This is a genomic window from Algoriphagus sp. Y33 (assembly GCF_014838715.1).
Taxonomy (GTDB): Bacteria; Bacteroidota; Bacteroidia; order Cytophagales; family Cyclobacteriaceae; genus Algoriphagus.
The window spans coordinates 5,771,784-5,829,454 of record NZ_CP061947.1 but is presented as its reverse complement, the minus strand read 5'-3'; the positions used below and the strand labels follow the sequence as shown (position 1 = coordinate 5,829,454).

At 42.4% G+C, this 57,671-nt stretch carries 44 protein-coding genes (2 of these 44 cut by a window edge); 20 read left to right on the top strand and 24 right to left on the bottom strand.

Translation table 11 applies throughout. From position 1 onward, the window contains the following. The 5 genes in view from ID165_RS24010 to ID165_RS23990 are tightly spaced (at most 23 nt apart) and all read right to left on the bottom strand, a layout consistent with a single transcriptional unit that may run on beyond the window. Positions 1 to 3,529: the 5' portion of a hypothetical protein gene (locus ID165_RS24010; RefSeq protein WP_192347923.1), read on the bottom strand. Its footprint begins 2,729 nt before the window's first position; only the first 3,529 of its 6,258 coding nucleotides appear in the window; it begins with the start codon at positions 3,527 to 3,529; its stop codon lies beyond the left edge, outside the window. 4 nt (positions 3,530 to 3,533) lie between these two features. Next, the gene (locus ID165_RS24005; RefSeq protein WP_192347922.1) at positions 3,534 to 4,079 is read right to left on the bottom strand and encodes a hypothetical protein; all 546 of its coding nucleotides are present in this window, start codon (positions 4,077 to 4,079) and stop codon (positions 3,534 to 3,536) included. Further along, entirely contained in the window at positions 4,066 to 4,521 is a 456-nt protein-coding gene (locus ID165_RS24000) for an OmpH family outer membrane protein (protein WP_192347921.1), read from the bottom strand. The genes ID165_RS24005 and ID165_RS24000 overlap by 14 nt, the downstream gene beginning before the upstream one ends. Further along, positions 4,511 to 5,653, bottom strand: a complete 1,143-nt coding sequence (locus tag ID165_RS23995) for a hypothetical protein (protein ID WP_192347920.1) — start codon at positions 5,651 to 5,653, stop codon at positions 4,511 to 4,513. The genes ID165_RS24000 and ID165_RS23995 overlap by 11 nt, the downstream gene beginning before the upstream one ends. Before the next feature lie 23 nt (positions 5,654 to 5,676). Then, complete coding sequence (locus ID165_RS23990; RefSeq protein WP_192347919.1) at positions 5,677 to 8,655, bottom strand: hypothetical protein; 2,979 nt, start codon at positions 8,653 to 8,655, stop codon at positions 5,677 to 5,679. 579 nt (positions 8,656 to 9,234) lie between these two features. Between ID165_RS23990 and ID165_RS23985 the strand changes: the two genes are divergently transcribed. Continuing rightward, positions 9,235 to 9,651 (top strand): helix-turn-helix domain-containing protein, encoded by a 417-nt coding sequence (locus ID165_RS23985; RefSeq protein WP_192347918.1) that lies wholly within the window; start codon positions 9,235 to 9,237, stop codon positions 9,649 to 9,651. An 80-nt stretch (positions 9,652 to 9,731) separates the two neighbouring features. Here ID165_RS23985 and mobC read toward each other — a convergent pair whose 3' ends face one another. From mobC to ID165_RS23965, 4 genes are all read right to left on the bottom strand, one after another. Beyond that, a complete protein-coding gene (gene mobC / locus ID165_RS23980) occupies positions 9,732 to 11,720 on the bottom strand; it encodes a conjugal transfer protein MobC (RefSeq protein ID WP_192347917.1) in 1,989 nt (662 codons plus the stop codon). 25 nt (positions 11,721 to 11,745) lie between these two features. Beyond that, a complete protein-coding gene (locus ID165_RS23975; RefSeq protein ID WP_192347916.1) occupies positions 11,746 to 13,020 on the bottom strand; it encodes a relaxase/mobilization nuclease domain-containing protein in 1,275 nt (424 codons plus the stop codon). Beyond that, the gene (locus ID165_RS23970; RefSeq protein ID WP_192347915.1) at positions 13,005 to 13,394 is read right to left on the bottom strand and encodes a plasmid mobilization relaxosome protein MobC; all 390 of its coding nucleotides are present in this window, start codon (positions 13,392 to 13,394) and stop codon (positions 13,005 to 13,007) included. The genes ID165_RS23975 and ID165_RS23970 overlap by 16 nt, the downstream gene beginning before the upstream one ends. 347 nt (positions 13,395 to 13,741) lie before the next feature. Continuing rightward, positions 13,742 to 15,421, bottom strand: coding sequence for a DUF6035 family protein (locus ID165_RS23965; protein ID WP_192347914.1), 1,680 nt, complete (start codon positions 15,419 to 15,421; stop codon positions 13,742 to 13,744). 136 nt (positions 15,422 to 15,557) lie between these two features. Between ID165_RS23965 and ID165_RS23960 the strand changes: the two genes are divergently transcribed. Further along, on the top strand, positions 15,558 to 15,854 hold the full coding sequence (locus ID165_RS23960) for a hypothetical protein (protein ID WP_144603937.1): 297 nt from the start codon (positions 15,558 to 15,560) through the stop codon (positions 15,852 to 15,854). Positions 15,855 to 15,863: 9 nt separating this feature from the next. Here the strand turns inward: ID165_RS23960 and ID165_RS23955 are convergent, their stop codons facing one another. The 13 genes from ID165_RS23955 to ID165_RS23895 all read right to left on the bottom strand — a co-directional run bounded on the left by ID165_RS23955 (position 15,864) and on the right by ID165_RS23895 (position 26,862). Beyond that, positions 15,864 to 16,790, bottom strand: coding sequence for an abortive infection family protein (locus tag ID165_RS23955; protein ID WP_144603938.1), 927 nt, complete (start codon positions 16,788 to 16,790; stop codon positions 15,864 to 15,866). 151 nt (positions 16,791 to 16,941) lie between these two features. Beyond that, on the bottom strand, positions 16,942 to 17,223 hold the full coding sequence (locus ID165_RS23950; RefSeq protein WP_186300000.1) for a hypothetical protein: 282 nt from the start codon (positions 17,221 to 17,223) through the stop codon (positions 16,942 to 16,944). A 49-nt stretch (positions 17,224 to 17,272) separates the two neighbouring features. After that, the gene (locus ID165_RS23945; RefSeq protein ID WP_144603939.1) at positions 17,273 to 19,846 is read right to left on the bottom strand and encodes a DEAD/DEAH box helicase; all 2,574 of its coding nucleotides are present in this window, start codon (positions 19,844 to 19,846) and stop codon (positions 17,273 to 17,275) included. Further along, complete coding sequence (locus ID165_RS23940) at positions 19,843 to 20,754, bottom strand: DUF1837 domain-containing protein (protein ID WP_144603940.1); 912 nt, start codon at positions 20,752 to 20,754, stop codon at positions 19,843 to 19,845. The genes ID165_RS23945 and ID165_RS23940 overlap by 4 nt, the downstream gene beginning before the upstream one ends. A 350-nt stretch (positions 20,755 to 21,104) precedes the next feature. Further along, the gene (locus ID165_RS23935; protein WP_192347911.1) at positions 21,105 to 21,392 is read right to left on the bottom strand and encodes a hypothetical protein; all 288 of its coding nucleotides are present in this window, start codon (positions 21,390 to 21,392) and stop codon (positions 21,105 to 21,107) included. Positions 21,393 to 21,411: 19 nt separating this feature from the next. Beyond that, positions 21,412 to 22,215, bottom strand: a complete 804-nt coding sequence (locus ID165_RS23930) for a PRTRC system ThiF family protein (protein WP_192347910.1) — start codon at positions 22,213 to 22,215, stop codon at positions 21,412 to 21,414. Next, on the bottom strand, positions 22,212 to 22,925 hold the full coding sequence (locus ID165_RS23925) for a PRTRC system protein B (protein ID WP_192347909.1): 714 nt from the start codon (positions 22,923 to 22,925) through the stop codon (positions 22,212 to 22,214). The genes ID165_RS23930 and ID165_RS23925 overlap by 4 nt, the downstream gene beginning before the upstream one ends. Continuing rightward, entirely contained in the window at positions 22,922 to 24,007 is a 1,086-nt protein-coding gene (locus ID165_RS23920) for a hypothetical protein (RefSeq protein ID WP_192347908.1), read from the bottom strand. The genes ID165_RS23925 and ID165_RS23920 overlap by 4 nt, the downstream gene beginning before the upstream one ends. Before the next feature lie 76 nt (positions 24,008 to 24,083). Next, the gene (locus ID165_RS23915; protein WP_192347907.1) at positions 24,084 to 24,302 is read right to left on the bottom strand and encodes a PRTRC system protein C; all 219 of its coding nucleotides are present in this window, start codon (positions 24,300 to 24,302) and stop codon (positions 24,084 to 24,086) included. A 29-nt stretch (positions 24,303 to 24,331) separates the two neighbouring features. Then, positions 24,332 to 24,877, bottom strand: a complete 546-nt coding sequence (locus ID165_RS23910; RefSeq protein WP_192347906.1) for a PRTRC system protein E — start codon at positions 24,875 to 24,877, stop codon at positions 24,332 to 24,334. A gap of 20 nt (positions 24,878 to 24,897) precedes the next feature. Then, a complete protein-coding gene (locus ID165_RS23905) occupies positions 24,898 to 25,287 on the bottom strand; it encodes a hypothetical protein (RefSeq protein WP_192347905.1) in 390 nt (129 codons plus the stop codon). 65 nt (positions 25,288 to 25,352) lie between these two features. Then, positions 25,353 to 26,420, bottom strand: coding sequence for a DUF932 domain-containing protein (locus tag ID165_RS23900; protein ID WP_192347904.1), 1,068 nt, complete (start codon positions 26,418 to 26,420; stop codon positions 25,353 to 25,355). A 46-nt stretch (positions 26,421 to 26,466) separates the two neighbouring features. Beyond that, positions 26,467 to 26,862 carry a single-stranded DNA-binding protein gene (locus ID165_RS23895; protein ID WP_192347903.1) on the bottom strand — a complete coding sequence of 132 codons (396 nt, stop codon included), beginning with the start codon at positions 26,860 to 26,862 and terminating at the stop codon, positions 26,467 to 26,469. A gap of 542 nt (positions 26,863 to 27,404) precedes the next feature. On the opposite strand from ID165_RS23895, the gene ID165_RS23890 reads away from it, so the two are divergent. The 14 genes from ID165_RS23890 to ID165_RS23825 all read left to right on the top strand — a co-directional run bounded on the left by ID165_RS23890 (position 27,405) and on the right by ID165_RS23825 (position 49,758). After that, the gene (locus ID165_RS23890; protein ID WP_192347902.1) at positions 27,405 to 28,127 is read left to right on the top strand and encodes a DUF6577 family protein; all 723 of its coding nucleotides are present in this window, start codon (positions 27,405 to 27,407) and stop codon (positions 28,125 to 28,127) included. Further along, the gene (locus tag ID165_RS23885; protein ID WP_192347901.1) at positions 28,127 to 30,160 is read left to right on the top strand and encodes a class I SAM-dependent DNA methyltransferase; all 2,034 of its coding nucleotides are present in this window, start codon (positions 28,127 to 28,129) and stop codon (positions 30,158 to 30,160) included. The genes ID165_RS23890 and ID165_RS23885 overlap by 1 nt, the downstream gene beginning before the upstream one ends. Continuing rightward, complete coding sequence (locus tag ID165_RS23880; protein WP_192347900.1) at positions 30,141 to 31,523, top strand: restriction endonuclease subunit S; 1,383 nt, start codon at positions 30,141 to 30,143, stop codon at positions 31,521 to 31,523. The genes ID165_RS23885 and ID165_RS23880 overlap by 20 nt, the downstream gene beginning before the upstream one ends. After that, positions 31,508 to 35,653, top strand: coding sequence for a protein kinase (locus ID165_RS23875; RefSeq protein WP_192347899.1), 4,146 nt, complete (start codon positions 31,508 to 31,510; stop codon positions 35,651 to 35,653). The genes ID165_RS23880 and ID165_RS23875 overlap by 16 nt, the downstream gene beginning before the upstream one ends. A 2-nt stretch (positions 35,654 to 35,655) precedes the next feature. Continuing rightward, positions 35,656 to 37,218, top strand: coding sequence for a hypothetical protein (locus ID165_RS23870; RefSeq protein WP_192347898.1), 1,563 nt, complete (start codon positions 35,656 to 35,658; stop codon positions 37,216 to 37,218). A 7-nt stretch (positions 37,219 to 37,225) separates the two neighbouring features. Beyond that, positions 37,226 to 42,646, top strand: coding sequence for an ATP-binding protein (locus tag ID165_RS23865; protein WP_225586887.1), 5,421 nt, complete (start codon positions 37,226 to 37,228; stop codon positions 42,644 to 42,646). Beyond that, on the top strand, positions 42,643 to 43,353 hold the full coding sequence (locus ID165_RS23860) for a PP2C family serine/threonine-protein phosphatase (protein WP_192347896.1): 711 nt from the start codon (positions 42,643 to 42,645) through the stop codon (positions 43,351 to 43,353). The genes ID165_RS23865 and ID165_RS23860 overlap by 4 nt, the downstream gene beginning before the upstream one ends. An 11-nt stretch (positions 43,354 to 43,364) precedes the next feature. After that, the gene (locus tag ID165_RS23855; protein ID WP_192347895.1) at positions 43,365 to 43,646 is read left to right on the top strand and encodes a hypothetical protein; all 282 of its coding nucleotides are present in this window, start codon (positions 43,365 to 43,367) and stop codon (positions 43,644 to 43,646) included. A gap of 385 nt (positions 43,647 to 44,031) precedes the next feature. Further along, on the top strand, positions 44,032 to 44,796 hold the full coding sequence (locus ID165_RS23850) for a DUF6577 family protein (RefSeq protein ID WP_144603952.1): 765 nt from the start codon (positions 44,032 to 44,034) through the stop codon (positions 44,794 to 44,796). Further along, positions 44,793 to 45,905, top strand: a complete 1,113-nt coding sequence (locus ID165_RS23845) for a nucleotidyl transferase AbiEii/AbiGii toxin family protein (RefSeq protein WP_144603953.1) — start codon at positions 44,793 to 44,795, stop codon at positions 45,903 to 45,905. Before ID165_RS23850 ends, ID165_RS23845 begins: the two co-directional genes overlap by 4 nt. Positions 45,906 to 45,992: 87 nt before the next feature. Beyond that, a complete protein-coding gene (locus ID165_RS23840; protein WP_144603954.1) occupies positions 45,993 to 47,048 on the top strand; it encodes a DUF4917 family protein in 1,056 nt (351 codons plus the stop codon). A gap of 40 nt (positions 47,049 to 47,088) precedes the next feature. Continuing rightward, complete coding sequence (locus tag ID165_RS23835) at positions 47,089 to 48,222, top strand: ATP-binding protein (protein ID WP_144603955.1); 1,134 nt, start codon at positions 47,089 to 47,091, stop codon at positions 48,220 to 48,222. A gap of 145 nt (positions 48,223 to 48,367) precedes the next feature. After that, positions 48,368 to 49,045, top strand: coding sequence for a hypothetical protein (locus tag ID165_RS23830; protein ID WP_144603956.1), 678 nt, complete (start codon positions 48,368 to 48,370; stop codon positions 49,043 to 49,045). A 110-nt stretch (positions 49,046 to 49,155) separates the two neighbouring features. Further along, the gene (locus tag ID165_RS23825) at positions 49,156 to 49,758 is read left to right on the top strand and encodes a hypothetical protein (RefSeq protein ID WP_144603957.1); all 603 of its coding nucleotides are present in this window, start codon (positions 49,156 to 49,158) and stop codon (positions 49,756 to 49,758) included. 8 nt (positions 49,759 to 49,766) lie between these two features. Here ID165_RS23825 and ID165_RS23820 read toward each other — a convergent pair whose 3' ends face one another. Next, positions 49,767 to 50,582: a LytTR family DNA-binding domain-containing protein gene (locus ID165_RS23820; protein ID WP_144603958.1), complete on the bottom strand. Its 816-nt coding sequence runs from the start codon at positions 50,580 to 50,582 to the stop codon at positions 49,767 to 49,769. A gap of 106 nt (positions 50,583 to 50,688) precedes the next feature. Between ID165_RS23820 and ID165_RS23815 the strand changes: the two genes are divergently transcribed. After that, positions 50,689 to 51,078 (top strand): hypothetical protein, encoded by a 390-nt coding sequence (locus ID165_RS23815; RefSeq protein ID WP_144603959.1) that lies wholly within the window; start codon positions 50,689 to 50,691, stop codon positions 51,076 to 51,078. 40 nt (positions 51,079 to 51,118) lie between these two features. Then, positions 51,119 to 51,724 carry an RNA polymerase sigma-70 factor gene (locus ID165_RS23810; protein WP_144603960.1) on the top strand — a complete coding sequence of 202 codons (606 nt, stop codon included), beginning with the start codon at positions 51,119 to 51,121 and terminating at the stop codon, positions 51,722 to 51,724. Here ID165_RS23810 and ID165_RS23805 read toward each other — a convergent pair. After that, positions 51,711 to 52,940 carry a Shedu immune nuclease family protein gene (locus ID165_RS23805; protein ID WP_144603961.1) on the bottom strand — a complete coding sequence of 410 codons (1,230 nt, stop codon included), beginning with the start codon at positions 52,938 to 52,940 and terminating at the stop codon, positions 51,711 to 51,713. The genes ID165_RS23810 and ID165_RS23805 overlap by 14 nt on opposite strands. A 132-nt stretch (positions 52,941 to 53,072) precedes the next feature. Between ID165_RS23805 and ID165_RS23800 the strand changes: the two genes are divergently transcribed. Beyond that, entirely contained in the window at positions 53,073 to 54,011 is a 939-nt protein-coding gene (locus ID165_RS23800) for a FecR family protein (RefSeq protein WP_144603962.1), read from the top strand. A gap of 259 nt (positions 54,012 to 54,270) precedes the next feature. After that, on the top strand, positions 54,271 to 57,671 hold the 5' portion of the coding sequence (locus tag ID165_RS23795; RefSeq protein WP_144603963.1) for a SusC/RagA family TonB-linked outer membrane protein. The gene runs 298 nt beyond the window's last position; 3,401 of the gene's 3,699 nt are visible here — the first part of the coding sequence; it begins with the start codon at positions 54,271 to 54,273; the stop codon falls past the right edge of the window.

Genomic DNA, 57,671 nt, shown 5'->3' with positions numbered 1-57,671 from the left:
AAGGGTTTTCTTCCCCGCCCAGTGTCGGCTCATAAGAGGCTACCCCCGAAGAAAAGCCGGACTTGTCCTCGTAAGCATACCTGTAACCCGTGGCCCAGGGAGACTCCCCGGGTGTCATCTGGCCCCATTCATCGCTGAAGGTGATTTCGGAAACCCGGGACCCGCCCCCGATCTTAGGTTTCGACATCGCCAGCTTGACATAACTTTTCGAGGCTATGTATTTATGTGCGGCCTGGTAGTCCTTCATCAGTTCCGCGATAGAGTTCCTTCCGAAAACAGCATCCGCTACTTGGTGGGCTGCCTTTTTCAGTCTGGCTGCATGGTTCTGGTTATGCCCATCTGGCCTTTCAGCCTCCTGGAAATACAACTGGTCGGATGCGTAGGCCCTGGCCATGTTGATAGCCGTATTCACCATCGGGCTGGGTTTGACATTCGTACCTGTCAGGTTAACGGGTTTTACTTTGATATAAAGATATTGGCCTGCGGAGTTAGGACAGACGCCGATCGTCTCCACTTGCGCGTAGCCCTTTACCTGGTCGAAAGTGGAAAAGGCATTGCCTGCTATATTGATATTGAAAGAGAAATACAGCAGGTCGGACCCGTTCAGCAAATAGTTTTTGAAGTCGCCGCTCAGATTGCCCGGCTTTTTGACATAAATATACAGGAATGGGTTTCTTCCCCCGTCATATAGGCCGAAGGCGTCTGTGAACAGCACGTTGGGCGTCATGCCAACGCCGACGACCGGAGTCAGCGCCATAGCGCGTTTGTCCTGGACATAAGCATAGTCATCCGCTTCGTATCCGATGTTGATCTTTCCCCCGGATGGCAATCCGATGGAGGTTAGGTGGAATGCACTGGCTATCGCATCGTTATCAGCAGATCCGAACTGGTCTATATAGGGGAACTCGCACAACGGGTGTGGGCGGTTGTTGGGGTAATAATTGCCCCAACCGTCCTTGGCGCCGATACTATATGCAGGATTGGAAGAAGAATAACCCAGGTTATAGGTTTCCGCAAACTCGATAGGTTCATGGCCATGCCTGACCCTGACTTTAGTCAGCCGGAGTTTGCCTCCAGCGTCAGAATTGGGCACGCCCGATGAAATATTATAATCGTAATCAAAATAGATGGTGGTCAAAGGCACGGCGTTTCCTTTGTTGAAATACCGGTCGTGCTTGTCATAGTATTTAATAGAGTCCAGGCGCTGCATCCTGCCGAATGCACCCTTATCATCATCATATGCGTCTATCTTATGCGGGTGGTCATTCCGCATGATATTACTCCGGCTGTCCCTGGCATCCGCACGGTCACTCAGGTAAAATTCAGCGACACGGTTCTTTGATTCGATGGAATGCGTATACCACAGATCTTTGGAGCCGATCACATAGGAGCCCATGTCATCGAATTTGGTCACTTTGACACCCTGGTTGAGGAGGGCGACGTTATCGTTCTGGTCGGCATAAGGTACGCGCCAGCGGTAATCGTCTTCGGTTTTTGTGTAATTGAATTTTACAAACCGGCCCATGTCATCGTCAGTGATACCGTCATTGTTGACGTCCACGTAGTCAGGCGACAAAACCGCGTTCAACAGGTAAGAGGTAGCGTATTCTGGAGTGAGGGTATTTTTATACAAGTAGTCTCGCTGTTGCACATTTTGACCATCGAAAGGGGGTTCTGCAGACCCGGTGGACATTAACCCTTCCCGTTCATTGTAGCTAAAAGCCGGACCATTAAAGCCATTGGCACGAAAAGCCACTTCGTTTTTGATATGGTTGTTGACCGGGATGGCATATACATAGGTTTCACCGTTCTGGTTGGTATTCATTATCGCTCCAATTTTGCTGGAATCTTTTCTGCCATACTTATTAATATTTGCTTCGTAGAGAGGCGTGCCTTTTTGGTAACTCGGCAGACTGTCGGGAATAACCGTTCCCCCGGGAAACATGGTGGTTATATCCTTATTGGTCAATACCAAAATGGGTTCGGCCATTATCAACCGCTTTTGATCGCTGATGCCCTTGACGGTATGGGATTTATCCTGGCGGTAGAACCCGTATTTGCCCACTTGGGCGATATATGCCTCGTCTACAGGGGAAGGCGCTCCGCATACCTTGAAGAACAGGTTAGGGTCCTTTCCCTTTGTTGAGCGGTAAGCCACAGCGTCGTCCGCCGCACCGCCGCTGGAGACATGGCCCTCGGTGGAAGTTTGTATATTATCATATTTGATGGATACGCCCAGCCAGCAGGTCAGCGCCAGGTGCGCTTTTACCGTCAATTGATGTGTCTTGTTGGCCAGGTCGGTATTCTTAAATTCAACCCAGGGGTCGTGTACGGTACCGAAGTCGTTACGGTCAGCCCTGAATGTGCTGGCCGCTCCATGGGCCGTAGAGCTGAATACGTCATAGGTCTTCATTGCCGGCGGCAGAAAAGACATGGATTTGTTGATGCCGCCATCCTTGTCACGGGTGAAGTCAAGAAGGTCACCGCCGGTAGCATTTTCGTAATACATGTATCCATATCCCCTGTGGACATTGGAACTGTTATATTTCGTTGTCGAAGTCGCTGAAGTCGCTGTGATCCCGATGCCCATATCCAGTCCCAGGTTTTCAATGATGCCTAATTCCACACCCAGGTCGAGCCGGTACGACGTCCCGTTGCTGACATACGAGTAGGGTATAGTAACCTGCGGTATTTCGTTGCTGACACTGTTAATGAAGTTTTTCTGTATCTCCCGGGTAACATTAGAAATATTGAATGTGCCCACGATATTCGGCTGCGCCCACCCGCTGATGGTACTGAAGGTGCGGTTGACCGAGCGGCCGAACCCGATTGAGCAATAGTCATTCAGGGTCAGGCCCGCATTGAAACCGGCATAGGGTGTTACGGAACCCCCGCTCGCGGAATTGGCGGCCAGGGTTACGCCTGCGCTTGCCCCTGCGCTAAAAGGCCCGGCCTGTACCCCGGCATAGACCCCGCCGCCTACGGAAACACCAACGGCTCTTCCCGTATAATTGTCTTCATCCTTGGTAAAGCCCAGATGGGACTGTACGCCCGCACTCAGGCCGATACCCTCGCTAACCCCGACGTTGAAACTGATATTGGGCTCAAAGCTGACGCCGGTGGTTTGCACCTGGCGCTCCCTGATGTTCTGAAAACTTTTGATCTCCTCACCGTTCATATCGTCCGGCAGGCCCCGGACCATCCTGTTGAGCGTACCCACGTTCAGGTTCCAGCCATAACCCACCCAGGAGCCTTCTTCCTCGATATTGGAGGTAGCGCGGTACACCAGGTTCAATGGATAGCCTTCGATGTCCAGCAACGGTATGTTATAGCTGAAATCACCGCTGAAAGGGTCCACCAGCGAGGTAGTGGCCAGAGGGGTAAAGCCCTGGAACTCCGGTTGCGAAGGCCCCGAGGTCAACGCCAGCGCTTTCAGCGGCAGCACAAGCTCGCTAAGCATTACGGTCAGCAATAACGCGGAGATTTTCTTTCTATGCCTTGATGTCAATTTTACAGCATTCACTTTCATGTGACTAATTATTGTGTGTAAAACATATTTTTCCCAGCCCGGCCAGCCTTTCGATGTACCAGTATTCAACCTCACTGTTGTCCCGCTTCATCTCATCGAATATTTTGTTTTCTATCCGGAATTTATATACCAGCCTTTCGGTCCCGGCAAGGCCGTTTGATGGCTCGAACACGTACCCTATAGGGTATATGAACTCATCTTTGTATTTTATGTAGAGGTCATCCCTGCAATCAAAAGCCAGGAACCTGTAGTTGGCTTCATACTCCTCCTCGTCGGCGGAAACACTATACAGCAAGGGCTTTTGGGTCCGCCCGTTGGACAGGTGCAGGGTGGCCTTCAGGTATTGGCCGTCAAGGGCGGCGGTATCCTCTTGTTTTAGCCTGTTCTGGTTCTCCACGTTCAGTTTGAATTGCCAGTCGTCCACGGTGAGCTCCCGTGTAAATCGGTCGAACTCACCTTTGCTACCACCGGTGTGCTTGTCGCATCCCGCGAGGCATAGCCAGGTAAACAGAGTCAGCACTATGCCGCAAATACCCTTATTTTTTATCATGGTAGCGTTTGTTGACATATTCAATGAGTTCTTCTGTGATATCTTCGCTTTCGTCGGCGTACAGGACATTGCCCGTACCGTTCGCACCGTAGATATAGGCATAGCCTTTTTCCTTGCCGTATTCGACGATATAGGGGTTCAGCCTTTTCCAGATCATCTTTTCTATTTCCTTGTTCCGCTCTTCGGTTTTGCGGTACAGGGCGTTATAGAGGTCCTGCTGCGCGGTCTCATAGGTTGCCGGGCTGCGCAGTTTCTCGGTATAGATAATGCTGTCGATCATGGATTTTTCCCTTTCCATTTCGCGCCGGGCCTCACCTGTGTATTCCTTTTGCAGTTCGAAACCCTCAACGAGTTTGAACAGGTCCACGAACCCCGTTTTCTTGCCGGTGCAGGAGCCCAGGGCCAATAAGAGCGCGACAGCTATCAGTGTTTTACTTAACATAGTCCGGGTTGACATACCTGTATTTGATTGTTTTTTTGTTATTGCCTGAGCGTGAATTCTTTTGCTCAATGATCAGTTCAAATATTTCATTATGGCGTAGCTTATAGGCGGACACATCGAAAACCTCGAAATTGGCTCCGCGTTGCACGGGCCATGCAATTCCCGGCCCCGGTGTTTCTTTTCCTTTGCGCACCAGGGTTATCTTAAGTTCATTCTGCAAATAGTCGCTTTCAGTATATCGTAGTTTCGCCTGTCCGACGGCATAGTAGGTATTCTTTCCCTCGTCCGCGTTGACGTCCACATAGGAACTTTCGTGGGGCAGGCTTTTTAAAAGGCTGTCTTCGATGATAGTAAACTTCCAGGGTTGTGCGCCACCCAGCAGGATGCCCTTGTAATAGGCGTCAACGGTCCAGGCATAAGGCTGCCATACCTGCAAGGGCTTTGCGTATACCGGATATATGATGCTCGTGGCCACCAGGTTGTTTTCTGAGTAGACAGGGTTGTTCCTGGAAATGGCATTCTCCATATTTTGCCCGTCCTTGATTTCCGCGATCCTGATCTTATAAGTGAGTTCGTTCACAAAAGGGTAAGTAGCCACCCAGGTGAGCATAGGATTGTATTCGTATAGTTTTGCATCGTTCTCCGGCTCTAACAGCGTGATGGAAAAAAGGTCTTCGGATTGTTTGTATATGCAGTCGTCCGCTTTGCTGCCCGGGGCATGGTCGCCTCCCGGCATGTCCGGAAAAATGCTGATGCAGTATTGGTAAGTTCCTTGCGGCAGCAGCCTGTGGTCCATAAAAAGCTCGCGCAGGGCGGACGAGGAAAATTCCCACTGGGGGTGGACCGTAGCGGCATCAAACCGGTTCAGGCCGGGCCTTAAGGTATGCGTAAACCGGTACTTTATGGAATGTCCCGTGTTCCTGAAAACAAGGCTGCCTTCGATCCGGCACCGGGTATTCACTGCTTCCATGGACTGTACCTGGAAACCGAGGTAATTATCAGGCGTGATGTCCAGGCCCTCCAGTGTCGCCGTATTCACGATAATCGTCTGTGCATTCAGGCCCTCGCAAACGGATAACAGTGCGATGGTCAGCAGACGCAGAAGGCGGTTGAGTGGAAACTGTATATTCATAATTGCCTTTGTTATAAATTGGTTTATATCCTATCATTCATTTTGAAGCGGAACTGCCAGTTGATGTCCAGCAGCCCGGCGTATATATTTTTCCATGATTGCACTTCCGTCACTCGGTAGCTGTTGTACCGGAAGCCTGTCCGTACCGACAAGGGGGCGTTCTTAAACCGGTAACCTACGCCCAGGTTCGCACCGTACCGGGACAGCCCGCTTTTCTGCGTGCCGATATCCTGGCCCAGGCTGAGGTTCCATTGTGGGTTGATATTGTAGGTGGCGGCAACTGTCATGAAGTTGGTCTTGCCATGCACGGGAGACAGGCTGGCGGCATTCACCCTCGTTTGTCCCGCGCCGAGCAGGAGGTTTAATTTCCCCCTTGTATAGATAGCGTTAAGTTGGGCGACGTTGCTGTTGGACTCCATCGTATCCACCAGCGCCGTATTACGGTTGTAAATCGCTGTCAGGCGCAGTGCGTAATCTTTCTTTTTAAGCTGGTAGGTTAGTTTGCCCAGCCATACCTCCCCCAATATGGGGCGCTGTGGCAGGTTGAGCGTATCGGCGAAAGAACGGAAGGTCGTGAACGGCCTATAGGACAGGCTCGCAGATGGATATCTTTTGGAGGTGGTTTTAATATCAAAACCCCATTTGGAGTGGGCGCTCCTGCTGGCGAAGTTTTGTTGCACCAGGTAATTGTATTGTATGCCCAGGGTCAGGAAGTTCTTTAAAAACCGTCCCGTCGCCCCGGCGCTGTACCGGTCCGTACCACTCAGGTTCAGGGGTAAAGTGTTGTTCTCAAACTGTTTGCCTACGTGTTCGTAACCGCCCTTCAGGTCTATGGCAGTCTGCGGGATGCTGCCCTCCACGTCCATCCGCCAGGACATCTTTTCTGCTATGTTCATGTCTCCCTTGCTGAATTCATCGAAGTTCCTGTAGGATGTAGCTGCCTCCGCCGCCAGTTTGATATTCCGGTTGATCTCGCCCTGGTGGGTCAGAGACAGGATGTGTACGGGATTGTTCTTGAAGGAGGGCATATAGACGTCCACATCTTTGAAGAAAGCGTCTTCATTCAGCATCCGCCTGCCCGGCGTATAACCATAGTAGATGATGCCCGTCCTGTGCCCCCTGGCAGGTTTGAAGCTCATGCGCCCTGAATAGCCACTATATTTATCCAAAAATCCGTCCCTGCTTACGTATTCTATCCTGCCGTAGGTGAAGCCTGTCTCAATTACACCCAGATCGTAGGCCATGTCCACGCCCTTAATGGTCTGCCCGTTAATGGTATAGGCGGAAACCTGTTTGGAGAAGATTCCTGCGTCCAGGCTCTTTAGCCCCGAAATGAATTTTTTGTTGTCACCGGGAGGAAGCAGGCTGCCGGCAGCTTTAGACAACTGCTGATAGCTCTTATCGTCCATGGAAGTGTAGTCCAAGTCTTTGAGCTGTTCATAGGCCATCAGCGAATCATAGTAATTGTTCTCGCGGTATTGCGCCAGCAGATTTTTGTAGTGCTGTACCTTTTCCTCCAGATCTCTGATTCGTTGGTATTTTTCTGCCGCCTTCCGGTACCGCTCCATAGCGGCCTGCTGCGTTTCCAGGGCCTTTTCAACCGCCATGCTGCTGTCAGCCGGGTTGCCGGGTTGTGATAGTGTATTGCGGATTTTCTTTTCACCGGCCAAAAGGATCGCTTCATATAAACCGGATGTGTCGGCTTTAAATCGTTCGAGGTCAGGAAGGCTCGTTTCTATTGCCAGTTCACCCCAGAGTTTATCCTTTTCCCCGCTTGCCCTGCCCATATAGGTGCCGTAAATGTTCTGGTAGGACTTTCCGGCAGAGGAGGCCCTGTTGTATTTATTCTTATAGCCCGATACCAGGCTCATCAGTTGCGATTTAGCCTGTTCCGAATCATAGTGTAGCCTGAAATAGCTGGCTTTGGCGATACGGCTTTTGTCCTGCGAGGTATAATAACCTTCAAAAAGCACAGGGACGTTCATGATGGGGATTTCCATCTGCCCGGTAACCTCGTAAAAATTGTTCTCCTGCTGCGAGTATTCCTCCTGGCCGCTGGCCATATTGCCAGTCAGGGAGATATTGCCGGTGACTTCACGATCCTTTTTCTCGCGATTGAGTTCCTTCAGTTGCGAGAAGACCGGTTTATTATTGCCCAGGCCGGTGTTGACCTCTGTCGTAATATTATTGTTTAGCCTCGCCTTTCGCTCGTTTATTTTATCAGCGATGGGCTCGTCCAGATCAATTTCATAATAGCCTATATAACGCTCCCGGCAATACACGTCCACCAACTTTTTGCCTTCCCCATCGCGATAGCTGACATTGAAGCCTTTTGCACTTAATGCAGCGTCTATCTTCCGGGAGGACTTTTTCAGTACCAGTGGTGTGTTATTACGGGAAGGGGATTGCTTGCGGGCGGACGAGAAACCCAATAATGACTTGCTTCCTTGCCCACTGTAGATTTCGTCGAAAAGGCGGCGCGCCCCGGAACCGCTGCTGAGCATACTATCGACTGTACGACCATATTCTTTCCGGTTGACGCTGTCCTTATATTGCACAGTAAGGTGTATGCGGTATTCGCCTGCCGGAAGGTTGTTATTACCTAAAACGATCTTTTTGTACAACGGGTGAACGGTGACACTGTCTCCGCCACTGTCCATATTAATATTAACATAGGATTTCTTTCGTCTTAACTTCCGTCCCTTTAGGCTGACAGAGGATACTGGTATAGTATCTGGGCCTGTGACATCAAAACATGCTATCGTTACCGTTTTGATTTTATTACCGCCGTTTTTGATGAACAGGTCCTGATAAATTTTTTTGTGATGAGCATAAGGCAAACCAGGATAGCATATCAGAGATAAAGAATCATTCTTTAAATCTTTTTCTATAGAATCAGCATCAATGTCAATACCACCGGATAAAACGCCCGTTGCCCTTTGCTGAGCAACTGACGCGTAAAATGTGAACAGGAGAATGATATATAGATACAGGGTTTTCAAAAGTTCCCTTGGTAGTTTTGTTTGTGTTATCTGTGTGTTTTGTATCGTTTTAGCATTCTTTGAACTTATTCATCATACCATCGTATATGAGAATTATATCCGCTTTAAAAGTATTTGCTAAACATTTCTTTAAAAAATGGGTGTTTTTCCCGTTGATTTTTTTACTTAAATAACAGGTGCCCATTTTCAGTTACATACGCATTTTTGATAATTGTTATAAAATATAGATTGTGCATATTTCGTATTTAAAATGTGTATAACTTTTATGTATTGACAAGGCAAATCGACCCTATCCTCACAAGAAAAGTTTGTCTGTTTCGTTTGCTGGTTTGAATACTCCAGGAGAGGAAGGTAGGAACAGGAGCGGTTCAATTATGACTTTGAAAATAACGGTAGTACGAAATAAATGAAAAACGAATTACCTTTAAGTTGCGTTTTGTAAACTAAACGTGGCATGATGCCGGAAACTATTTACATTATGTATACTAAACTGCATAAAAGGCAGTCTTTTTCAGGGTGCATAATGCCAGGATTATGTGGCAAAATGCCATTAGAAAACATTAAGAAACAATAATAAGAATGTCTGAGATACTTGAAAACTCGCATATTGGGCATAAGATCCGCCGTATCCGTGAACTGAAAGGTGTGAAACAGGAGTCGCTTGCAGCAGAACTTGGTATCTCAAGGCAAACTGTTTCAAAGATTGAACAGAGTGATACAATAGATGAAGAAATGCTGGACAGGATAGCACGAGCTCTGGATGTTCCTGTTGAAAGGATAAAAGGATTCAATGAGGATGCGATAATCAATATTATATCCAGTACGCTTTATGATAATGCAGGGTCAATAAATAACAATAGTACCCTCAACTTCAACCCGATTGAAAAATTGGTAGCTCTGTTCGAAGAAAATAAAAACCTTTACGAGCGTATGCTTGAAACCGAGCGCAGCAAGATAAAATTGCTGGAAGATCAGTTGAAGTCTCTTAAAAAATAATAACCGATTCGTTAGAGTCCAATACACAAACACCCTATCAAAATCAATTTATAAAGCCCGACGAATCAGCCGGGCTTTTATTATTTTTGTTTCTTCAATATCAGGTATTTCAGTTCAGGGTCATCAGCCATACGTTCATACTCAGAACGTAATATTTCCTGTATATCCTGGCGTACCTGCATGTAATTTCTATTAACCATGGACTGGTCAATCTTCCTGATCACGGGTATGGATTGGTACCTGTCCTGTTCTGATTTCAGGGCCTCATGGTCATTGATAATTTCACAATGAAACGCTTTCAGATCTATCTTACAATCAGGATTATCCGCTACCATTCCGACAAACTCACCGGATGACAATGCCGATATTTTAGAAGGGGGTACTGCGGATTCCAACTGCCTGGATTTACTTATGGAAGTGTCCCCGCTGTTGATAGACAGGCTTTGCCTGTCCTGCATGATTTTACCTATCCTGTCGGATAGAAGCCTTGCCGTATCCCCGGTTACCTGCCCTGAAACGATGTTACCAACTATACCCATAATGACATCCGCCTGCTCCCTTCCATAATCTTTTCTGAGCTGGCTCAGGTCTTGGATACCCAATGTCGTCGCTACTTTATTGCTCCTGGCTGTAGCAATCAGGCTGTCTATACCATTCAGGTATATGGTGGGGAATTCATCAAAAATCAAACTGCTTTTCAGCTTTCCTTTCTGGTTGACCAGCTTTACCAGACGGTTGACATAGAGTGAAAGTACCGCTCCGTATATCTGTATTTTTTGTGGGTTATTGCCCATACATACCAGTTTGGGTTCATCTGGATTATTAATATCCAGTGTGAAATCATTACCGGAAAGCACATAATACAACTGCGGGGAAGACAGCCTGGCCATGGATATTTTGGCTGAAGCTATCTGCCCTTCCAACTGCTCCATGACATCATTGAGGTAAGCATTGACAAATGGATTGATCAAAACATCAATCTCTTTTTCCAGCCTTAAAATCGTAAACAGGCTGTCATAATCAGCCTGCATCAGCTCAATGACATGGGGTAGGGTGCAGTACTCCCCATCTTTATACTTACGCAAAAACCAGATAATCGCCGTCAGGAAATTGATGGGCGATTCCACAAAAAAATCCCCCTGCCGCTTTATCCATTCCCGGTTCAAACCCATCAGGATAGTGCGTGCTGATTCCGCCGCATCGGTAATATCCGTCATGGACGAAGGCGCTAAAGGGTTACACCGGTGGCTCCTGGTCAGGTCGTCAAAATTGATAACATAGAACTCCGGTACAACTTGGTAACGGTGCTTATTCTGTATCCAGGTATTGTATACGATGACCGACAAATCATCGAATTTGAAATCATACACAAACATGGAAAAGCCCTTGCGGATGTGCTGTGTGATAATATGCCGGATGACGAAATAGCTTTTTCCCGCCCCTGGTGTGCCCAGTACCATCAGTGCCCGGAAGGGATTAATAATATTGATCCAGCTCTTTCTAAGCTTCCCTTTCAGGTTATACCGGGCAGGAAGGTTGATAGAATATTCATTCTCCAGGTGCCGTTCCTCCTGGGGGAATGTTTCATTGTCTTTATTGAAGATATCGCCTGCCCCAAGGTTGTTTTTGATGATGCGCGAAAGTAAAGTACCGCCTGAAAGCACTAACAAAAAACCAATGGAAGTAACCGACATATAGGCCAATGCCACCAGCTTCCTCTCCGCTTCTAAGGACAGGCAGAAGTAGCTAAAGAAGTATAATAACAAGCCTGTAATGGCATAGGCAAAGGCTGTCTTATAACCCAGTTTATCATCCTTCCTGCCCCTGGCACCCAACAGGGAAATGGCCAGCATACCCAGTGCGATCAACTTGGAGGTATGGAAATTTTGGTACAACCCCGTACCTGAAATATTGCCCAATATTCCGTCTGAAAAACCGGAAACCAATCCCCATTCCGCAAATGCGGCATAGCAATAATAATAGAAATGTAAGGCCAATACCACTATCCCCATCAGCCTGGTCATATCCAGGATCTTCCTTAAAGCCTGTTCGTTTTCTCCTGTCTGCATACCCACCTCCTCACTGTTTTAAAGCTTATTTAGAAATCCTTTTACCCTTCTTTTTTTTCTTCTTCCGCCACTCATAAGGGACGTGGCTGTACGTTTCTTCCGGGGTAACTAACCCTTCCACCAGGTTTTCAGTGGAGGCCTGGGAACCGCCTTTTGCATTATTGTCTTCCTGTTTATCCTGCTCCGGTTCCTTTGTAACCTTTGGCTTAAAGGATAGTGGACTTACCTGTTTTTCTATGCTTTTAACAGGCTCACCGCATCTTTCCGTGATGCCTTTGGCACTATATTTTTTACCCAAAACACTCCCGTTGAACACGCTCCTTGTCCGGTGGTCTATGTAGGTAATCCCGTATAACCTCCCTTCATTATTTCTGCGGGTTATGGTGCTGATCCCTTGTTTTTCAATGGTCGCTACGAGTTCATCCAGTGTGATTCCGGGGTTCTTCAGAAGGGCAATGTCAATGGCGGACCTGATGCCCGGCAGGTATTTTTGCCTGCCCAGTTCATTCTTTACGAACTTAGCTTCAACTGTTGACAAGGTGGGTTTAAAATGAAAACTGCTGGCTTTGATAGGTACGCCTGTCTTATTGCCCGACTCGTCCAGCACACGGTAAACAAGGCCTTTATTTCTAAAAATCCGGGAACCCTCACCGCCCCTGTCCGCAGTTATATTGTAAAGTTTCAGGACAGCATTTAACTCCGGCAGGGAGGTGAATTTATAGTTGTTCAGTACATGCTGCAATACATTTCCTATGGCCCGTTTTGTCTCCGTTTTACCATAGTTCACCTTAGAAACCGAAACAGCTTTTGGGGTGAATAACTGTTTTTTATGGGCTTCCGCAGGGACCAGGCCATACTTTTTTTCAATCGATTTACGGACTGGTTCAGACTTCAGTTTGCCGATATTATGCAAAGGGATCCGCTTACCATCCAGCTCTATATTGGTGGTGACAATGTGCAGGTGCGGGTGTCCTGCATCGTTATGTTTATACACTAAGTAAGGCTGGTTTCCGAAGCCGATACCATGCATATATTCCTTGGTAATCTCCTGTAACCTTGCGTTATCTATAGTTTCTCCGGGAGCGAAATTCAAAGAAATATGGACGGCATTGACAGTGGTGCGGGTATTCAGTTCCGCCATTTTCAGCAGCAATTTTAACCGCATTTCCCCGGTAATATTGTCCTTTCCTACAGGGTAATTCTGAATCATCAGGCACTCTGCCAGCCCTTCCTTTACCTTGTTTTCATTGTAATGGAAAGGTCTCCTGAGCGAACCGCTTGTCTTTATGACCGCAACCATTTTTCGGTTATTTTATGGATGATCGCATCAACAGATTGCAGTGTAACCAGGACTTTTTTATGCTCTTTTTCCAGTTGTGGCAAGTAGGAAATTACTTCCAGGTTCCCCAGTGCATTCAGTTTTTTCACCGCCTGGTTGTAGTTCACCGCCACGCCATGAAGGTCTTTTTTCAGTGCGGTCAGCCCTGCCAGTATTTCCTGCATGGTGGTATCCCTATAACCGGCAATCACCGGTTTTTTGAGCAACAGGCACCTGGCGTAGTCGCTGAGTTTATCGTGGATGGTATCAGCAAATCCCTTTTTGATCTGCTCATATTCTTTACTGTTCAGGCGCAGGTGCAGCCATTTATTTCTATTGTTGTTCTTCTCCTTCATCACAGTTCATTTTCACAATTCAACAATCTCAACATTTTACAGCATCAAAGCCCACGACTCCGGAGTGCAGGGCTAAAGTCCCGGTTGTGATACAACCGTACATCTTGCCGATTTCAGAGGACACAGGAAATCCCCACTGTTTTAAGAATTCCAGGGAGGCATTTTAAAGTCACGGGAGCTTTCCCAATGTCCATGCAGGCATTTACAGGGGTGGCAATTGTTGGAAGTAAAGGGGGAAGTTTGAGCCTGTGTCACAAAAATAGGCAGGCAGGGTGTGATAAACCTATCCTGTATAAATTCTAAACAGGCTGCTGATAGGGGAACAAGATGACAGTTCTGTTCAGATTTTACCCAAAACAAAAATGAGGGAAGAGGTCGAAAACCACGTCAAAAGCATCTTCCGCCTGCACGGGGGAGCTGGCTTCCCACGACTCCAGTTTTTTCAGGAAAGTCTTCTTTTTATCCTTTTGGTGCAAAGTTTCCCATAATTCTGACTGCTTTAAAGCAGATTCGATCCTTGCCCAATATTTTGGATAATACTCGATGGCGTTATTGGCGAAAGCTACCCAGTTATCATCACCGAAATGAAATCCGGTAACCCGCCCGAGATGAATGGATTCAAAGATAAGAAGCAGTTTAAAATGTTTGCTAACATCATCTACCAGTAACCTGTTAGTGAGCCTGTTGCAAAACTCGTACGACATCAGTCCGTCAGAACCCTGAATACCCATTTTCGCCTTGTATATTTCCCTGTCAGCTTCAGTAAGGTTATATCCACGTTTAAACAAAAGCTTTACCACAGTATCTCTATACGTATTTAAAGTAGAAATCACTTTTGTAAACAAAGATTCTCCGGAGGAAGCTGAACCTTGTACATCCAATTCAATCTCAGCGCACCTTAAAATGAAGATCAAAAAAAATGGCCCGATGGAAGCAGCTTCATCAACCCAACTAAAAAGCGGTGGAACCTTGTATCTCTCAGGGTTATTAAAACCAAGGTAAACATTCAAAGCTTTGAGCTCATGTAGGTCCAGGCCTTCTATCTCATTTGTGACTTCGCTAAAATCAATAGCCCGGGCCTTTTTTAGTCTTTTAATTTCCTGGACTATGCCGGTAATCTTAACCTTGGTATTATTCTCACGCTGCTCCAATAACTTTTTCTCTCTTTCAAGCCGAGCTTCGTCTCTTTTGATTTTTTGTTGCTCTTCCAGTTCAGCTAACTGGCGGGAAAAATCGAAATAATAGGACTGCCAGGAAACCTCCTCAAACTTTAACTGGTGCAGGGATATAGATTTGTCCAGCCATTTGGATAACAGTTCATTGTCATCAGTCAGGAAAGAGAACTTATAATCGCATATCAACCTGAACTCCTGGACCGATTCATCCAGTTTGAAAAAATTCTGGTGGCTGGATAGGTATTTCAGGTCTTTTTCTTTCGTCCCCTGTTTCTTGACATCATAGGTATCCAATATCCAGATGAGATAGATACCATGTTTTCGATAAAAATTGTGCCTGCTTAGAATATACGCTAAAGAAAGTTCGGATAACTGGATTTCAAATACCAGTTCTTTTCCCTTAAACCGGCAATACACGTCAGGTTTACGACGACCGTCCTCCTTTACGATAAATTTGTTGTCAACTGCAACGGAACCCGATTCAACTCCGGGTACAGGCATTAACCGGTTTCCAATTTTCCATTTCAGTTCTTTGTGACGGTCACTTTCTTTTGCCGCCACAGCTCTTTCATATTCTTCCAGCTGATAATCTTCCAACTCATTGTCGGAGAGAAAACAGGGTTCATGATTAGCCTTATGCCTGAGGTAAACCCTGTCTAAACTGCTACGGGAAATATTCAGGTCCTGTCCACATTCAAGACATTCAAGACATTCAAAACTTATTTCTTTCTCATGAAATAATTTCCGGTACCTGAAACCCTCCTTTGCTTCTTTGAAACATTCATCAGCAATTATTACTTCACCAGTCTCTTTAATTTTAGCTATGTTGATTGACCTGTTCAGCTTGACCATGACCTGGATTTAGGATTTAAAAACAGTCTGCTTTCTATCCCTGTGAACATCCTGTTTATTTTCTAAATAGGCTGTTTTTCACACCCTTCGTTACATTTGAAGATAAGATTCCTTGCTTAATAAAAAACATGTAATGATGAACAATTCGAATTTAAACACCATCTATGAAACCCTGCTCAGTGTACCGGGTATGAACGACAACGTGAAAATTGACTTGAGAATCCCCAGGAAGACTGTCTTGCTATTTACGGAAGTTTTACGTGAAGGCCTGAACCACCTGGGCAACAGCGACACTTATTGTCTGGCATCGGTACTAAAGGAAGAAGGAAATGAGGAAATCAAAACCATCATCACTGACAGCCTTGAAAAAGCAGGGCTAACTGCTCTGAGCGCAAAACTACTTGACTATTCCCGAAACGTACAGTCAAAATGATCCGGGGTATCAGCTTGTTGCTATTTCAATTTCACCATTGGTTGCAAGGTAAATGAGCGCAATTTCGGCTACAACTCCCACGTATAATTGAGCATAGGCGGACTCCAGTTTTTGAAAGTCCGCGGCTTTCCCATGTCCGGTACCATAAGCGTTTCTGAGTTCTGCCACGCCCTGGACTATAGTGGAGATACCGCCAAGTATTTGTTTTATTGATTTTTCGGCTCCTGCGGGGTCACTGGCTGCTTTGGGTTTAAAATCCAGTGCTGCTGTAGTTGCTTTTAAAAGCTGGGGTAATGTCCAGCATTTATCTATAGGAACAGACTTGTTTTGAAGTATAGACTTACAAATAGTTTCGAGTAACTCCTTACCGGTTCCCAATGCAAGATCAGTATCCGAATGAACAGCTTGATTCATTTGTTTGATTTTCCCGTTCACATATTCTGTGTCCAGGTACTTTTTTATAGCAATGGCTTTAGCGGCGAGATCAGATTGACCCTGTGTAACCAGTCTTGCTTCAAAGATGGGCACTCCCGACTTTTCATCAGCTTTATAAAACTCATAGCCATCCTTAGCCAGGTATTGATTATAAATGGCAACCATTTCTTCGGTTCTCCCATCCTGTGGCCTTACTGCCGGGTTGAGCGTTTCCCTTAGAAACCTGAGATAGGTCAAGTCATCGCAATGCATTAAATTAAATCGGTTATCCGTGAAGACCCAGTCCGGCTCCCAATCCGAATTTCTGTCTACATGTTGCTGAATATCTTTATAAGCATTATTGTATTCAGACCTATAATCAGTAGACGGCATTTTTGACAAATTATAAAGCCTGTTCAAAAAATCCGATTCCTTTAAACGGCCATGGTACCAAAGCTTGGTTGATGTTAATTCATCCGCAATATTTCGTCTGGTAATTGTGGTGATTTTATTCTTACTCATTCAATTGGTAGATTTTTATTTACTAAAGTGCAATTTATTTCGTTTTACTCAGTCATTGGTATTGATTAGTACTGTAAGCTTCAAAAAAATTGGAGAGTTAAGGGCGAATTACTAAAAAACGCAGCCTGTTGCTCAAAATGCCATTCGGGTTTCAGAAAGGATGGGAGCAGCATTTTGAGCAAGTGGCTGAACCGATGGTTTCCCACCTGCCTGTTCCTGCGGCACGCGGAAGGGGCAGGCGTTTCAAAATTTCTGGAATAATTATTTCATCTGGAGAAAACCAAACAATAAACTCCAGCCTCTTGCTGGAAATGCCTGGCAGCATCATGAATATTGATTTCATTTTCCCGCATGTGGCTGAACCGTTGAATGCGAGCAGCCTGTTCCGAAGGATGAGGAAGGGGCTGCTTTCCATTGCGAATTTCAGTTTCAACTTTGAGGTTGATTTGAATTATTATTTAAGCCAATTGTTAATCTGTGATTTAGAACAGAATAGAACTTATTTCATCAAATTCTATCTCTTCTTTACTAAGCCTGCCTTTTAGTTTTATAATGTTGATTTCAATCAGTTTATCACCATCAATCTTTAAGCAGTCTTTAAATTTTTTGAATATATAGTCTGCTGAGTGCCTTGATAAACCATAATTTTGCAATGCAATTACAATTGAGTTTTGAGTCCCATACTCTAAAAATGTTGCCCAGTTGACACCTGCATTTTCCTCTCCTAATATTTCGACAAGCATTGCATAGTAGTTATTGAAGTACTTTTCAAATAGGAATCTTAAAACACTTTCAATGTCATCAATGATGTTTCCTATCAGGACATTAATATGATGTTTACTATTGTCGAATACTTCATAAGACGGTTTGCCGTTTTTATAACCTACCATTAATTTGCTTCCTTTGCGATTGCAATAAGCGATAGATTCATTGATGATTTGGCTTAACGGAATGCCATTTATCCATTGGTTCATGAGAACAGCATAATAGTCAAGTTGGTGTTGAGATTTAAACTTCTTTTCCTCTGTTGCCCAATGGAACATTGTGTAGAATTTATGAAGCCACTCTTGGCATATTTCGTATGTCACCCGACTTGGCAATTTTATTGCTGCTGGATTCTTGGCCTGCTTTTTTAAAGCAATGAAAATCTCATTCTGTATTTTGAGTTTGATTGAATTGTTGGTATTTAGGACCGTTGAAGGAACTTCAATTTCTCCGTTTTTCTTTTTTGCTAATTCAATTATTGACTCCTTATTGTCGGCAATCAGCTTTTTTATAATTTCACTGTTGTAACTGGCTCGTTCAATTTCAAGTGTGTCAATGCTTATGATATTGGCTATGTATTCCAATATCTCTTTCATGGTTTCCGTTTCGCCTTTTATGTCAGGGTTTTCATTCAGGATTTGCTCAATCTTCTTTAACTTATTGTCAATGTAGTTTTCAACGGAAGGATTGAGTTTTATTTCTGCATCACCTTCTAACAAGGCTTCATGTTTCTTCCAGTCTTTGTCTGTTTCTTTTAGGCAAATAATATTTCCCGAAAGTTCATGTTTAAGTCGCCCAGCACGCCCTGCAAGATTCCAAAAGTCTATTGGTTGAAAGGTATTTCTTCCGTTTTTATTGTTCAGAATGAATACATTCTTGGCTGGTAAATTCACGCCTTCCAACAGTGTTGATGTGCAAAAAACATAATTGATCTCTCTTTCCTTAAAAAGCCCTTCAACTTTGTTTCTGATAATTTGAGGTAAATTGCCAAAGTGATAGCCAATTCCTCTATCCAGAAATTCTCCCAAGTAGTAATCCTTGTGAATATAAGCTCTGATTTGTCGAATTACCTTTTTTACATTTTTGGAAACAGCAACCTGTTTATTCTGATTTTGCTCAAAAAGTTTGGCTGCTTTATCAACGGCATCAAATCTTGAACTGCAATACACAATGTTGCTTTCTTTCCAGCCAATTTCAACAAGTAAATCATAAATCGTTTCTGCCTTTGTTACTATTTTAGGTTCAAATAAATAGTTGCCATTATCTAAATAATGTGTGACCTTCTTTTCAACCAAGTCTACAAAGAACAGATTTTGAGAAACGGGTGTTTCAATCGTTCTGAAAAACATCTTTTCATCTTTCTTGAAAAGTTTAAGGAAAACTTCAGGATTTGAAACATTAGGAGATGAAAAGTATAAATTCAAGTTAGGGTTTCTCCTTAATGCTTTAGAAATGGCTGAATAAGCTGTTACTGCCCGAGCGTCCTTTTCTGCTGCAAGTTTATGGGCTTCATCTACAAATAAATAGGCAATAGAAGGATTTTTCTTTTGCGACAAATAGCTCAAAAGCCGTTCAGGTGTAAGCACAAAAATGTAGTGCTGTTGTGTTGAAGGTAATTCTGAGACATTGGAATTGGTAATTACGGAGTATTGGTAATGTTCCAATACATCTTTCAATTCTTTGTTCAAGTCTATTGAAAACTGATTAATCAATGCCCTGGTCGGAACCATGATGACAATATTTTCAGGTGGTTTATTACCAACTACCTTTCTAATAAACGACTTAATGATGAACGATTTACCCATTGAGGTAGGGCCTGAAAAGCTAAAATGCTTCGAACCGCTTATCTTCTTGTAAAGCTCAAATTGAGAGTCAGTAAAAATTAAATCCTCAGTATCGGGAACAGCTTGAATAAATTCCTTCACTTTCTTTTCAAGTTCTCTGTCAAAGGGTAATTCAGAACTATTGTTTTCATTTCTTAAAAAATCAATTCCGGGAAAGTTGCCCAATTTTGCTAATACCGAATGAGAAAATGTCTGAAAGTAAGGATTTGTATTATAATCTTCATTCAGCAGTGTAATCAGTTGGTAGGCTTTATTTCTCGCTTTTGGATTTTTGGAATTAGAAAGTATATCGGCAAAGCGCAAAGTGTCATTTAGTTCTTTTTCAGTCAACTTTATGCTTCTTCCGTTTTCTGAAAACAAGTTATTGGCCAATAATTTAGCAGCTTTATTATTGAGTGAAATAAAGTATTCATCCTGTAAAACTTCATTGGCTAAACGTTCTATCATTCTTCTGCTCGTGTAATTTTCTTGATGATTTCTTTTCGTGTTTCATCCAATTTCATAAAGGGAAAAACATAAACATAAAACGTGTAGCTGTATAGCTCGTACTCTTCAATCTTCTTTTTAATGTGTTTCATTTTGCCTTCTACTTCTGCTTTTATTTGGGATCTGAGCAGAGCCAAAAACTCCTGGTTGTTCAATCGCTTTACTTCATCCGTTGGGTCAATCTCAAATCCTGCGAAAATGGCAAAGGCGTTGTTCTTAATAACAGGGTCTGTATCGTTTGCCTTTGGCATTATAACCGATTTCAAGAATTGGTACAGGTCTTCGTCAAACGCTTCTTTGCACAACTGCGAATTAATTAAGCCGATTTCATCTTGAAGGTTATTCTTTTTCCTCGTCAAAAAATCGTGTATTGATTTAAAAGCATGGGAAATAGATGTAGTTAAATTTTGTTCCAGTTTGGATTCGCCAAAAATTAGTTGGTAGTTTTTAGGTGCTAATTCAAGCAGGTGTATTCCGTCTGAACCTTTGGCATAATCGTTTGATGAAAGCTTGATTTCTAATTTAGTTAGGATTTTAGGTGCTTTCAGATGCGATTCAAGGAAGCAAAATAAAAGTAATTCGCCTGCCTCACCATCATTCTGACTATAATCTCTGAACTTTGACGCTGCTTTGGCATATAACTCACCATATCTTTTATCCTTTTCGAAATCGCAAATCTCCTTTCTTGATAAAGAAAATGAAATAAAATGATTTCGTAAATTATTAACTAACTCGGGATAACAAAACTGATTGTTCTCTATTTTAAGAATATGCAAATTGAGTTTAGAATGAGTATCTGGGATTTCACATTCAATCTCCTGGTAAAAAAGTTCTAAGAATTTTTCGTTAATGCTCGGTTTAAAATCCACAATGATGAATTTGCTATTTAGACCATGTCAAGATATAAAAAAATATTGTCTTGTTAACAGTCGAAGTTTCAAGCCTTTCATGAGCAATAGCGTTTCCCTTCTCCCAAACGAGAGATTTATCCTGAAATTTCTACGCCTTCCTGTTCCTATTGAAGAGGAAAGCGCAGGCGGTTAAAAACTCTAAAGGAACATACATTATCAAAGGAAAACTTGACTATCAACTCCAGTCTCTTGCTGGAAAATGCCTGGCAGCATCATGAATATTGATTTCATTTTCCCGCATGTGGCTGAACCGCTGAATGCGAGCAGCCTGTTCCGAAGGATGAGGAAGGGGCTGCGAGCCGCCGATTTTAGCGGCTGTCCCTTGTTTGTTCTGTGGGTACTTTTTCCCTGTTTTTTTCTACCAGTTTCTTATCGGTCCAAAGCATGAGTAAAATCACCAGCCCTGAGACCAGCATCAGGATGCTGATCCATTTACCAGCTTTCTCAAGGCTTCCCGTGACTACTGCCTTTTCAAAGCTATTGTAATGCTGCAATCCACCCACACCTCTGCGGTTAAACCTTCTCCTGGCTATAAAGTACTGGATGACCAAAGCTGCGACTATCAGTATCCAGGCATAAAGCTTCATTCTTTCCATAGTTCAAAAATTATATAAGCTAGGTTATCTTAAGCGGTTGCGACCTGAAGTCCTTTAAATTTAGGAAAAATCCCCTGTTGAAAATCATCCCCTCACGGAATAGTTGCCACAGCAGTGATGCCCCCATCTGTGCCAGCGTGGAGTTGATAAACAAATCCTGCTTCGCCAGCGCCTCCGCCATCGAACAGCTTGGCGTATCATCCCCGTCCGCTTCATCCAGTAACGGCTTAAATTCCTCCGTTACCATTGGCAGTTCACTAACGGGACTGTACTTTTTGGATGAAGGCTGTTCCACTTTACCTATAGTAGATAATATCACCTGTCCCGTATATTGCCTGTTCCCAAAATCCATCCAGTACATAGGCTGGTGCATCTGCCTGTTCCCACCTGCCGTCCGTGGCTTCAATACTTCCGCAACCTTGTATCTTGTTTCCACATTATCCACACAACTCAGGGTAATAGAGGCATCACGGTGCGAGTCCCTTCCATACCGTGACGGTACAGCTTTCCAGTTCGTCCCGAAAAAACGGTTGATGCGGTTTACCAGTACTACGGCTTTGTTCATGCCGATTTCCGCATCAGCAAACAACTGCCTCCCCTTGTTGGCTTCCGTTACGGTATCATCATCGAATACGTTCACCTGTAGCCCCGTATGTCCGAGCGCCAGCAGGGAAACGTGCATCCTTGCGAGGCAGGTCAATACCTGTGAGCCTGTCCCCCCGCAGCCTATGAGGTTCAATGTTACTGGATTGGTGGAATTCAGCAGGTATGGGTGCGTAAAATGCGCCGCCTGTTTTACCGTCTTTGTCATGCTATGCTTCATCCTAAAATGTCTTTGATGGTTTTACCCTGTTTGATTAACACGTCATTCGGAAACGGCTTGTCCGTTCCTACCAGCCCTTGCCACAACTGCACGATATTGCAGTTTGCAGGAGAGATGTCCCCGTTGAGGTGGCTGAAGTAGCTGTTCCAGAACGCCTGTTCCCATAGCTGTATGAATTGCTCCACGTTTTCCGCTTCGGAAAAATCCGTTTCCACCGTACCCATACACACCCCGCCATTATCATATACATTGAAAAATGGTGCATGGTATAATGTCGTTTCCGCTTTCGGTTTGCCTTTGTTTTTCAATGCATATAGTGACAGACTGCCCCTGTCTGCTTTCCACAGCAAGGCGGGTACGGATGCCATCCCGCAGGGGACGGTCAGACCTTCGGTGAACAGCAGGTTCACCCGTTGGGGTGGTGTCTGCCAAACCGCAAAGCCCCGGTAGTGGTTGACCTGCAACAGCTTGTCGGGGAACAGCCCCGCACATCCGAGGTAGTCCGTCCGTACTTCCCTCGCGCTGTTCAGGCAATCAGCAAGTGCTATCGTTTCCCTGACACTCAATGGGTGGGCGTTAATGGGGCATCCCCGCCTGTCTATGTCCCAGGCTTCCACGTACACCTCTTCCCGTTCTGTTTGGGACTGGTAAATCACCAATGCCTTTTTCGGCAGGTAAACAGCATCCAGTTTATCCGTTATATTCTTCATAGCATCATTCTTAAAATGTCTGATAATTCATGCAGCAGGTCGTATAGCCTTGTTTCAAAATCAAGGTCGTGCGTTGCCTCGCTTTGGGGTGTATCGAAATACTGTATGGCCATGGGTTCATCCGCTGCACAGCATTCATTCAGTTCGGCACAGACCATTTCCATCAGGTTCTGACCGAGCCAGCCCCGTTCATCCCATATAAAGGAAAAGACCTGCTCCATCGTCATGCGGTTTTCCTCGTTGGGGCGCAGCAGTTCAGGATGGATGTTATCCGCAAGGCTTCGTGTCGGATAATCCCGGTACAGCCTGTACAGTTGTTCCGCTATTTCATGGATGGATATAGACTGTTCGCAACTTGTAGGAAGTTGCTCTAATCTCTCCTCCCACACATGGAGGTGGTAAGGGCGCTTAACTATTTTGTGCAGCCTGTCCCCGAAATAAATGGCAGCCTTTACCGAAGAGAGGCAAGCCGCATGTTCTTCATAGTCCGTCCAGCCGTCATCCTCGGTCAGCCATTCCAGCATAGTTTGATAACGGCTGCCCGTGTAAGTCCACCCGTTGAAAAATGGTATGCCCACTACGTTGTGCAGGTAAGCGAAGACGGACAGCAGGAGGTTAATCTCTTGTCTGTGCTTCTTCCCGTACATCCATTTCCACAAAGGATAGACGGGCAGGAAGAACAGGGTGCTGCCCGTGGATGCCGACTTGGTGGTCGCCAGCCTTATTCGCCCCCCGTCTTCAACCAATAGCAGTTCCACCCACTTGTCCTTTTGGGCAAGTATTTCCGTTGCTTGTCGGTAGAGGGCAGAGATGTTCAGCGGGAATGGCTCGCCCGATACGTCCATAGGCTCATAGCCGTACAAGGCTGCAAGATTGCTGAACGAGGACAGCAGGAAGGCTTCGCCCTCCTTGCTGTAAGGCAATGAGTTCTCGCCCCGAAGCGGCTGAAAGCGGTGGCTTAAAAAACCATGTACACCAAATTCAATGGTGCGGACTTTTGCTTGTCCTTTCTTAGCTGTGCCGCATCGGGCAGCCTGTCCAATTCCCCTGCGAATTGCCCTATGTACTGGTGTATATACCATTGCTTTGAATAGTTTTCCGTTTCCCTGATTTGCCTTGCCACTTTCTGGCTTTGGCGTTTTTGTTCCCCTGCCATGACTATCCCTTTGTGCCGATGGTGGTTTTAAATTCAAACCATACCGCATCGTCCTGTATGGTGGGCCCCGCTATGGTGGCCGTTGTCAGGAGGGGGTATGAGTTGCTGTAAAAGTTCAGCACCGCTTCGGGGCTTAACCCTTCATCAGGGTCTGTAAGTATGATTTCCTGCCCTTTGTCCTCCATCCTGAATTTCCGTTCTAATTGTGTCGCCAGTAACATTTTCTAAAGATTTTTAAGGTGAATAAATATTATTGTGCCGTTTGGGTGTCGGGTGCATCCGCCCTGAACAGGTCGGGTGCGAACTGTGCCGAAAGTTCCGACTTGCGTTTGCGGATTGTTTCTTCGTGTTCGGGATACTCCGATACATCGGGGACTTTCATCCACGCCTCACGGTGCTTTCCCTCCTTTTCCAGTTCGTCCGCTTTCTTCATCGCCTCGGTATATTTCTTTTCCTTCGCCTCTTTTTCTTTCTTCTCTTTATCGGCTTTTTCCTTTTCCATTGCCGATTGCTTTTTGGCTTCCTCCTGCGCCTTGAGGTAGGCTTCCATGTTCACCATGAGTTCGGAGGTCTGTTGCAGGGGTGGGGTAATGCTGCCGAAAAATCCGTTGTCCAGTTCTTCTGCACTGCCTTTCAATACCAATGGCGGTATCACCTGTTTGGCGTTGTCCCCGCAACCTTTGTTATTGAGCAGTACCGATACTAACCAGTTACCGTCCGCCCCTGTCCTGATGGTAATTTGCAAATCACCTGTTACGCCCATTTGGGCTACCTGTTTGAAGAAATTAGTTTCCATTATTTTATGAATTTGATTAGTCATTTAATTTTATCCGTTTTGAACAGTGCCCCTACCATATCTGTGAATGTTTGGTTATCGTGTTTCCGAACACCTGTATATAATTTGAGGCAATACTGCATCAATAAGGCGTTCTGCCCGTCAAACAACTGGTCTGCGAACAACCTTGCCCGTTTGTGCAGTTGCACCCCGTAGCGGTCAATCCTGTACTCGGTGTCGTTCACCATTTGCAACCAGAAGTCAAAACCTATTATCCCATGTTCTCCCTTTGCCCGTTCCTCCTCTTCGTTCTCTTTTATGGTCAGGCATACCCGTTTAACATAGTCCGTGAATGCAGGTATTTCTTCGGGAAACAGCCCGTGTAGCAATTCCGCCTTGTCCCTGTTGGTCATTTTATCTATGGGTTTCATGTCTTTGTGTTTTGATGATTTTAAATGGGTAGCCCTGCCTTTAAGAGGGCTACCCGTTGTTTATCCTAATTCCAGTTGAGTACAACCGCTCCTGATTTGGCGAAATCGGTGCAAAGGTTAAATGCAGCTTGTGTACGGATTTGCGCCGTGCCACCCAATAGGATAGATTTCAGCTTGGCTTCATCGTTTTTGTAATTGCGCACATTTTGGAAATAGCCCGTTACGGAATTATATGCGCCAAACAACGTCCCTTTGGTAGTGTCCAGTTGCTGTGTGGGGTTGGACATGCCGTATTCATATACCTTGTCCACCATGTTGTTATAAGCCGTGGACAGTTCCTCGTCCCTGCCTGATTTCAGTTTGTCCAGCACCTCCTTATTGGGTATCATGGCAAGCTGTATCAGTTTCTTCACCTCGCTGTCCGTGATGCGTACTTTCGTCCATTGGTTGAAAATGCCTTCCATCTGCATAGACAATTTATTGCTCATGCCCATCAGCTTATGGGCTTCCTCCAACCGTTCCTTTGCACCTGATGTATGGCGGATTTTAACCGTATTGCTTTTGCGGTGCATGGCTGCATTGAGGGTATTGGCGCAAACGATACGTATCGGTGTGAATGCTGCGGTGATGCTCCTGCTGCCATCATGGGAAGTGGTCAGGAACAGGTATTGTTCGATGAGGTCGTCACTCCCCACACGGATATAGCCCGGCAGTTTGGCAGTGATGAAAATCCGTTCACCGTTGCCCAACGCCCCTGCGGTTTCATACATAATCCCTTCCCCGCCCACGATGCTGTCGAAAAAGGAAAATGCGTCACGGTTCTGCACCACGTGATAATCCCTGCCCACCACGCCGAGTACCGTGTTGGAATCGGTGCGCATAGTGGCGTAGTAATTGGGTACGGCCAGTTCCGCATCGCCCGTTACCAATCCACCGTTATCGGCTAAGAGTGTTTGCCCTTTAGTGAACAAGGGGGATTTGACCACCTCGTAATCCAGTCCTGCATGTTGTATCGCTTCGGCGCTGGTGGGGTAGTCCTGTACGATTTGCCCCAACCCATGCCACGCTTTTTCCTTCACGCTGAAAAAGCTGTGCTTGCCTGTCGTTTCGTCTAAATGAATGTCATGTGCCATGATATATTAATTTTAAATGTTTAAGAATAGATTTTGAAAATGTTGATTAGAAAGGGAGGTCGTCCTTTTCATCCCCGTTACCGTTACTGCCCTGGGTTACAACTTCTGTTTCCTCCACTGCACCTCCATTTCGCCTGGGCGTAGCCAACAGCTTGATATTATTGGTGTGAAAGTTCAGCCGTCCGACTGCATTGCCATCGGTGTTGACATACGCATCCACCCCGATGCGCCCGTATAGTTCCACCAATGCGCCTTTTTTCAGCCATTGGACTACAGTTGTGTTGAGCCAATAGGCACAACTAACATAGTTGGTCACTTCCTTTTGCTCCCCCGCTTTGGTTTTATAGCGGTCATTGATAGCGATAGAAAAGTTTACTACTTTCCTGTCGTCCTTGAGTTCTGCGACATTTGCGTCTGCCGTCAATCTTCCTGTGATTACCATAACAAATAGTTTTAGAATGAATAAATGGTTATTTATGCTTCCTTTTTCACCCCGTCAGCTCCCGAAAAGCGAATGTTTTTCAAAAGAAAAAACGGAAAAAAAGAAAGCACAGGAAGTGTGTCCGCCGGAGGCCAAAAGGAAACGGAATAAGTCCCGCAGGGTGGATAAGGCGGCGGCACAGAGCCTTATCCATTATGCCGTAGTCTTTTGGCTGCTTTTAAAAAATCATAAGTAATGCGGACACAAACTTCGCTGCCCTTTTTGTCCGTTTCGATTGAAAAACTGAAAATCTGTTATTGTGATTATTGCCAGGTTTCAGGTAATAGAATTGCTGAAAGTATTATCAAAGGCCATTTTGAGATGCCTCCTGGAATTGTTCCGGAAGTGAACTTATGGACTAGTAATCATTTATTTTCTCAATTTATTCAAAATTCTGAATGGAAGTTTAAAATGCATATTGAATCCAATGTTTTGGCAATTAGTTATTAAAACTGCCAAAGTTTTGAAATTCTAAAAAATCAGTTATATTTGTCACATAGAAAATGAAAAACACTGAACTTACATATTATCTTAAGTGTCATTTTTCTGATAAACAGGAGTTTACCACGAAAGACATCACAGATGCCCTTCAAAAGCATTTTCCCGATTTATCTGGCAGCACAATAGCCTGGAAACTAAATCAACTGAAAAAAGACAAGCTCCTTTATCAGATAGGTAGAGGTCTTTACACCTTTGATTATAAGCCTGAATTTTCAGCTGAGCTCAGCTTAAAATCCAAACGACTATACAATCGTGTAAAAGGAATTTACTCTGGTGAAATCGTGATATGGGACACCATCCTATTGAATGAAATTGGTGATGAAAACACCTCAAAGTATTGGGTATTTCTTGCTCTCAATAAAGATCATTTGGATTCTTTATTTGGTGAAATGCTATCCTTCAGTAAGAAGGTTTACCTGCAACCAGACAAGGAAACAACTGCCCGTTATCTCATTCCCCAGAATGATGCAATCATTCTCACAGCTTTAATTTCTGAGACTCCAACGGAGCGATCAGGCGACTACTTATCCCCCAGCATTGAAGGTATATTGGTCAATGCGTGGTTTGAGCATGAGCAGTACTTGGAACCTATTGGGATAGACATTCGCAAATTGTATGAGCAGGCTTTTTCCAAATACAATGTGAATAAGAGCAAGCTCCTACGCTATGCTTCCAGAAGGGATAAGAGAAAAGAAATTAACGAACTATTAAAAACCATCAAATAATGTCCACAGAAGTAATTGAACAGGACGACATAGCATTGGAAGACAACCAGTTGGTTTGTATTCTGACAGGTGATGTGAAAAAGGTCAAGCCTCAGGAAAGCAACCTGCAATCAATAATCCTGATGCTCAATGAAGAGTACGGTTTTGACCTTGCTGACATGGAGCGTGATTTCGCCATCCAATATACCGATCCAGATTCCGGAAAACCAAAAAGGCAGAAGGTTGAATTGGTGATTTTTGAGAAAGGGAAACCACATGAGCAAGATTTTATTATCCGTATCTGTGTGGTTCAGGATGATAAAGTAAAGGATACAGACAAGAAGAAAGGCGTCAAACCCACTTTAGAAAATGCTATGGGTGCCGTGGAAAGTTGTGAATTTGGCCTTTGGGCAAATGGTTCCAGTTACCACTACCTACAAAAGGAAGATGATGCCATGGGCTTTGATTATGAGTTCGTGGATCTTTCCGATTTCCCAGGCGAAGGAGAAACACTGGGTGATCTTGACCGGGCTGATCGATCTTCAAGTAGAAAGCCTGCCAATGACTCCCTTATCAAAGTCTTCAAGCGTTCGCATGATTATATTTATGGCAATGAAGGCCGTAAGAAAGATGCCTTTTGGCAATTGCTAAACCTCATCTTCTGCAAGCTCTATGATGAGAAACGCAGGTTCATTCCCTCCGAAGAAAGCTACCGCAGAAAGTTTTGGGTTGGAGTAAAAGAACAGAATACGGAAGAAGGTCGAAAGGCAGTAGCCAAGCGAATCAAAGGGCTATTTGAAGAACTGAAAGGTGACGAAATATTTTCAGAAGTTTTTGATGGAAATGAAGCTATAGGATTAACTGATAAAGGATTAGCTTTTATTGCAGGAGAATTGGCCAAATATTCATTTCTGGATGCCTCAGTCGATGTGAAAGGTATGGCTTACGAAACAATTGTGAGCAACACTCTGAAACAAGAAGCAGGTCAATTCTTTACCCCAAGAAACATCATCAAAGCAATGGTAGAGATGATGAACCCAACAGAAAATGACCGAGTGCTTGATCCTGCATGTGGATCAGGGGGCTTTTTGGTCATGGTGCTTGATCACGTGAGAAAGCAGATTGCCGCTGAGTTATATCCTGATTTAGACGGACCACTACTGGCTGAGAAGTTCAATTCTATGGAAGTGAACGAGCGGGTTAGAGATTATGCAGAGCGCAGCATTTTCGGCTTTGATTTTGACCCTGACCTGAAAAAGGCAGCCCGAATGAACATGGTAATGGCGGGTGATGGACACGCAAATATCTTCCATGTAAATTCCCTTGCCTATCCCAATTGGGAACATCCTGCTGAGATTGAAAAAATTCAAGGAGCTATTGGTAAGAGCCTTTCTGAAATGAAAGACATTGAAAGCCGCTATGGGAATGATGCTCGTGAAAAATTCGACATCATTTTTACCAACCCTCCGTTTGGAGCGAAAGTGAGGGTAGAACCGGAAATCGCTAGCCAGTATTTCCTATCCAAGTACAGTGATGCCCCGGAGGTATTATTCATTGAAGCGTGTTACAACTTCTTGAAGCCTGGAGGTAAAGTAGCCATTGTTTTGCCTGATGGAATATTAGGGAACCCAAATACCCTTCCTGTTCGGGAGTGGATATTGGACAAGTTCAAAATCCTTGCTTCTGTTGACTTAGCTGTGGAGGCGTTTTTACCTCAGGTAGGTGTACAGGCTTCATTGCTCTTTTTACAGAGAAAAACAGAAATGGAAAGACAACTCGCTCAGGACACTGCAGAAGACTATGAGGTGTTTATGGCCATTGCTGAGAGGCTGGGAAAAGACCGCAGAGGAAACCCGATTTATGTACGTGACGAAGATGGTGCAGAAATTCTTTTTGATTCAGAAACTCAATATGTGGTACATAAAAAGGATGGCAATTTAGAAGTGAAAATCCGCAGAGAAAAGCTAAAGCGGTTGGATGACGATCTTCCAAAGATTGCAGAATCTTATCTGGATTTTTTAAAGCGGAAAGACTATGAAGGTATTAAAGGTTAAAAGTTCTTGGCTTTCGGAATCTGACCTCAGGTTGGATGCTCCCTTTCATCTTAGTGATGGTGTAAAAACAAAAAGGTTAATTGAAAAATTCTGTCCCTATGAATTAACAACCATAGAGGATGAATCTTTAAACCTTTATAAGGGAAATATTCATAAAAGAGTCTACGTTTCTTCTCCAGAGCATGGCTATATGTTTTATACAGCGTCAGATTTATTTAAAGCTGATCTTGAAACTGGGAAATATGTATCAAAGAGGTATTCCTCATACCTAAAGGAATTAGAGCTTAAAAGGAATTGGATTTTAATAACTCGATCTGGCACACTCGGAAAGGTTTTACTAACATCTGAAGATCATGAAAAGAAAATTGGTACAGATGACTTGGTAAGGGTATATCTCAAACAAGAAAAAGTCAAAACAGGCTATTTGTATGCATTTCTTTCTTCAAAATATGGTTATGGATTACTAACACAAGCCGGTTATGGAGGTGTTGTAAAACACATTGAGCCAGATCATGTAAAAGGAATAAATGTACCGGTATTGCCAATTACACTTCAGGATAGAATAAATACGCTAATTACTGAGTCCTCCCACCTTCGTGTTGAGGCTAACAAATTATTGAAAGAAGCAACTAGAGATGTAGAACAAAGGGTACTTAAAGAGCTTGGTAGAATTAAAAAGGAACCATCGTCTTCCCGAAACATAAAGGAATTATTTCAATACGAAAAACGACTAGATGCACCCTATAACTGGAGTTTAGGAAGGTTAATAAATGATGAAATAATTAAGATTGACCATAAACTTCTCAGTGAATTATCAGAGGTATTTCATCCTATTCTTTTTGGAAAGAAACAAATAAAAGGTACTCCCACAAAAGGAAATCCGCTTTACAAAAGCACATCAATGGGAAAGTTAAAACCAGAAACTGATTTTTGGTTGTCACTTAAAAAAAATGATTCCTATAGGAAATTACAGGTTAAAGAAGGATGGGTATTGATTTCCAGAACAGGTACCGTTGGGAATGTTGTACGGATAAACAAATCTATGAATAATACTTTCATTGATGATCATATGATTAGAGTGAAACCATCTAGCAACTATCATGGCTTAGTCTACATTTTTTTAAAATCTTATTACGGTCAAAAGCTTATAGAATTTCAAAAGTACGGTTCAGTTCAAGAAGTTATAAATAGCACGTATATAGAGAGGATACCAATTCCTGCAACTTTAATGGATAAGAACTTTTTATCTGAGTTGGATCAAAAAGTAAAAACACTAAGTGACTTTTTTGATACAGCATATTTAAAGGAAACCGAAGCAATCGAATTAGTAGAAAATGAAATTGAATCATGGCAAAAATCATAGTACCACCTTATTTCGATTCGGTTGTGAATGCCGGAGAAAAGCGTTTACTGGATTACTTGCAGGTAAACTTGCCAGATAGCTATTATCTGGTGCCCAATGTGGAGCTAGCCTCCACAAATCCCCGAAACAACCGGACACAGTATTGGGAATATGATTTGTTGATAGTCACCCCCCATGCCATTTACAACGTTGAGAATAAAGACTGGAAAGGACGGATCGAAGGAGATGACAACTATTGGTACGTCAATGATAATCAAAGACAAAATCCATTAAAAACAGGAAGACAAAAAACAGCAGTTTTAGCTTCCAAACTTAAAGAACAGGATTCTTCATGGGCGAAAGCGTGGGTTCAGAATATGGTTACCCTATCTTATCCTAATACTTACGTTCCTACTCTGTGGCAGGAAGCGGGTAAGCTCACTTTCCAGTTGAATGAACAGCTGATTAATTACCTCAATGACCCGCAACAGGTAGGAAAATCAGAAGATGACATTGCAGATATTTACAAGGATATTGTAAAGTTTCTTGATGGAAGCCAAAGTAAAAAAAGACCGGATGAAAAACGTGAAGTAGTAGGCTATGAAATAATAGAAATACTCCAGCAGGAGCCCAACTTTACAGAGTACCTAGTAAAGCCCAAAGGAGTTACCTCCTCTATCCGCAAAAGGGTAAAAGAGTATTCACTTCAGGTTGCAGGACTTTCTCAACCAGAACTACAGAAACGTGAGGAGACAATTAAAAATCAATATAAGGCCCTCCATAAGATCAAGGCGAAACCATTCATCCTGAACGTAGAGTTTAAAATTGATGAAGAAAACCATCAGTTCTATGAAATCTCAGATTTTTTGGATGAGAACTCCCTGCGAGCTGAAGCCAGATCCAAAACCTTTACCTTTCAAGAAAAGCTGAGCATCATTAGGAATGTAATGGCCGCATTGAAAGAAGCTCATAAAGAAAACATCTTTCACAGGGATATAAATCCCGATAACATTTACATGAGCAGCGGTTATGCCTATCTAGGCAATTTCGGGAAGTCTTACTTTACCGATCATAACCAACAGGGCTACACGGTAATGGCTACTATCAACGAATCAAATGCCACGCCTTACCACCCATTGGAATTGACCGTTGGTGATGCCTCACGTGCCTCAGATATTTATTCGCTTGGGGTACTCATTTATTGGCTTTTCACGGGTGAGGAACCTTTCAAGACTCCTTATGATCTTGATAAGATGGGTGGGAAACTACCTGCAGATAAACTGCCAACCTCGCTCAATAAAGCATTGCCGAAATGGTTGGATGAACTTTGTCACAAAACCATTCTCACAGATGACCTTCAAAGAATTGATAGTATTGAACAAGTTACCAAGTTCATAGAAGATGCTCTCAAGGAAAATGATAGTGAGGTTCCATCCAAGCGGACTACAAATACAACAACAACTCAACCTGCCGACATCTATGAACTAAAAGTTGGAGACAAGATAGGAGATTTTGTCATTCATCAGATTCTTGGTAAAGGTGGCTATTCAAGAGTTTTTAAGGTAAAGCACCAGCTTCAGGGAAAATACTATGCCTTGAAACTCTTTCATGAAAGCGTAAATGCAAATTCAGTAATTGATGAATACAATGCTCTGATAGGGTTAGAACATCACAATATTGTCAAATTCGTTTGGAATGGTGAAACACCTAACGGGCAGTTTTACACCTTAATGGAGTTTTTGGAAGGTGAAAATCTGAGCACCTATTCCAGGACAGATGCAAAACTTCCGATTTACCGGGTATATCAAATAGCCAAAGACATCCTAAGTGCTTTGGTTTCCATGCAAAGCCTGGACAAACCTATTCTACACCGGGATGTAAAGCCTCAAAATATCATTTGGGACAATGAGAAACGCTTTGTTCTCATTGATTTCAATGTAGCCTCCTTTGTAGATGACAATCAAGATTTTGTTGGTACAAACCCTTATTTGGCTCCTGATCTTATTGCAGACGGATATAAAGTCAACTGGGACAAGTCCGCAGATACTTTTGCTTTAGGTATTACACTGTATGAATTGATCTGCAAACAATACCCCTGGACACCTAAGAAAATGCCAGTCCTTAGTATTGATCCGGTCAATCCGAAAGAATTTGAACCAAGGATCTCAGATGCATTTGCTCAGTTTTTAAGTCGGGCCATAAACCCTCGCTCTGCAATGCGATTTTCCAATGCACAGGAAATGCTGGATGCTTTACTGGCAATTGGCGAGGATGATATTTTACAGGAAACCCAAACAGTTTCTCCAACTATAGAAACCACAGATGAAGAAGGCGATTTTATCAAATATATCAACTCATTATATAGCCAGTCCAAAAGAGGTAATTTCGGAACACGTGCCAGCGAAAATATTAGCGAGTACGACCGATTAACCTATACCCCTTCCAAGCTTGATAAAAAACTATTGCCTGATATTCTTGATGGCAAATACAAACTATTGATCATCACCGGAAATGCCGGAGATGGAAAAACAGCATTCATCAAACGTATTGAGCATGATAAGTCAGTGACAGCTCTCAATACCCATGATCACAAGAATGGTGCAAGGTTTAAGATAAATGGTGTTCAATTTGAAAGTAACTATGATGGTTCTCAAGATGAAGATCAACGGGCGAATAATGAAGTACTGGAGAGTTTCTTTAAACCGTTTGCGGAACTGTCCAATTACAATGAATCGAAAGAAGGTCGAATCATTGCCATCAATGAAGGCCGTTTGGTGGAGTTTCTAAAGACCACAAGTAAGCACAAAACGCTTCATGACACCATAGAAAACTACTTCTATAACGAAGGGCATCACGAGCTTCCATCAGGCTTAATGATTATCAATCTAAATCTAAGGTCTGTTGCAGCTCAGGATAATCAGGAACCCAGCCTTTTTAGAAGTCAGTTAAAAGCTCTAACTCAAAAAGACCTTTGGGCTAAATGTGAAACATGCCCACTGGCAAGCAAGTGCTTTATCAAGTACAACGTAGATTCCTTTAATGACTCAGCGTCTGGTGAAGAAGTAATTACTCGTATGGAGTGGCTGTTGAGAACAGCCAGCCTCAAGCGTGAACTGCACATTACCATGCGTGATTTGCGTTCGTTCATTGCATTCACACTCACCAGAGATCATGAATGTTCAGATATTGAACAATTGGTGAAGGCCAGCGAAAATAAGCCTGAAAGCTATTGGCAATATTATTACTTCAATATTACCAACCTTGCTGTGAATGATTCAGGCAATCAAGATCGCCTGATCAAATTGTTAAGGGAAACTGATATTGGTGAAGTAGCTATACCCGATAAAGACAGGGATCTATTCTTCGGCCAGCATGAAGCCAATGAGTACCTGGAATTTTCGGATCGTGAGTTTACCCTAATTGATGAGTTTACCAACAATAAGATTTGGGTTCCAGCCCATGAGCAAGACGGAACTTTGATCAAAAGAACACGAGTAATTCAAAAGGTATTTATCAGGCATCAATATTTTGAAGGTAAGTCAGAGCTACTGTCTGTTGAAAACGGCTATGTGCCTGCAACCTCAGAAACAGAGGAGGCCAAATTCCCCTCATATCTCCTTCGACTACCTTATCATTCGGTATTCAAATTTGTGAAAGTCTTATCCAAGGGAGATGAAAGCACAAAAACAAAAGCCAGCATTTCCAGAGCCATTTCATTGAATGAGGGGTGTGACAATCCCGGTATAGATAAAGATCATTTAGTGCTTGCATCAACAGATATCCGAGACCCATACAGTAAGTCATTCAGGCTATTCGACCTCAACGATTTTGAGCTATTTGTCAATAGAACGGATCATTTGGTAAAATACCTGGAATATGAACCAGACAGTTTGACCTTCCGGCACAAAACCGAAAAACACATCAAGCTTACCATTTCACTTGATCTGTACGAGATGCTTTATTTCATACAGCAAGGATTCAGTCCTTCACTCAATGACTTGAGAGGGAAGTTCATTGAACTGATCATATTCAAGAACCTGCTGGAAAATCTAACCTACAAAGAGGTAGTGGTAACCAGCGACAATTTAGAGTTTTATAGAATCAGTAAAGACGAACAGAGCCGTCTCTACATAGAACCTATGGAAGTATAAATATGGCCATAAAATTAAATAAAGACGAAAGCCTTTTTCGCAATGAATTGATTTTCACAGCTGATGCAAAAGCCGTGAATATTGACAATACATTGGTAAATCTCTTTATGCTACTCAAGCACAATGGGATAAGACCAAAACAACGAGCACGGGCGGGAAGCAATTCATTTATCGATTTGGAAACATTGAAGAGGGTTTTCTCTAAACTCGAGGAAGAAGGCTCAATTAAAGGATTCAATGATAATCCGGACGCTGCGGAATTATGGATGCGTAGCAATCTAGTCAATATGGTTTATCGGGGAAATCTTGACAAAGAGAAAATATCCTCTTTGAGGCCAATCCACCTCGAAAGTTATAGAGTCAGAAATGCAGCCAACACCAGGGACTATAATACAGCCGATCAAGTTTATTTAATGCTAAGTGCTAACCCAACCGTGCGTGAAGACCTGAAAAGTTTCTTAATGGAGGGTTGGGATCAGACAACAAGTAAAATAAACTCAGGGAACCATCTTGATGTAGATAGTTTGGGACTACTGCACATCATCAAAAATGTAAAGCCCGGATTTCTGGAAAGCAGTTCAAGCCTGAATCAGATTCAACCACTGCTCCAGGGTCAAGCGGAACTCTTTTGTGATGATGTGCGGAGATTATTGGTTTACAAGCGACTAATCCCTAGAAATGTCTTAATAGATTATTTCAAGACTATTACATCATTTCACCTTTCCATCTACATTCAGAAACTAATTCACACCCTACCTCGGATGGTTGAAGAGGGCAATAATTCGATTAGAGCTGATTGGAATATTGTAGTAGATGCCACAGATGATTTTGAAAGTAAAATTGCCCGTATTTCAGCAGAGGATGCTGAAACATTAACTAATAATGTCTATGACTATATCAAAGCCACATTCCAGATCAATGCGGCTCTGAGGAGATTAAAACTTGACAAAACCAATTCGGACAATCTTCGCAAGGCTCTGGAGCTACTAAAAGAAAAACCACAGGATTTCGAGATATACTTCGAAACTCAATGGGACAATCTTTACAGTACACTTGATGAGGAAGATAAGGACCTAATCAGTGATATGGTCAAGTATGAAGATACCTATTTTGATCGATACATTGAATTGATCCTGAAAGCCAGAGGCAATTATCAATTCCGCTACCACATGCAGCTTTTTGACAACTTATCCCAGAAGAATAATGAAAGAGGCTTTTTAGCTCAAGGGCGGGGCAGAAAGCATCCAAGAAGATATGTTTTGGGAACAAGGTTATTGGAAACACTTGTCCAAATATTGGTTCTTGAATCAGACGGTTCCAGTTTTCAAACCAGAACGCTCTCCATTGAAGAGCTAATTCAAAATATCCGTGATCGCTATGGACTAGTCATTAATGGTTTGTCAGAAGATCGGTTCACTGATGCTGACCTCAACACACACCTTGCTTTTAAAGAAAACGTAGAAGCTTTCAAATTAAAGCTAAGGCAGATAGGATTTTACAATGACCTAAGTGATGCCTATATCCTACAAAGGATTAGACCACGGTATGAATTAAATGCTCAGTAGAATGCGGATGAATACTCAAATAAATACATATTATCAACGAATCATTGACCTGATACTGGAATTGTATCATGACGATCTGAGCCAAGCCATACCAGGCCATTGCATGAAGATCACCGGATTGGGCCTTACTGAACTTGAATTTCTTTGGGAACTTATTCAGGAGAAATACAGCAACATTAACACTTATATAGTAAGTGATAACTCCGCCTCTGATGAAAGGTTCATTACCGCAACCAAGCTTATAGAATTAAGAAACAAACAAGACGCTCCGCTCTTAGTCCTGATTCCATCCAATAGTAGAACATCTGCTGAAGACTCTTATGGCAATGCCACTTTCAAAGAAATCTCTTTAGAAGGGATTGAACAGAGGTTAAAAGACAGGTTAATTAATGATATACCTGCTGAATATGGAGCAACGCTGAAAAATGAAATCCTTGGATATCTAAACCTCAATCAAATCGATACAGCCAATGTGATCGATTATCTTCTCTCACTTGAAAAACAAGGATTCTCTAAGGAGTCTATTGGCAATCAGCTTTACCTGTTAGATTTGATACCAGATTCAGCTTTGCTTGATAATAACGATAAGATTAGGTCAAGACTGAATTTCAATTCAGAGAGCATTGAACTGCTTAGTTCATTTTACAAACCATTGTACGACCGGATAGCAGAACTCCCTTTGGAACCAAACTCCCTTCAGAAGGAATTAGTAGATTTCATAAAGGCTGAAAATAATGCCAGAAGTGCCTCTGAGATATGCTATCTCATACACAGTACATACTCCAATCTGAACTTTGCAAATTGGCAAATTCCCGATCTGGATTTTTCTCATATCAAACTATTTGCAGAAGAGATCAAATCCTCAGACTTCTCTGTGGAGGAAGGAAAACAGGTTCTTAAAGCCAGAGAAAATTCTACTTCCAAGGTTAAGGTAAGGTTTTCTATGAGTCAAAACCCTAAGGATATTCCTGGTCTTGCCTATTTCAAAATCATTTTGATGGCCGTAAATGGCGGTTCAGGTGAGGAAATACAAATACTTCGAAAAGTAAAAAACTCTGCATCGAATCGACCCTACCGGGATGTTACTGTTGATCTTAATCCAAACGTGATGGAAGAAGGTTCTTACTTCTTTAAGGTTTGGGCAGAAGATGAACATGGCAATATTCTCAACAACAATGATGACTTCAAAGAGCCAAGGATTCAATCTGCATGGGAAGAAGCAAAAGCCAACGATAGCAGCATCTTAAAAAGCACATTTGACTATAAGCTTGCCTGTGATACTGACGACTTTGATTATGTAGTTGAAGAGAACCCTGAGCGTGAAGAGAATCAGCGGAAAGACAAATTGAACAATGTCTTACAGGCATTTTTTAAGTTCCGTATTGAGAAATTGAAATCAGGCATGGAGCCAGAGATCCCAGTTGCTTCTGAAACATCCAATATATGGATTACCGATCACGGTAAACACACCTCAACATTTCATATCAATTATTCCGATAGGCATAATTACCAGGTGAATTTATCCTCAAAGCTGAGGATCATTGAAGATACGCTGTTAAAAAATGCAGATCATTTCGGGTATGTAAAGACATCCTTAAGAAACAACTCATCAGCGTTAGGTTTTGAAAAAATAAGCTTTTCAATAAGTGAGGTATCCTCTATTGTACCAAAAGAGATTCTCTCCCTTCGGTCAGAAATCTTTAAAAAGATTCAACATTCCAATGACACTAAAAACGGGCTGCTTGAAACAGCGGATATTTTCAATTTCACTGACTCCATTCGCTCTTACATTGAAAAAATCAGCGACTGGACAGCTTACCTTCAGAAGCAAATATTAGAGGAAGAGAGTGATGATAATGAAAAGTCCAATATTCAGGATTTACTGGTTGAGGTTCAAATGTTGGACTTGGTAAAAGTTAAAACTAAACTCCCTGATGGTAAACCAGCTGAGGCATTTTTACTATCTCCTTTACATCCACTACGTTTAGCTTGGTGGGTTCAGTTAGTGGACGTATTTACCGACTGGGAAAAAAAGACACATGACTATGCTGGCTACAAAGACGAATGGTTCAAAGGACTATCCAATCTCTTTGAAGGTCATTTGACACCTGAAAACAATCCATTAGTATTGGTAGAGCCAGGCACATTTAAAGCATTCCATTATTCTGGTGAACTTGCTTACGGTTGGGGGCTTTATTTAAATGTACTTACTGAGGAATCTAAAAACGGAATGACTTCTGTCTCAAGACAGATGAAGCATTATTTCAGTCAACTCTTCAATATCACTAAGGAAAACTATGTTGAAACAGAGGTAAGTCAAAATTTAGTTGTCAGGCATATCAAAAACTATCTGCTTCAGCATCCTTATACAGATAAGCTAATTATAAACCTTTTCAATGCAGGTGATGCAGGCGTATTTGCAGATTCATTGGTTGAGTTGGAGAAAGAAATCAGCTTTCAAAACATCAAATATGAGGTAAGAATATTCAAAGGTGATGATAAGATTATTGAGCACGGTGAAGCACTTAGAACCTTAATCAATCCTGAATCTAACATTTCGGAAGAAGCCGAAGCATTTTCACAACCTTCTGCTAATAGGTTATTCCCCAAAATGAGGTTCTCTATCAATAGCATCTCAGATTACCTCAAATCGCCAGCACGGTTTTCAGCTCATTTAAGCTTCCTGATTAGCCCTTTCCCAATTACAGTTGAACTGATTAAACCTTACAGACAGGATAGAAACTTCTACTTAAATGGATTATTAGTTTCACCTACGATTGCGGTCAATGACTCAGGCAATGAAATCAAATGGAATAGGTATATAGAAGGCAACCAAATACAACCTGATTACTCAGGATCTGGCACGATTGGGGTGAATTTGTTTGATCACCTTCAAACTTTTATTGCAGGGGCACTAGCTTCAAAATTCACTGAGTCTATACCTTCCACTCAATTACGACTTAATGACAAGGATAAGGTTCTGCTCACTCATTTACATGATTATTCAGATTGGGTAATCACATTTGACAAGAACCTTGGCCCTCAAATATTTGATCAACCGTCTAAAGATGGTAAGATACCATTCCTGCTTGATTATGTGCCTGGCGAAGAAGTTACTGGAATTTCATCTTACCTAACCACCAGACCTACGTCCGAAATTCTCGGGTTATTAGGTCCACATTTTGAAGAGTTTAATATTGATATTCATAATCCAAAAGATGAAAAGAAAGTAAAGATTTTACTCGAAGATTTAAGAGCTGTTTCAAGCTCTCTGGTTCTTCAGCTTAATTCTTCAAAGAATAAAGCCTTTGAAGTAATTGGTTCAGCCTTCACAAAAAGAGTTTTGGAGAAAAAAGGGCTGCTCGAAGAATCTTTCCTTATTCCAATTGACCTTCATCATAACCTCTTTGAAAATCTTCCTACCGAAAGCAAGAGCCGGGCAGACAACCTCCTTGTGTCAATTAACCCTGACAGCAGAGAAATTCACTTCACAATCATAGAGATCAAATGCAGAAAAAGCATTGGAGCTGCTGAAACTGATGATCTGAAAACGAAAATGCGTGAACAGATTGAAAACACTATTCTGGCTTTACGCTTACACTTTGATCCAGAATATCATTTGTCATTTGACCGCTTAGATCGAGAAATTAAAAATAAAGAATTAAAGTCCTTACTGAGCTTTTACATAGAAAGAGCTTACCGATACGAATATCTGAATGAAAATGCCTATGCAAGCTATAACGCATTTTTACAGACTCTAAACACTGGTTTCAAGCTGTCATTCAAGCAGCTAGGCCTCATTTTTAATTTCTCCGCAGACAAGAAACATCACAAGGAATTAATTGATCATGACCTTACCTTTTTCACTTTCGGTGGCAACCTAATCGAGCAAATTCTAGACCCTGATTCGGATTTAAACACAAAACGACTTGAAGATCAGGAGCTGGATAGTGAGTTAGGTGAAGCGGTTGGAATTAACACCAAGCTTAGGCCATTCATACAAAAACTTAAATCCAGGGAACCGAAAGAGCAAAAGGATGAAACATCGAAAATTCCACAGGATGACAAGCCAAATGATGAAGAAGGTGGAATCGAAGAAGCAATTGATGATTCTCCTGATAACACCCCGGATAATCCTGCTAATTCAAAAGATTATCCAGCTGATTCAGAAGTTTCTGATTCTGTTTTTGAGGAAGATCAATTCAATGTTACACCTCCGGATTATGATATTCTAATTGGTAAAAATTCAGAAAGCGACCAGTACGGTATTTTGGGTGAAAGTATCCATGGTAAAAAGATCGCCATGGATTTAAGCGAAACCAACACAATAAGTCTTTTTGGAGTCCAGGGAGGAGGTAAAAGTTATACCATAGGCACAATATCAGAAATGGTATTGAAGCAATTCAGTAAGATAAACAAACTCCCTTTTCCACTGGCAGGTGTAATTTTTCATTACAGTGAGAGCATGGATTACGAACCGGAGTTTACATCCATGAAACAGCCAAATGATAAAGAAGCTGAACTCCGTAAATTAAAAGAAAGATATGGTGCAAACCCGGACAAAATTGAAGATGTAATTATTCTTACTCCAAAGGATAAAATTGATGAAAGACGTTCAGAATATCCATCCATTGAGGTAAATCCGATTGCATTCAATTCCAAAGAATTGAACGTACAGGATTGGATGTTCTTACTTGGAGCTATAGGAAATGATTCAACCTACATGAAGCAATTAAAAGCTATTATGAAGGAATTACGAAGAGACTTGTCACTAGATGGCATCACTCAAAGCGTAGAAGAATCTGAATTACTATCTAACACGCAAAAAGCGTTGGCAAGACAGAAGTTGAGATTTGCCCGTGAATACATTGATGACAAATTCACTCTGCGTGACGCCCTGAAGCCCGGTAGGTTAATCATTGTAGATCTGCGTGATGAGTTCATTGTAAAAGATGAAGCCCTAGGGCTGTTTGTAATCATGTTGAATATCTTCTCTGCGGTAAAAAAGGTTGACGGTGCTCACTTCAATAAGTTCATAGTGTTTGATGAGGCTCACAAGTACATGGATAATAAAGATTTGACAGGTAACATCGTAACAGCTATTAGAGAAATGCGACACAAGGGAGTGAGCATTATGATTGCCAGTCAAGACCCTCCAAGCCTACCGAATGAAATTATAGAGCTGAGTTCCATTGTGCTGCTTCATAAATTCAACAGTCCGCAATGGTTAAAGCATATTCAAAAGTCTGTCACTCAATTATCATCTCTATCTTCGGCAGATATGAGTTCACTCACACCAGGTGAAGGATTCTTATGGGCAACTAAAGCAACAGATAAAGGAATTTCATCAAAACCATTGAAGATCTTCACTCGACCAAGAGTAACAAAACATGGCGGAGCAACTATACAAGCAACAGGTGAAAAATGAAAGCAATAGCAGCATCACATACAGGTAAACGAGAAATCAATCAAGATTTAATCCTTGAGTTCACTGCTATAGATGAATCATATCTTTTTGCTGTGATTGATGGTATGGGTGGCTATGAAAGTGGGGAAATTGCTGCTAAAATAGTCGGTGAGAATATTGAGACCTATTTATCTACTGTCGGAACTATTGATGCCTTTCACATTCAAAAAGCAATAAATAAATCAAATCTGGCACTTCGCCAGCAAAAAGCAGTATCATCTGAAACTATCGGAGCCACTATAGGTGGTGTCATTTTTAAGGGTTCTTCTGTTTCATATTTTTGGGTTGGTGATGTTAAAATATTTCATTTCAGAAACAAGAAATTACTTTTTGAATCTATACCTCACGGCTTGGTGAATGATCTGATTGAGAATGGATCAATTACAGAACCATCCCAGCTGTCAAAGTATAAGCATGTAGTTACTCGCTCCATACAAGGTGATATAAAAACCTCTCAGGCAGAGATCGATTCTAACTCTTTTCATGACAGCACAGACTTACTATTTGTCTGCTCGGATGGTGTGCATGATCTTTTTGAGAGTTTACAACTTGAAAACCTACTCAATCAAGTTGAATCACCTCTGATGCTAAAGGCTGAGCTTGAATCCAGGCTTAAAAGAGAAGCGAGTGACAATTTCACTTTTGGTATAATCACTCAAATGAATTAGAAAGCTAGCTCATGGAACAGGAACTATTCTTTAATGTACTCACATTCGACTGGCCAAAGGAGCCCGTAACACTCTATTTTTCAAACCAAAGTAATGACAGGTGTCAGGAGCTCTATTTCCGCCTTTTCCCTAATGAAGCCGAGTCATTGTTCCCCGGATTAGTCCGCAATAGCACAAATACGCTCTATACCACCTTTGGTTATCCAGCAGAAGGATTTCAACCTCTATCCATTGATCTCAAGAATGAGAATCAGGATTTTGTTAAGAGATACTACAATCATCAGATCAATTAAAGAGAAGAATTACTTCTCAAGCTGGGAAAAGTAAATATTTAAAATGAGGAATAATACTTTTTACCAGCTACTTAAACCCGTTAGGGATTGAAACGAAAATCCTCTGAAGGAGATTGAAGTGAAAAGCCCGGCCACAGGAACGGCCAATCTGATTTCATGTTTTTATCATTTGATTTTCAATTACGATATAAAATGCCTTGACAATCATCCCAATTACTTGTTAAATTATTTATTATCAACACTTTACTCGTAATCACCTAAGCTCATCTACCCCAAACAAGATTAATTTTTAGAATCCAATATTTACCAGTTTTTGAGATTACTGGCATTTATTTGATTTCTAATATTCACCACATTTTCTTAACTTTGGTAAAAATTGGATAAAATGCCTAAAATCATAGAGAATAAGCTTATAGAAGAGTTTAAGAACAAAGAGTCCTTCAGCCGCGAGGAACTTTTCGATTTCTACCGCTCATTCGAACCTGACCTGAAGGAAGGAACACTAGGTTGGCGAATCTATGACCTGAAAAACAAAAACATTATCAAGCCACTTAAAAGAGGATTGTATGTAATTTCATATAAGCCTCCTTATAAACCTGAACTTTCCCGTGATCTATTAAAAATTGCACATCGAATCAACGATGTGTTTAAGGAGATTAGATATTGTATTTGGGAAACAGGATGGCTCAATGAATTTTCCCAACACCAATCAGGCAAACGAATGATCCTGGTTGAAATAGAGAAGGACTTTACGGAATCACTCTATTTCGAGTTGAAAACCTCCTCAAAACGGGAGATATTTTTAAACCCTGACAGCAATACTATTGACTTTTATATTGCTGAAAGTAATTATCCGGTTGTCATAAAGAAGCTTACCAGCCGCTCTCCTATTACCACCAGGACAAAGGAAAAAGTAAAACTTTACACCCCCCTCCTTGAAAAAATCCTGGTGGACTTGTTTGCTGACGATAAAATCTTTTACCATCTCCAGGGAGCTGAACTAACGCATATTTATGAGCATGCAATAAACCACTACACCATCAATTTCACAAAACTCTTCAGTTATGCCAAGCGAAGGGACAAAGAACCAGAAATAAAGCAGTTTATGATTAACCACATGTCTCACCTTGTAAATGAAATCATAGAATGATCAAGGACCACTGTTTCACAGAAGAATGGCTTGAGGCCTTTCGGAAGCAAAAAAATCACAGCCGCATTGACAAAATCATTCTTGAAAAAATGATTTATGCGCTCCACCTGCTGGAGGAACTTCGGGCCCATGGGCTTGAATTCGTTTTTAAGGGAGGCACCAGCCTGGTCCTGTTATTGGAACAGGACAATCGTTTTTCTATTGACATTGATATCATCTGCACAGCAGGCAGGGAAGAATTGGAATCCATATTCGGAAAAATTGTAGAGGTATCCAGGTTTACCGGCTTTGAAATAGATACACACCGAAGTTACTTACCCGGTGTACCCAAAGCACATTATAAATTTTCATTTGAAACTAATCAACAGGGTTCAGGCACAATTCTATTAGACATCCTCTTTGAAAAACAACTCTATCCGGAACTTATTGAAAAACCTATAAACACAAAATGGATAGAAGTAGAAGATGAACATTCTGTCGCACTGCCATCGGTTGACTCTATAACAGGCGATAAACTCACTGCTTTTGCGCCAAATACAATTGGCATTCCCTATTTTAAAGGCAGGGACCGCCAGCCATTTTCCATGGAAATATGCAAACAGCTCTTTGACTTGAGTAGATTATTTGAGCAAATCCGGAACATGGAGACGGTGGCTGCAAGTTTCAAAGCTTTTTCGGAACAGGAAATAGCCTATCGAAAAAATGGCCAGGAACAATTTGACTTGACTCCGGAAGACGTATTACAAGACACTCTGGATACCTGCCTGATCCTGGCAAAGCGTGGAACAGGTTCAACTGGGGAGCAGGAAAAATTTGTTGAATTACAAAGAGGTATCCGGGCCTTTGGCACAGGATTCTTAATGTCAGGAACATTCCGTATTGACGATGCCATTCCCGCATCGGCAAGGATTGCTTACCTCGCTGCTAAACTAAAGGTTAGTGACCTGACCCCAATTGATTATTACAACGGGCAGGATGTAAGTAAACTGACTATTGAAGACCCGGATTGGAATTTCTTAAATCGTCTTAAACGTCAGCCTGACAAATCCTCTTTCTATTACTGGTACCATACAATCAGGCTGCTTACAGGCTCAAAAAACAATCCTTAAGTGGAGTAGACACTATAGAGATGAATAAGCATAGTGTAACTATTTTGACATGCAAAAATTGAAATTCTTTGACTCAAATAAAGCTTAATGGGAGACACTGACTTATTGACCTACGAGCAAGTCATTACCTCGCTCAGGAAAAAAAAACGGAAGAAACATTTATTGCTGGGCAACGGCTTTAGCATGTCCTATGATTCCGGGATATTTTCGTATAATGCCCTAAGTAAGTTTTTGGAGAATTTAGAGAACGATACTCTTCAAAAGCTTTTCGGGATAATTAAGACAAGTAATTTTGAGTTGCTGATGGAGCAGCTCGAAAATGTTGCTAAAATCGCCGAGGTTTTTGGCGCCGAAAAAGGAGTAGTCGACAAGATTCACCAGGCTACCACAACATTAAAAGAAAGCTTGATTGAAGCCATCAAAGAGCTCCATCCTGAACATGTCTTTTCCATTTCAGAAGAGAAAAGCCAGGCTTGCGCGGATTTTCTTAATGAGTATCTTTCTCAAGAGGGCAATATTTTTACTACCAATTATGATTTGCTGCTCTATTGGGTTTTAATGAGAAACCAGTTTGATCGGATTGGAGACGGTTTTGGAAGAGAAACCGACGAGACAGGCGAATTCATAGCTCCTGAAGACAGAATGTGGTCTGAACTCCGGTGGGGCAAAAACAAGGATACACAATCAATTTTTTACGTTCACGGAGCACTCCATATTTTCGATGCCGGGATAGATATCGTTAAAGAGGAATACAGCAATGAACATGTTTTATTGGAAAATGTCAAAGCCAGAATGGCAAGAAAGGAATACCCAATCTTTGTAACGGCCGGGAACGGAGAAGAAAAACTAAGTCATATCCGGCATAACAGGTACCTGTCTTTCTGCTACGACACGCTCTCAAATCTTGAAGGCTCCCTGATTTGCTTTGGCTTTGGTTTTGGCCTCTATGATGAACACATCATCGCCGCTATCAATAAAGCGGCAAAGAAAAAGAAAGACGGTGATGGTAAATGGCATATGTTGAATAGCATATACATCGGAGTTTATTCCGATTCAGACTTGAAACGCCTGAAAACTATTGAAAATAAGTTTAAGTGTTATGTCCGGTATTTCGACGCTAAAACGGTAAAAGTTTGGGGTTAGGCTTTATACTCGACTGCAGTAATTGCCAAAAAAACAAAACATGGCTCAACAGCTTGAATTTATCATCAGGGAATTGATCAGCAAAAACAGGGAAGGGAGTTTCTGGGACTTTAAATCTGAACCGCACGACAATAATGCTTCCCTCCTCCATGACATCCTTTGCCTGGCTAATTCGCTCCATAAAGGAGACAAATACCTTATCATCGGTATAGAGGAAAGTCAAGAAGGAACCTTGGTAAAAGGATTGGCCCAAAATCAGCCCAACAGGAAAAAGCAATCCAACTACATTGATTTCCTTAGAAGCAAAAGTTTTTCGGGAGGCATACGGCCTGAGATTGAACTACAGACACTCAAAATTGAAGGCAGCGAAATAGATGTACTGATAATTCTTGACCGGCCATTTAAGCCCTATACACTGACTGAGGATTACAAGGACAGAGGAATAACAGTCAAAGCCCATCATATCTATACCAGAATAAATGATACTAATACCCCGCTTAACGCCTCCGCAGACCTATGGATTGTGGAGAAAATGTGGCGGGAAAAGTTCGGAATTGATCTTAACTCGCTTGACAGGTTGAAGGCCTTGCTCAGGGAGCCTGGAAACTGGTCTATGGATATTGGCAATAGTAATCATTTTTACCACCTGATATATCCTGAATACTCCATCATCCTGAGCGAACCGGAAAGGTTTTATGAGCCCTATAGCTACTTCTACACCAATGAATCCTCATTTCTGGGAACAGCCAAATTCATGTACCATACCACACCTATTGCGGAATTGGAGTATATGTATTGCGATGAAATGCGGATCATGCTTCCTGTGCCAAAAACCGGCTACCTTGATTTAGAGATGGGAGACCAATGGTACTATCACTACATATTGGATTCCTTGAATGGGCAGTTTTTATATCTTTTGACGAAGGGTGAGCTTTCCCTGGAGTCGAGAGGAATGTCCGCACCCTTTATCATTTTCAAGGATGAGGCAGAAAAGCAGCATTTCGAAGTTTTTTTAACTGACAACCAACCCCTTCTAGAACAAACTGTTGTTGGATTTGCCGGAGAATTTGCCTCAAAAAACATCAAGAGGGTAGGGAAAGAATTTGGTGTTGACCCAGCTTTCGCGGATAAAGCATACCAGGTATTTATTAGGTGGAAAACAAAGCTAATGTAGGCACAAAAGTACTGGGAGAATGGGCAAAATTCTTATTTGCCATCGTTATGAAATTGATGGATAAGGTTAAACCTATAACTACCTGTTTTGACAATCAAGGCTCCCTTAAATTGAATTCAATTATTTTTGATCACAAATTTGAGTTATGATTTATATAATACCGACAAAAAGAGGCGTAGGCTGTGAGTTATGGGGCACTTATGAAGACCTGTTTAATTTATACGAAGTAATTGGTAAATTTTGGAACGATCAAAACCAGGCGAACATAAAAGGCCTGGAAAACAGGGATCAATTAATTAGTGGGTTCTCCTATGAGATCAGAAAAGCAAAAGATGGAAGTCGTTTAACCAGAACCCATAGCCATTTCTTCCATGAGTCTATTCCCTATTTTGGGGTTCAGATTTCCTGGGTTCATTTTCTCTTTTCGCTTACCGCCATTAAGTTCAATATGAGAATTTATGAAACCAATAAATTTGATGTATCCACCATTCTTCAATTAGAGTTTTGGCTTGAACGTGCCATGGTGAGCTTTGACCAAACAGGTGGAGAAAAACTTGCCGGTTATATTTCAGACGGAATTTATGCTGGCAATCCATATCTGTACCAGTTCATGAGAAGTATCAACCTGGATTTTTTCAAGCTTGGAGGAGGGAAAATCGCCTTCAGAAAACTCCCGCAATTGATGCAGAGAAGTGTATATCTGACTGAGGAGTATAATGAGTACCTCTCTTTTCTAACCGGAGAAGCCAAAAGATTGAATTGTAAAATTGATGACCTTGAATTAAGTGACGAGGAGTTTGACTATGAAGGTATTAAATGGTAAAAAACATAAGTCTGTCATTCGGTTGTTCCCCAAATCGTCTGTAAAGTTTGTGTAAAAAGCAATACGATACGCGTGATTCGTGAAAAATCAAATTAAGAAAACTAAAGATTATGGGCATTCATTACAAGCAAGCGAATATTCACTGGAATTACTTTTTAGCCATTGAAAAGGACTTTGAAACACTTAGTCGTTACATTGAATTTACAGAATCAAACAATCAAGTATTCTCGATTGAATTGGCAAGACTCCTGATGTCAGCTACCCAAGAAACTGACGTAGTGCTGAAACAAATATGTCAATTGGTAAACCCTAAGGGGAAAGCTGAAACCATAAATGACTACAAAGAAGTTATCATTAATCATATTCCAGAATTCATCGGAGAATCAATTCACATCCATAGGTTCGGCATGAGCAGTATGCCGTGGGAAAATTGGGGTGGTAAAAGTAATCCGGATTGGTGGCAAGCAAATAATAAAATCAAGCATCAACGGGTAACACACTTTGAACTTGCTAACCTGAAGAATACGTTCAATTCTATTGGTGGCCTTTTAATTTCTATTCTGTACTATTATAACCAAATTCTCCGCAATGACAGGGGGGAAAGATTATCATGGAAAGAAACAACTAACGTGCTCAAGCCAAGCACCGCTCTATTCAGACTTCAAAATGATTATTATCAAGAACCCGGAGAATGGACTTCAATAGAATGGTGATCGACACTTTAACCCTCCGCCCATTCCCTAAATCCTTTTGCCCGCTTTTGGCTGATGATAATCCTGTCAGCGTATCCGGGCTGCACTATCAATTGTAGTTTGCCATTTTCTATGGGTTCAAAATATTCACAAGCATGCCGGTTCACAATTACTTGTCGGTTTGCCCGAAAAAATTTCTTAGCCGGTAACAGGCTTTGTACCTGGTCCAGTGATTGGGCAACCAGGAATTGCTCTCCTTCCAAGGTTCTGACATAGTTGTCTCCTTCATGGTGGAAAAAGTAGGCGATGGATCCAATGGGAAGTAAAATATTCTTTCCCGCTTTATGAACCAAAAAATCTGATTTCTCAACGGTTTCCAGCCTACCAGATGTTTTTGATCTCTGGTACATGTAATGCATGATGTAAAGTAGATTGACTAATCCTAGTAAAATAACCACCACAGGAAAATCATACTGAAGATAAACTGTATCCAGGATAAAGATCCCGTGAATGCCAAAATAGACTGCCGCCAGCAAATAAGCGATGATGGAGGGTATTACCAGGCCAAAAAGGAATTGTAATAAGCTACGCCTGTAGAGGTTTTCCAACCAATCATAGTTGGCATCCAGTTTCCCATTGATATAATGAACAATGCTGAGCAGGATGAATGCAATTAAAAAACTCCCAGCCAAAGAGGTGTAGTATTCCGGGTCCAGTAGCAATTCAAAAATATGATACTGTTCTCCAAATGAAACCAGGAAATGAGCACCCACAAGGGAGGCAGCCATCCGAACAAGGAGAATTCTAGATGGGAACTGATATGTAACAACACGTTCGGAATCCATTGACGCGCACTTTTCAGGGTGTTATGTCTTTCGGTTTAACCTATCGGCAGATATTATCGTACAACTAACTTACGAATTTTCAATTCTAACTCCAACTACCCGTACTATGACGCAAGAACCTTTCACTTCCGCAGGTGTACAACAGAAAATTTCCGACCTGTATGCTTTGCCCGATAACCAATTAAACGATGAAGCAGCCTTGGTAAGAGCTGATTTCCCAACATGGCTCAAGGATAATTTTATCCTGAGCAATGCACAGGAAACTTACCTTGACAATATTGATGCCCAATTTATTGGGTCAGCCGCTTGTGATACTGCTACTGCAATGGAATTCAGGTTACCGATCACGCTGACAGAAACCGGCAGTACCTCAATAACTACCGCAAGGGCAAGTAAACTCATAAAAAAGAGAAAAAACATTACCATGGAATATTCAGAAACGGGAGGTGTGAGTGCCACCGGTTCATTGGATTTCGAAATAATTTACGCCAGTTGATTTGCGGCTTAGGCTGATTTTGTTTTAATTGACTCCCCTAATGACTGGAAGCCAGGCTGATAACGACACTTGGCGCCTTATCCTTGAGGGAAATGAAGACGCCTTTACTGAACTCTACCTGGAATTCAGCCCGGTTATCAAGCGTCTATTGGTTTCTTATCTCAAGTCCGAACCTCTTGCAGAAGATCTGAGCCAGGAGGTATTTCTGCAATTATGGGAAGAGCGGAACAAGCTCGGGCCTATTATCACGCCCAAAGCATGGCTGGTAACCTGCGCCCGTCATAAGGCATTTAATTTCCTGAAAAGATGCGCGGTGGACCAGGCTGCCAAATCCGAAATTCTCCGAAGCTATCCTGTCAGCCACACGAGGCCCGATGAGGATTTAACTTTAAAGGATTACTTCTTATACATTGAGGCAACTTTTCAGCGCATGCCTGAACAAACGAGGCGAATCTTTAAAAAATGCAGAGAGGAATATAAAACCTACGATGAGGTAGCTGCTGAATTGAACATAACCAGGGATGCGGTCAAAAAACACATGGTGAGGTCGATGAAAATACTGCGTGAAACTTTAGAAAGAGACCTGGGAATTACCTTGACCATTTACTGGGTGGTCGCAGTTTATTCCCCAACTATGCATTTCTAAGACTGTTTATGGTGAATTCCAATCGCCTGATCAGGTCATCATAGGTAAGAATATCGATCAGGTTTTTGTATTTCCTCCTGACGACCTCGAAATCAAGTTTTTGTTCAACATTGAGATCGTTGTCCCTTCCCATTATAATCATACCTGCCGGATTAGTGATTTTCAAAGAAAACCCTACCGGAAGTTCTTTTTTATATTTTTCTGTCAGTTCCTTTTCCCCCTTGTATGCCCAACGGTTTAAATGGTAGAGATATTTTTCTACCTGCATGATCGTCCCGGAAAGTTCCTTCTGCGGGATATAATTATTTCGGTATTCTCTATTAGATAGTATGGGAATATCATGAGGTTTCTTGATCTCAAGAATATCAATATTTCCGCCTGCGTCAACAAGCAGGAAATCAACCCTCCTATTCACGTCCGTCCGGATCGGTCCTTCAGTAAATGAAAAAATATACTTTGGGAAGAGCAAAAGGATAATCTGCAGAATTTCTTTTTGCCACTGGTTTTCTGAGTAACCCCTTTCCGAAGCCAGCATTTGTTTTATCTTATCCAATATAGTTTGATACTTTTGGAGTTCCTGTTTTTTAAACATTTTTTGGAGATCGGAACCTTTCCCGGAAATCTTTTTATTCAGGTACCGCTCATACTTTTTTGTTGCGTCTTCGACATTCTCAAAATATTGCCGGAGTATAGATGTCAACCTGGACCTTGCGTACAACTTCTTCTCCCAGGTATTCGGGAAATTCCGGATGAGCAATAAAAAATCCTTCAAAGGCAAAGCATTGGGATGAAACCCTCCTATATACAGGTCCTCGGATAAGAATTTAAATATGGTATCGAATACTGAGATATTGTTATCCGCAACGAAGTACTTAACATCTAATTCCAATTCAGTTGAAATGAAAATGCTAAATTCTTCAACAAGTACCCCTTTTGTAATTTCGTAGTAATTACATCTATCTTCACCCAAAGAATATTCGACAACTGTTCCCAATACGAACTCAATCGTACCCTCATTCTCATTGAAAAGATCATCCTCGATGAATTCATCTTCGTCAGATTTACTATAAACATCTTCAGGCTTGAATTTAAAAGTGCGTTTAAGCAAAACATCTTCACCTTCTTCAATGCGTTCAATGGCCCATCTTTCGTTACCAGCACGATCTGGCGTATATGACAGGATCAATTTTGAATCAAGTGAATAGAATTTGATCATTTTCAGAAATTCATTAGAGTAGGTGAAAGTAAAGTGCCTGTTTAAAACTTAACACCTTTTTTTTAAAAAATTTCAGTCTCAGGGGTACCCTGTATGGTAGTCATAATTGTCTTCCAATAGAATCCCTGGGACATGAAAGACCGAATCAACAAAGACCTGCTGGTCAAAAGGTACATCGAAAACAAAGCCACTGAAGAAGAATTGGCCGTTTTCTTCCATATCCTGGAAAAAGGAGAACTGGATGAACAATTATCCGAACAAGTTCTTCTCAATGAAAGAGTTGCCCATCACCCCAAGCAGGTATCCGGTAAAACCGGCACCCGAAGGATGTACGGCCGGATATCTGCGGCAGCTTCCCTAGTACTTATTTTAGCACTTGGCTACCTATTCAGAACTGAATTGACAGAATTTGTTAATCCAGCCGATACTTTAACCCTACACACCTCACCAGGAGAGCGGAAACATATCCTGCTTGTGGATGGAACGGAAGTCTGGCTCAGTCCCGGAAGTACCCTGAGCTATCCTGATAGATTCCAGGGAAATTATCGCTCTGTAAATTTAACAGGCGAAGCCTTTTTTGATGTAAAATCAGATAAGGAGCATCCCTTTATTATTCTTTCCGATAATGTTGTGACGAAGGTACTCGGTACGGCCTTTAACATTACCGCATTCCCGGACGAAGAAAATATTACCGTGACACTGCTGGAAGGTTCCGTGGCATTGGAAGTGGGGGATAGCGGGAAAACAATTCCCTTAACGCCCAATCAAAAAGGCGTGTACTCAAAAGCGGCACAAACTTTACAAACACTTCCGGACCCCGAAGCACAAAAATTTCTCGACCGGAGGAAAGGTATATTTCAGTATGAGGGTGCCTTACTTTCGGAAATCAGCCATGACCTCATTCGTCAATATGGAGTACAGATATTTATTGATAAGCAGGTAGCGGACGTACGATTCAGAGGGAGATTGGACAGCAACCAGGAAATTGAAATTTTCCTGGACAAACTTGCCATGGTAACCAATACCAAATGGGAACAAAGTGGCAACCAATACATTATCAAACCCAATTAAGCACATGAATAAACCCAAATAGAACCTTCTTCATATGGTTAAATAGACTGTTTAGTTGATATCAGTCAACAGCTCATTAACTGTCAGGATACTGTCCTGGCAGTTTCTAAGGTGGGAAACAAGCAAGGATTTTCCCCCAGAAAAAGAAACTCCCTTACCACGGGCATGGCAAGGGAGTGACATTAAGCAGTATTTACCGTGGCGGTATTTCCAACCTAGAAATCAGCGATACCTCCACATCACTTAACGCAATAAAAGTATGAAAAAAAATCTACTCCCCCATGCAATAGGTGCATGGACCGGGACCGGGCATATCCCCAATGCGGGGCTACCCGAAGTACCCGGAAAGTATGAGCAACACACTTCGCTACAGCGAATAATGCAGTCGCTCATTTGGTTAATCCTCAGGTTTATGAGATGGTCAACCGTCATACTCGGAATTATCTGCTGTTCAGCAGCCACGTTGATGGCCATACCTTCCAACGGACAATCCCCCCTTGATAAAAAGGTAACGCTTTCCCTGGCAAAAGCCCCATTGGCCACAGCACTAAAGGAGCTTGAAACAAGCAGCGGAATTCCCCTGGTGTACGGAGGCGAGGTGTATTCAGGAAATTATGTCCTTAGTATATCAGCCCGGGATTGGCCTGTAAGAAAAGTACTTGATCATTTCTTTAAAGAATTACCCTTTAATTATAAAGAGTCTGACGGGGAGATCCTGGTCACTTATAGTCCTCAGCAGAAAATCCCGCTTGCTAAGCCAATACCTGAAGCCCCTGATATCAATGACTTTCAAACAGAGGTTTCAGGAACCGTGACAGACAGTCTTGGGCAGGCGTTAATTGGAGTTACTGTTCAAGTGAAAGGTAGTAGCTCAGGGACAGTTACAGATGCAGATGGTTATTTTATTCTGCGGGAAATCCCTGATAATTCAATACTTGTTTTTCGGATGGTAGGGTACCAAACCCAGGAGGTAGAAGTAGGAAATAGTACTCAATTGAAAATCACACTTAAGGAAAGCATCTCACAATTGCAGGGTGTAACTGTAAGTACCGGCTACGAGACAATTCCATTGGAAAGAGCGACAGGTTCATTCTCAATTGTAGATCAGGAATTGTTCAACAGGCGGGTTTCTCCTGATGTCCTCAGCAGGATTGAAGGGGTGACAAATGGTGTGCTGTTTAATCGAAGCAGTACAGGAGCCCCCAGCATTTCCATCAGGGGGAACAGTACTATTTATGGTAACGCATCACCGTTGATCATCCTGGACGGGTTTCCTTTTGACGGGAGGTTGGAAGATATTAATCCCAATGACATTGATCAGGTCACAGTATTAAAAGATGCCGCCGCCGCATCGCTTTGGGGAACAAGGTCAGGTAACGGCGTCATCGTCATCAATACCAGGAAAGGCAAACTACACCAACCTTTAAGAATTGAGATTAATAGTAATGTCACAGTTGGGGCGCGTCCGGATTTAAATTATAAACCCATGGTATCCTCATCAGCTTTTATCGAAATGGAGCGGGAGTTATTTCAAAGCAGTTTCTATCGTGGTGAAGAAACAAATACGTTCACCCGGCCGCCGCTTTCTCCTGTTGTAGAATTATTAATTGCTCAAAGAGATGGGCTAATAAGCGAGAGTGAGGTGAATACACAATTGAGCCAGTTCCAGGAAATTGATGTCCGGGAAGAGTTCGACAGGTACTTCCAGAGAAACAGTTTATCACAGCAATATGCTTTTAATGCGTCGGGGGGCAGTGCTGCCGTGCGTTACTACTTTTCAGCGGGATACGACCGGAACCTGTCAAACCTTGTTGGCAATCATTCGGAAAGGTTGACACTCAGCTCCCAAAATACCTTTTCCTTATTCAAGGGATTATCCCTGCAAACAGGACTGATGTATATTCAGAACAAAGGGGCGATTAATAACCCTGGTTACGGAATGCTCAATTCTTCTACCGGGACAAAGGGTTTATATCCATATGCGAGATTAGCCGATAATGACGGCCAGGCATTGCCTGTGGCATGGGGATACAGAACCCCTTTTACCGAAGAAGCGGAAAGCGCGGGTTTACTCGACTGGTCCTATTATCCTCTAGGTGATTTACAACAATCCAATAATAGGCAGAAAGCTGATTACATCAGGGTTAATACCGGGCTCAATTACCAGATTCTTCCCGGGCTGAAAATTATGGCCAGTTACCAAATGGAGAGTAGTGTTGACCGTAATACTGATCTCAGGAACCAACAGATGTATGAAACCAGGAACCTGATCAACAGGTTTACCCAAACCAATGAAGATGGCACATTGTCCAGGCCTGTTCCGGAAGGGGAAATATTGTCCACTTTTACAAACACCTTGATGGGACATACAAGCCGGGTTCAATTGGATTTTTATAAAAACATCAATCAGCGCCATGAAATAACGGCGTTAGGAGGTTTTGAAGTTAAGGAAACTCAAAGAAACGGAGATACATTCACTCTTTACGGTTACAATCCTTCCAGGCTGACCAGCCAGGCTGTTAACCATAATACTCTTTATAAGTTATACAATTCAACCATTTTTACCGACAATATTCCCAGTCTACGGACGATTACTGATCTCACTGACAGGTTCAGGTCTTATTACAGTAATGCTTCTTACACCTACCTTGGAAAATACACTTTCTCCGCCAGTGCCAGAATGGATGAATCCAATTTATTCGGGGTTGCAGCCAACCAGAGAAGGGTTCCGCTCTGGTCTTCGGGATTTAAATGGCTTATCACAGGAGAACCATTTCTGAATTCAGATGTAATAGATCAATTAGTATTGCGAAGCACCTACGGGATCAACGGCAATATTGACAAATCAGTAACCGCATATACAACAGCCAACAGCTCTATTGATTTTAGTACCTTATTGCCCACTTCCGATATCATTAATCCACCCAACCCCGATCTCAAATGGGAACGGATAGCGATCTTCAACATAGGAACTGATTTTAGTATTTTTAATGGTAGGATTTCAGGCAGCCTGGAATGGTACCAAAAAAAGGGTAGTGACCTGCTCGGGTTTATTGAAGCGGACCCAACCACCGGTGTATTGCGGTATAAGGGAAATGTGGCTTCAATCAAAGGAAATGGATGGGACGTCCAGGTGCAAACGGTGAACATCAATAAAAGCGTGCAATGGAATACCAGGCTCCTATTCAGTTACGTAAAAGACGAGGTAACGGATATCAATCTCGGCAGCATCCTCAGAGGCAATACTATCACACAGCAACAGGCGGCATTTGCCGGTTCTCCAATTAATATTATTCCTGTCCAGGGACGACCCGTGTACGGGATGTATAGTTATCAATTCGCGGGGCTTGACGCCGAAAACGGCAACCCGCTTGGCTACCTGGATGGTATGATAACGGATAATTACAGTGCACTCAGGAGCACAACGGACCTTTCCAACCTTATTTTCCACGGCAGCGCCAGGCCCACCTATTTCGGCTCTATCATGAATGATGTCAGTTGGAAACAATTCAGTCTATCTATGAATGTAATTTATAAGCTGGGATATTTCTTCCGAAAGGGTACAGTTGATTTCACAGCAATCAGCAGAAACTGGAATGGACATGTAGATTTTGAGCGTCGTTGGCTTCAACCCGGCGATGAAACGACCACTAATATACC

What these genes read in the sequence shown, in the direction of transcription:
- ID165_RS24005 (WP_192347922.1), bottom strand. Translation starts at nt 4,079, where the DNA reads ATGATAAAAAATAAGGGTATTTGCGGCATAGTGCTGACTCTGTTTACC.
- ID165_RS24000 (WP_192347921.1), bottom strand. Translation starts at nt 4,521, where the DNA reads ATGTTAAGTAAAACACTGATAGCTGTCGCGCTCTTATTGGCCCTGGGC.
- ID165_RS23995 (WP_192347920.1), bottom strand. Translation starts at nt 5,653, where the DNA reads ATGAATATACAGTTTCCACTCAACCGCCTTCTGCGTCTGCTGACCATC.
- ID165_RS23985 (WP_192347918.1), top strand. Translation starts at nt 9,235, where the DNA reads ATGTCTGAGATACTTGAAAACTCGCATATTGGGCATAAGATCCGCCGT.
- mobC (WP_192347917.1), bottom strand. Translation starts at nt 11,720, where the DNA reads ATGCAGACAGGAGAAAACGAACAGGCTTTAAGGAAGATCCTGGATATG.
- ID165_RS23975 (WP_192347916.1), bottom strand. Translation starts at nt 13,020, where the DNA reads ATGGTTGCGGTCATAAAGACAAGCGGTTCGCTCAGGAGACCTTTCCAT.
- ID165_RS23970 (WP_192347915.1), bottom strand. Translation starts at nt 13,394, where the DNA reads ATGAAGGAGAAGAACAACAATAGAAATAAATGGCTGCACCTGCGCCTG.
- ID165_RS23965 (WP_192347914.1), bottom strand. Translation starts at nt 15,421, where the DNA reads ATGGTCAAGCTGAACAGGTCAATCAACATAGCTAAAATTAAAGAGACT.
- ID165_RS23960 (WP_144603937.1), top strand. Translation starts at nt 15,558, where the DNA reads ATGAACAATTCGAATTTAAACACCATCTATGAAACCCTGCTCAGTGTA.
- ID165_RS23955 (WP_144603938.1), bottom strand. Translation starts at nt 16,790, where the DNA reads ATGAGTAAGAATAAAATCACCACAATTACCAGACGAAATATTGCGGAT.
- ID165_RS23945 (WP_144603939.1), bottom strand. Translation starts at nt 19,846, where the DNA reads ATGATAGAACGTTTAGCCAATGAAGTTTTACAGGATGAATACTTTATT.
- ID165_RS23935 (WP_192347911.1), bottom strand. Translation starts at nt 21,392, where the DNA reads ATGGAAAGAATGAAGCTTTATGCCTGGATACTGATAGTCGCAGCTTTG.
- ID165_RS23930 (WP_192347910.1), bottom strand. Translation starts at nt 22,215, where the DNA reads ATGAAGCATAGCATGACAAAGACGGTAAAACAGGCGGCGCATTTTACG.
- ID165_RS23925 (WP_192347909.1), bottom strand. Translation starts at nt 22,925, where the DNA reads ATGAAGAATATAACGGATAAACTGGATGCTGTTTACCTGCCGAAAAAG.
- ID165_RS23920 (WP_192347908.1), bottom strand. Translation starts at nt 24,007, where the DNA reads ATGGTATATACACCAGTACATAGGGCAATTCGCAGGGGAATTGGACAG.
- ID165_RS23915 (WP_192347907.1), bottom strand. Translation starts at nt 24,302, where the DNA reads ATGTTACTGGCGACACAATTAGAACGGAAATTCAGGATGGAGGACAAA.
- ID165_RS23910 (WP_192347906.1), bottom strand. Translation starts at nt 24,877, where the DNA reads ATGGAAACTAATTTCTTCAAACAGGTAGCCCAAATGGGCGTAACAGGT.
- ID165_RS23905 (WP_192347905.1), bottom strand. Translation starts at nt 25,287, where the DNA reads ATGAAACCCATAGATAAAATGACCAACAGGGACAAGGCGGAATTGCTA.
- ID165_RS23900 (WP_192347904.1), bottom strand. Translation starts at nt 26,420, where the DNA reads ATGGCACATGACATTCATTTAGACGAAACGACAGGCAAGCACAGCTTT.
- ID165_RS23895 (WP_192347903.1), bottom strand. Translation starts at nt 26,862, where the DNA reads ATGGTAATCACAGGAAGATTGACGGCAGACGCAAATGTCGCAGAACTC.
- ID165_RS23890 (WP_192347902.1), top strand. Translation starts at nt 27,405, where the DNA reads ATGAAAAACACTGAACTTACATATTATCTTAAGTGTCATTTTTCTGAT.
- ID165_RS23885 (WP_192347901.1), top strand. Translation starts at nt 28,127, where the DNA reads ATGTCCACAGAAGTAATTGAACAGGACGACATAGCATTGGAAGACAAC.
- ID165_RS23880 (WP_192347900.1), top strand. Translation starts at nt 30,141, where the DNA reads ATGAAGGTATTAAAGGTTAAAAGTTCTTGGCTTTCGGAATCTGACCTC.
- ID165_RS23875 (WP_192347899.1), top strand. Translation starts at nt 31,508, where the DNA reads ATGGCAAAAATCATAGTACCACCTTATTTCGATTCGGTTGTGAATGCC.
- ID165_RS23870 (WP_192347898.1), top strand. Translation starts at nt 35,656, where the DNA reads ATGGCCATAAAATTAAATAAAGACGAAAGCCTTTTTCGCAATGAATTG.
- ID165_RS23865 (WP_225586887.1), top strand. Translation starts at nt 37,226, where the DNA reads ATGAATACTCAAATAAATACATATTATCAACGAATCATTGACCTGATA.
- ID165_RS23860 (WP_192347896.1), top strand. Translation starts at nt 42,643, where the DNA reads ATGAAAGCAATAGCAGCATCACATACAGGTAAACGAGAAATCAATCAA.
- ID165_RS23855 (WP_192347895.1), top strand. Translation starts at nt 43,365, where the DNA reads ATGGAACAGGAACTATTCTTTAATGTACTCACATTCGACTGGCCAAAG.
- ID165_RS23850 (WP_144603952.1), top strand. Translation starts at nt 44,032, where the DNA reads ATGCCTAAAATCATAGAGAATAAGCTTATAGAAGAGTTTAAGAACAAA.
- ID165_RS23845 (WP_144603953.1), top strand. Translation starts at nt 44,793, where the DNA reads ATGATCAAGGACCACTGTTTCACAGAAGAATGGCTTGAGGCCTTTCGG.
- ID165_RS23840 (WP_144603954.1), top strand. Translation starts at nt 45,993, where the DNA reads ATGGGAGACACTGACTTATTGACCTACGAGCAAGTCATTACCTCGCTC.
- ID165_RS23835 (WP_144603955.1), top strand. Translation starts at nt 47,089, where the DNA reads ATGGCTCAACAGCTTGAATTTATCATCAGGGAATTGATCAGCAAAAAC.
- ID165_RS23830 (WP_144603956.1), top strand. Translation starts at nt 48,368, where the DNA reads ATGATTTATATAATACCGACAAAAAGAGGCGTAGGCTGTGAGTTATGG.
- ID165_RS23825 (WP_144603957.1), top strand. Translation starts at nt 49,156, where the DNA reads ATGGGCATTCATTACAAGCAAGCGAATATTCACTGGAATTACTTTTTA.
- ID165_RS23820 (WP_144603958.1), bottom strand. Translation starts at nt 50,582, where the DNA reads ATGGATTCCGAACGTGTTGTTACATATCAGTTCCCATCTAGAATTCTC.
- ID165_RS23815 (WP_144603959.1), top strand. Translation starts at nt 50,689, where the DNA reads ATGACGCAAGAACCTTTCACTTCCGCAGGTGTACAACAGAAAATTTCC.
- ID165_RS23810 (WP_144603960.1), top strand. Translation starts at nt 51,119, where the DNA reads ATGACTGGAAGCCAGGCTGATAACGACACTTGGCGCCTTATCCTTGAG.
- ID165_RS23805 (WP_144603961.1), bottom strand. Translation starts at nt 52,940, where the DNA reads ATGATCAAATTCTATTCACTTGATTCAAAATTGATCCTGTCATATACG.
- ID165_RS23800 (WP_144603962.1), top strand. Translation starts at nt 53,073, where the DNA reads ATGAAAGACCGAATCAACAAAGACCTGCTGGTCAAAAGGTACATCGAA.